Origin of the sequence: Streptomyces griseorubiginosus (assembly GCF_001514195.1) — a bacterium.
Classification (GTDB): domain Bacteria; phylum Actinomycetota; class Actinomycetes; order Streptomycetales; family Streptomycetaceae; genus Streptomyces; species Streptomyces griseorubiginosus.
In genome coordinates this window covers 170,482-228,152 of the sequence record NZ_KQ948742.1, presented here as the reverse complement: position 1 = coordinate 228,152, position 57,671 = coordinate 170,482, and the positions used below count along the sequence as shown (strand labels likewise).

The window sequence follows — 57,671 nt, the reverse complement described above, 5'->3', positions numbered from 1 at the left end:
CGGGAGATCTGACGGGGACAGGCCGCCCTACGGCAGTGGGGGGTCGTCGGAGAACTGGGCGGAGACTGAAGGGTCTTTCCGAGGCGGAGGGTCCACCGGGGACGAAGGCGTGCCCAGGAGTGGGGCGCCATCCGAGAACTGGCCGGTGGCCGGCAACGAGTCGCCCCCCTGGAGTGGGGTGCCCTCCGCGGATGGAGGGGGGCCGGAAAGCGGGGGAGCGTCCGAGAACCGGTCGGCGTCCGAGGGCGCGGCGGTGATCGGGGACGGGGGGCCGCGCGAGGGCTGGGCCTGGTCCGGAAGTGGAGCTGCTTCCGGGAGCGGTGAGGCTCCTTCCAAGGGCGGGGGTGTGTCCGGGGCCGGGGTGCCTTCCGAGAACTGGGCGGCGCCAAGTGACGGGGCCCATCGCGGGGAGGCTGGGCAGGACGGAGTGTCGTCCGAGGGTGTCCGGGGAGGTGCGGATGCCTTCGGCACCGGTGGAGGAGAAGGGGGAGCGGGGGAAGCGGGAGGCCCTTCCTGGCCGGGGCACGGCGCCGGCGCCGATCCCGGAACTGCGAACCGAGCAACTCCCTGGCCCGGCCAGTGGCGCGGGGCGGTTTCCCCGCCCGGAGAGTCGAATGGCGCGGTTTACCGGCCCGGTGAGCCGAACAGGGCGGTTTCCTGGCCCGGTGAGCCGAACGGCATGGTCTCCCGGCCCGGAGAGTCGAACGGCATGGTCTCCCGGCCCGAAGAGTCGAACGGGGCGGCTTCCCGGCCCGGAGAGTCGAACGGAGCGTCCTCCTGGTTCGGGGAGGGCAGCGGCGGGTCCTCGCAGCCGCGCGGAGCGGCGGACAACGCCTCCTCGTGGCCCAGCGGAGGGAACCGCCAGGCCTCCTTCCAGCCCGGTGAGATGGGCGGGGCAGCATCCCAACCCGCTGAGAGAAGCAACGCGTCCTGGCCTGGTACGGCAGACCCGCAAGGCGGATCCGGAGCCGCGAACCCGGAGCCAAAGCCCGGAGAAACGAACCCATGGACCCATCCCGGGCAGGCCGACCCCGTGCCACGGCCGCCCGAGCAAGCCGACCAGCCCCTCTGGCCCGGCGAATCGAATCCAACCCCCTCTCCGAGGACCCGGTCCGCTGAACCCGGCGCGGACTCCGGGGCCTACTGGTCCACGCACACCACCCCTCCCGCCCCCACGGGGCCGCCCTCGGTGTCGGGGACCGGCGGCTTCCATCAGCCATCGCCCCAGTCCCCGACCTCGCCCCCGCCAGGGCACCAGCAGCGGCAGGAGCACCACCAGCCACCCCACCCCCAGCCCCACCCCGCCTACATCTCCCCCCATGACCCGACGCCCCCCACTCACGTCCTGCCCTCCCCCAACCCTCACCCTCACGCCCCACGTTTCCCCCCGCACCAGCCCCTCGCTGATGTCTCTACTGCTTCGTACACCGCTCAGTCCCCGCAGGTTCCGCCTCCCGCCAGGGCAATTTCCCGCGCACGCCGAGGCGGCCCACCCGCCAAGGTGGCGATCCCGCTGCTGCTCCTGGCCCTGGCCTGCTACGCCGTGGGTTTCTGGGCCCTGGCCCAGATCTGAGAACCCGGCACGCCACGAGGAGACCCGCGTACCGAGCGGGCCACGCCCCCCCCCCCCGCCCCCACACCCCCCGCACCACACGCAGCCGGGCAGGCGGGCAGGCGGGCAGGGCGGCGAGCCCGGTCCGGCTCCACGCACACCCCGGCCCGACCTGCGGCCCCGCGCCACCTCAGTGAGCCGCCCTCACCAGCGAGCGCGCGCCCCCAGCCGCACCCGCTCGCCCAACTCCTCAGCGGCCCGGCTCCCGCCTACACCCCCGCAGCCCTCCGCCGCCCCACCACCACCCACACGCCAAGAACCCCCAACACCAAGGTCCCCGCCCCGATCCCCCCAAAGGCGGCCACCTTCATGCCGACGCTCCCGTGCCCGCTCCCGCTCACACCACCGCTCTCGTCGCCCGGAGCCGCACCGTCCCCCGACGAGGACCCGAGCCCCGCCTGGAAAAGCCCCGCCGGCTCGGACTCCCCCGCATAGCCCGGCCCGCCCTCCGGCTCCCCCTTCACCCGTACTCGCAGTGTCAGCCCGAGCGGCCCGTCGCCGAACTCCTCGCCCACCCGTGCGGCGAGATGCACCACGAGGAAGTAGGCCCCGGCGAACCGCATCCCGCTCACCCGCCCCGAGACGGCGTACCGGTTGTCGTACCCCACCGGCGGGACGGCGGGGAGCGCGCCGGACCTCTGGCTGCCGCTGTAGCTGATGCTGGTGTCGTCGACGAGGCCGCGCACGGGGTTGTACAGCGCGAGGTTCACAGCGCCCGGCACCAGGCCCTTCCCGCTCACCCCGCCGGCACCCGCCTCCGGGCTGCTGATCTCGGCGGTGGCGTACACCTGCTGGCCCCAGCCGACCGGCACCTCGTAGAAGAGCGTCTGTCCGGGCCGTACGTCGTCCCGCCAGACTCCTTGCTCCAGCGCGGTGGCCGAGCCGAACCCCCCGCCGCCTCGCACCGGCACGGCACCGCCGCCGGGAGGCGAGGGCGTGGCGGAGTCCCAGGATTCGGGCGCCTCACCGGTCGTCGAACCGGTCTGCCGCAGCCGTGGTTCCCGTACCGGTGCCAGTTCCAGGTCCCAGTCGCCGGGCACGGACTCGGTGCGCAGGACCCGCTCGACAGCGACGTAGTACGTTCCGGCGCCCCGGCACAGCGACCGTTTCGACGGGAGCGTCCGCGCGCCCCACGCGGTGAGGGGGCGTGGGCTACGGCCTGCGCCGATGGTGGCGGTGTCCGGCGCGGAGCAGAAACGGCCGTCGGCGTCCTGAACGGTCACCCTGACGCCTTCCGTCGCGGTGACCGGGGTGTCCGACGGGGGTACGGCGGTGGCGGCGACGTACACGCTGGACGTGCTGTCGAGGTCGAGACGGTAGTAGACCTTGCCCTCGCTCGGGAGCGAACTCCGGTACGTCCTGCCGGGTTCGAGGAGTTCGGCGTCCCCGGTGCTCACGGTGCCCTTGACCGACGGGGCGCCCGCGGCGAAGACGTACGAGGGGGCCGTAGCGGAGGAGGGAGAGGAAGAAGCAGAGGGGGAGGGGGACGCAGCGAGGGCCGGAGCCCCGGGCACCCCCGCCACGGCACCCAGCACCGCTCCCACCACGGCCACCCGCCACCACGCCGTACGCCGCCATATGCCGCGCCACCACGCCGTACGCCGCCCCATGCCGCGCCACCCCTCCACACCCGCGCCCGAGCTCCTACGACCGCCCCAGCGCCCGCCCGTACGTCCTGCCGAGCGACCCAAGCACCGGTCCACGTACCGATCCACGCACCGAACGTGGCCCATCCTGCCCCGCAGCGCAGCCGCCCACCCGCGCAATCCGTACGGCCGTCCGAAACCCCTCGACAACCGGCCTCGGCACCCCACATGGCCACCCCGTACGCGCACCCGGCGGCAGCCGACCGGCTCCGGACAACACAAAACCCCGACCGCAACACGGCCGGGGTCTGCTCAGAATCGAATCTCGGTACTCACGAACCCGTGGGCACGGAGTCAGTCGCCTCCGTCCACAGATCCTGCTCGGCGCGATCCGCCTGGATCTGGCGGTACACGAGGAGCCCGCCGATGGCGGCCAGTGCGACCAGGAGAAGCTTCTTCACCGCGCGACCTCGTCTTTCGTTGACGTAGGGGACCTCTGGCGCCCGACTATACACACCGACCGATACCGATCGGTGACCTGCGTCGGGGCCTCAACTGCCGCCCAGGCCAGCCCAGTACAAGCGGAGCAGGCACCTCCGATCAGAGGGTGATCACATCTCCACGCAGGGTCACTTAACCCCTCTTAATGCCGATTCTCCTCTTTTTCGACCTACTTGCACCCATCCGTGTGGTGTTCATCTGAAGATCGACGCGCCACAGGCTCCGGTCCGTGCTTTCGCGGCGCCCATACACATCATGAGGAAAGTACGCAAATCGCCTCAGCCCGAAAGTGAGGGACCATGGCCCAGAACAAGGTCATGAACCTGTGGACCGCCGTCATCACCGCCTTCCTCGCGCTGTTCACGGCGCTCGGACTCATCACGACGACCGCCGCCGCGGCCGTACCGCAGACCCAGCCGGCCCGCAACAGCGCCGGGGTGGCGCACCCGGAGCCCCTGGCAGCGACCCACGGGACCGGACTCTGGTCGTACGTGAAGGCCCTGCCACCCACGATGAAGCAGCGCATCCGCGCCGAGGCCCACGGCAAGACCCCCAGCTGCCGCCACCGCTCCCCCGCGGACACGGAGACGACGGCGGGCACGCAGACGACGGCGGGCATGGAGACGGCTGCGGACGCGCAGACGATCGCGCAGGGGGCCACGGCCGCCGAGCCGGCTTCAGCCGGCTGTGCCTGACACCACACGCCGACCGCGCAGTACCGACGTAGCGCTAGTACCGACGTACCGGAGTGCACCCCCAAACGCCGAAGACCCCCAACCGGATCCGGCTGAAGGTCTTCGAGTCTGGTGGGGCTAACAGGATTTGAACCTGTGGCCTCATCCTTATCAGGTCAGTCAGGTTGGTGCAGGACCCTAGGGCAACAGCTCTTCCGCCTGGACCGCCAGTGCATCGAGGTTCAGTGCCGACCGCCGTTGTTCGCCCTTGTTGATGTCAGGCGCTGATGTCAGTACAGCAGTGGAAGCTTGACACCTAGTTCCAACTGCCTCTCTTGCCGGCCCTAACGGCAGAGGCGCTGATCAGGCAGGTGTAGTCACGAAGCGCTGGATGTTCATCTCAGGCTTGTCCCATGTGAGGTTGAAGCGATACTGCCCGCGCATCTGGCGATCCGCATGCTCAAAGAGCATGCCGATGGTCGCGGTGCCCCCGATTTGCTCCTTAACGCCTCCGAGCGATGCCTCATCACTCGGCTTGAATGACGTGTACTCCAACCGCCCCGTTTCGGGCCAGTAGATCGCGACGGCCACCGGTGGAGTGTGCCTGCGGACACGGCCGAACACGTCCTCGATCGTGTCGCCCTCTAGGGCAACCACGATCTCTTCGTCCGAACGGTATCCACTGGCTTCAAACAGGGCTCGAGTCTCGTGGCGTCCAAGATCACGAGCCACGGCGAACGCTGCTTTACGTCGGAGTACTTCCTCGTCAGCGGCCACGCCTCCACCTCCGCAGGTTGTCTTCCCAGCGCTCTTCCATCTCGTCCAGCGCCCCCTCGTAGCTATCATCCACGACTTCCCACGACTTCTCGCCATAGGGGATGTCACAGATCAGGTCGTGATCAAGCAGGGTCTCGCCGCTCTGGGAGACAAGGTGGCGATGGACTGTACCGCGACAACAGTCGATGCGAGCCAACTGCTCCCACTCGCCGGCAACCAACGTCTCCTGCATCACAGCAAAGTCAACGATCTTCTTGCGATACGTACGAAGTCGCACTACAAGCCGGTCGTTCTCACTCAGCTCGATGGGAAACGTTGTTTCCTCAGCCGGGGGTATGCCAGGGGGCGTGTAGACCTGCACCGCTGGCTTTCCGGCCATGTCAGCAACCCTGCTGCGCCGCTTCCCGCTGTTGTTTGCCAAGAGGCCCCCATCCCCTCAAACGAGTGACGAACGCTACACGTACAGCCCAAGGACCGCAGGGCTCACGTCCAGATTGACACCATCACGCGACGAACGCACCGTTTCCACGTGCAGCTCGACGATGGCCACGCTGAGTGAACGGTCCCCAATGAGATGCCCGGCTAGTCGGCCGTCCAGTACGACTCCGGGAGAGCGCGCACCTGAAGAAATGACATCTCAACGTTGGTCACGAAATGAGCCGACCTAGATAGGCCTGTAATGGTTTGTATTGGTATCGACTCTTCCGATACCGAACCACGCCGAACGGACGATCGGACACTCAAGTCAAAGCCGTAAGCCACCGAGTGAGCCAGCTTGTTGCGCATGGCGAAGATCGCCCGAAGCACGGGCACGACAAAGGGAAAGTCTTGGTCCCAGCCCTCTTGCTGCATGATCTCTTCCAGCAGTGAGATTCTGCTGTTCACGCTCATCTGTGAGATGGCCTTGGCTTCGAGCAGCAAGATCGTCTCAAGGTTACGTCCCAGGTGAGCCGAGATGACACTGTTCATCATCAACTCGGCTGCTACCGCGTGCCCGAGAAGATCATGCATCGCTACGAGGAAGCTCGTGTTGTCGAATGTGGAGCGACTTAGGCTCCAAACCGCCTGGCCATCCATGCGGGGATTCTGACAGGCGCGGTATGACGAGACGACCGGGTTTCCGAGACGTCTACCTCGTAGACCAGCCCACGACTAACCCCAGCTTCCATCCCGTCTGCCGTCGGCCCACACACCGTGGAGCGGGCGTGGTTCATGGCGTCCAGGTGGAGCGCGCCACTGTACGAACGACCTGGACGCCATGGGCCGCGTCTGCTCGGCTCTGCCTGGGTCGATGGCAGGCGGGATGGAAGCACCCCACGCACGCCACTTCTCGGCCGGCACCCGCGTACGGCGCCCCCGCCATCTCGGAGCCTGAGCGCCCCCGCCGGAGGCTTGTTCTCACCCTGGGCTGCTGTGGGCCCGCGGGCTCCAACGAAGCCCCCAGCCGTCGCGCACCTGCTTTTGGAGTCAAAGCGTCTGTTGGTCCGTGCCTGCACCGTGCATGCAGACCTGTGGGCCCATGTCGTCTTCCCCAAGGTCAGGGCCTGGCGGTGTCGGGGTCATGGTCGGGATCAGGCTCGGTCCGGTGCGTCGACCCTTGGCGGGGCCAGAGCGAAAAGCGTGATCACCCCGGGGCATCGTCAGGTGGCGCGGGGCCGGGGGCCGGGGCGGCGCGGGCCGAAGGCGGAGCGAAGCCCCGAGCCCCCGAGCCGCGCGCCGGCCCGCAGTGCGGGCCGGTGGTGTGTGATCAAGGCGGTGGCGGCCGGAGAGCCGGATGGGTCACAGCTGCCGGATGGCCGAAGGCCAAGAGCCTCCACCCTGGACCTCAGCCGCTGGAGGACCGGTGGCCAAGGGGATAGAGGCTCAAGCCCTGAGGGGCTGTGAAGGATGGGGAGACTGAGGAACCTTACGGTTGCTGTCGAGTCCTGTTATCCCAAGTGCGCGACGGCTGGGGGCTTCGTTGGAGCCCGCGGGCTGCGGTGGCGGGACCACCCCTGCCCGCCGGAACGGCGGGGCTTGATGAGGTAGAGAAACCTGTAACAGCTCAGGCCTGGGGGGCGACGTAGCACACGGCGTCGATACTTTGGCCGTTCCCGTAATGGTGCGAAGCTCGCCCGATCTCGCGCCATCCAAGTCGTTCGTACAGCCGCATAGCGGCAGTGTCCTTGGTCATCACGTCCAGGACGAGACGAAGTCTGTGCCCCTTGGCATGCTCCATGGCTGCCTGCATGAGGCGCTCTCCGACGGCATGCTTCCTGGCTGACTTGACGACGAACAGCCTGGCCAGGACGGCAATCTGATCTTCCTTGTCGCCGCTCTGCTGCATCCAAAGAGAGACAGCGTCCTCGCCGTGTGGATGCATGATCGCCACGTGCCCGACTACGACTCCATCCAGCTCACCCACCCATGAGGCGATCACGTCAGCAGAGCGCAACCAGGCCTCTGGCTCATCGACTCCTTCGACCGGATACCCGTCAGTGGCGTGCACATCGATCAACGCCGCCGCGGCGTCGGCCAAATCACTGTCTTCGAACGGGCGGACTGTCAGGGACTTCACGTGCGGCTCCTCATCGCTCGACTGGCAGTTCGTAGAGCAATCCGGTCTGGTCGGCTCGGTGTACGTACCGCGAGACCTCAAAGGGGGCCCCGTCTTGATCGAGGCTCGTGTGCAGTACTTCCAGGACGGGCACACCTGGCAAGAGTTCGAGGATCGCGGCTTCTTCCGGGGTGGGCATCCTTGCGCTGATCTCGTCACGGACGCGCGTCATGACATGCCCCAACTCCTCTAGACGGCCATAGATGCCGTCCTTCCCGGTCTTGGGCTGCATGAGCAACGTCCCCTGCGCCTCGTCCCACCGGATGTAGGTGGACACGATCTGCACCGGCTCGTCATCTGCGAAGTAGTGGTTCTCCCGATGGACAACGCTCTCTTCGCCGACTGGCACTTTGAGGCGTTCCGCGACGTCCGCCGGCGGCCTCTCGCGAGTGATGGATGGGACCTCGATTCTGGCGGTCTTGCCCTGCCGCTTCGCTTCCAACCGGAACGGCGTCAGCCCCGTTTCACGGTTCTTGAGCGAGTAGCGATCGCTGCCGAAGCGAAACAGCCTCTGCGGCTCCCTCACGAAGACACCGCTCCCGTGCTTCGCGGTGACGAGTCCCTGCTCAGCGAGGATCCGAATCGCCTCGCGCGCGGTGTTTCGAGCGGCCCCGTACGTCTCGGCCAACGCCCGCTCAGACGGCAGCTTGTCACCGGGGTGCAGCTCACCGACCTCGATCTGACGACGAAGTTCTTCGGCAATGCGCCGGCTGGGCGGCTGAGGAGTCGTGGGGCGGGCGGACGTCATGCCCCAAGTCTAGCAACTGGCTCAAGCCACCTTGTTGACCCCGGCGCCATCGTGTGCTCAACTGGCTTAAGCCAGTAAGTGGCTCAAGCCAGTTGGCGCATCGAGGTAGAGGTGCGCCGCGACAAAGGAGTGACGTATGCCGTCCTTCAAGATCGACACTTCGACTGCTCTCGTGTTCGTGGCGACCGAGCCGGCGCCGAAGGTGGTCAACAAGCAGACCGGGGAGCGGGCCGTGGACCGGGAGACGGGCGCGGGCCTGTCGACGGTGGGCCTGCTGATCTCGGACGAGGGAGAGGGCAACCTCTACCAGGTGACCGTCCCGGAGACGGGTTTCCCGGAGGGTCTGGCACCGGGTACGCCGGTCAAGGTCATCGGTCTCAAGGCCCGTGACTGGGAGAACGAGTTCAACGGCCAGAAGCGGCACGGGATCAGCTTCCGTGCGGTCGCGATCACCCCGCTGGGGGCCTGACCATGACCGACCTGGTCACCTACGTCGAACTGGCCGGAGCAGCGGCCGGTGCCGGTGGTCTCGGCTACGCCAAGGCTCGCGCACCCCGCGTGTACTGGTCGCTGGTCGGGATGCCGGTCACGTGGGGCCGGTTCACCTGGAACTACAACTCGACGATGGACGTGTGCGGGCTGACCGTGCAGCCGTCCGGCTTCCGGGCCTTCGTCAAGCGCAACGTGGCCCGCAGCGAGGTTCGCCCGGTGCCGCCGAAGATCCGCCGGGTCCGTCCGACCTCGACCGGTCTGCGCATCACCCTGCGTCTGCCTGCTGGCCTGGAGCCTGCCGACATCGCTGCCTCGACGGAGCGTCTGCGGCACGCGTTCGGGGTGCGGTCGGTGACCGTGATGGAGACCAAGCCGGGCTATGTCGAGCTGCGCATGACGGGCTGGGATGTCCTGAACCGGGTGAAGCTGCCGCGTAAGGCGCGGCCTCGTGACCTGGTGGTTCCGGTGGCGTTGCGGGAGGACGGCACGGTCTTCGAGCGGGACTACCGCAAGGTGCCGCACGCCCTCACCCTGGGTGCGAACCAGTCCGGGAAGTCGATGTATCAGCGCAACCTGATCAAGGGGCTGGCACAGTTACCGGTCGCCCTGGTCGGTATCGACTGCAAGCGCGGTGTCGAACAGAACCGCTATGCCTCGCGCCTGTCGGCGCTGGTGACCAGCCCGGATGACGCCGGCAAGCTGATCGACGCGTTGGTCATGGAAATGGAGGAGCGCTTCGATCTCCTCGCCCTCTACGGCGTCTCAGACCTGTGGGAGCTACCCGATCAGGTGCGGCCGGTGCCGCTGGTGGTCCTGGTCGACGAGATCGCGGAACTGTTCTTCGTTACCTCGAAGAAGGATGAGCCGGCCCGCGACAAGACCGTCATGCAACTGGTCCGCCTCGGGCAGATGGCCCGCGCGGTCGGCATCTACCTGGAAGTCTGCGGGCAGCGTTTCGGCTCCGACCTCGGCCGTGGCGCAACCGCCCTGCGTGCCCAGCTCACCGGACGGGTCGTGCACCGCGTCAACGACAAGCAGACCGCCGACATGGGCCTGGGCGACATCGCCCCCGACGCGGTGACCGCGGTGACCACGATCGCCCCGGACCGTCCCGGCATCGCCGTGGCCGGCGACACCACCGGCGGATGGTCCCGCATCCGCACCCCCGAGATCACCCCCGACGAGGCGGCCGCGACCTGCCGCGAGTTCGCCCACCTGGTCCCGGAGCTGCCATTCCTGGCCCCGTTCCGGCCCGTGGGACAGATCACCGTGCCGCCGATGCCGACCACCCCGCCCATGGTCCGGCCCCGGCCCGTCACGGACTAGCACCCCGCTCAACGGTCGGCGTGACCGCCTCGCGCCAGGTCCCTACCCGAGCCATGCCGAAAACCCGTCTGGAGATCGCTCATGGCACGCAAAACCACCCAGCCGAAGACCACGCCCTGTCCGACCTGCAAGGGCACCGGCGAGGTCTCCCGCACCGTCCGCGTCGGCCGCAAACAGCGCGTCGCCGGCGCACAGACCGGGATCTGCCTGGGCTGCCTGGGCGCCGGCGAGATCCCCGCCGACGACTGAACCCCGCCGGGGCCGGGCGGCCGGACACCGCTCCCCGCCCCGCCCCCCGGCCCGACCCCCGCGAAGGAGGTGAAGACCATGCCCCGATCGTTCCGCCCCGACGCTGTCCTGGTTCAGGCCGTGATCGCCGGTGCGTTGTCCTTCGCCCACCTGCACGACCTCGCCGCCGCTGCCGGCCAGAGCGGATGGAAGGCCTGGGCCTACCCGGTCTCCGTCGATCTGCTCCTGGTCGCCGTGTGGCGGCGGCTGCGCACCGAACGCTCAAAGCTGGCCTGGTTCTGGTTCCTGGTCGCCCTCGTTGCCTCGCTGGGCGCGAACATCGCCACCGCTGGGCTTCTCGACCTGGAGCACGTCCCGGCTTGGCTGCGCATCCTCGTCGCCGGCTGGCCCGCACTCGCCTTCCTCGGCGGCACCCTGCTCGCCCACCAACCCGCCTCACATACAAGCGAGTTGGCTCCTGAGCCGGTCTCCAGTCCGGCGCCGGTGATTGACCTCGACCGCCCCGAGCCGGCCACTCCGGCCCCCGAGATTGCCACGCCTGAGCCGGTCCCGGCGCTGCCGGAAGCTCCGGCCCCGCCAGTGCCCCCGGCGCTGGTGGATCACGCCCGGAAGATCGCCGCCGACCATCGCGCCCGGACTGGTGCCGAGATCGACACCGCCACCCTGCGCGCCCGGCTCGGTATCCCCGAAGACCTCGCCGGCGCGATCGTCGCCCAACTCGCCTGACTGAAAAGGAGGTTCAACCGTGCGACCGAACCGCTTCTACGACGTGATCCGCATCGGCCCCGTCCGGGTCGGCACGTTCAACAACGGCCGCGGCCAGACCCGGCACACCGCCGCCTGCACCGCCCCGGAGTGCGGCTTCTCCACTGAACACCGCGACCGCTCCGCCGCCGAACTCGCCGCCCGCACGCACCGCTGCACCGGCTGACAGGGAGGGCCGATCGATGCAGTTACCCGAAGACCAGCTCCGCGCCGGCCACATCCCCGCTGACCTCTACCGGCAGATCCCCAACGGCACGGACATCCGCAAGGTCGTGATCGTCCAAGAGGCTCCCCGCTCCTACAAGGGCCCCATCGTCCTCACCCTGGTCATCGCCACGTCCGCCGTGGTGGTCCTGCTGGTGATCGCCTTCGTGGCTCAGATCGTCGCCGGCGCTGCCGTTGCGGTCCTGTCCGCGACCGGGGGCCTGAGCTACACGATCAACCGCGCCAAGAAACGGGAGTTATCCCACGCGGGCACCCGGCGGCGCTCCCGCGCGCCGCGCAAGCACCACGGACGCCGATCCCGGCCCGTCCGCTCGACGCACCGCCGTTTCAAGTGAAGCCCTCCGGGGCGGCCTCAACCGCCAAGTTTCCGCCGCCCCGGACGGCCCTGCACCACTTCCCGATCTCTCGATCCGAAAGGGCTCCGTCCATCATGCCTGTCCGCCTCACGAACCGCCCGATCTGCCACCACTGCGACGGCTTCCCCGCCGTCTCCATCACCACCGGCGCCCGTCGCCGCGACGGCTCCCGCGCCCTGCTGCGGGTGGTCTGCCCCGTCTGCCAGGGCACCGGCCACGCCCACCACGCCCCCGCCGCCCTCGTCCAGATCGGGAGGTGACGGGCATGTTCCGCAAGCTCCCCGCCGACCTCACCCCGACCGAGGAAAGCCCCGGCCTGCGCGTCAAGGGCGCCACCAAGTACAGCCGCTCTCAGGGCGACTACGTCTGCGGCGGCTGCGGCGCTGAGGACCACGCCAACGGCAACACGGACGTCAAGGCCCTGGTCGACGACTACACCGCCCACCACGGCCCCGCGCACGGCAGGAAGTGACCACGTGAGCGACACCGCCACCATGGCGGGCCTGGACCCGGCCACCCTCGCCGACGTGCTGAGGCTGGCCGGGTCCACCGGCTTCGACCGCATCCAAGACCAGATCCGCCGCACCGGCGGCTGCTCCGACCCCATCCACCTGCAAGGCTCCACCGTCACCCGGGACGCGGTGTCCGGACAGGTCCTGCACACCTACTCGACCGACACCGAGCCCGGTGGGCGGCTCCGGATCGCGTGCGGCAACCGGCGGGCCTCGCGCTGTCCCTCGTGCGCCTGGACCTACGCCGGCGACACCTACCACCTGATCCGCGCCGGGCTCGTCGGTGACCCGGACAAGGGCACCCCGCACACGATCCGGAATCACCCGCGGGTGTTCGCCACCCTCACCGCCCCGAGCTTCGGCCCGGTCCACAACCGCCCCGGAAACCGGCCCTGCCGTTGCGGCACCCGGCACGGCGAGGATGCCCCGGAGCTGGGCACCCCGCTCGATCCGGCTTCGTACGACTACGCGGGCGCGGTGCTGTGGAACAACCACGCCTCCGAGCTGTGGCGGTACTTCACGATCTATCTGCGCCGTGAGATCGCCAAGCGGGCCGGCCTGACGCAGAAGGACGCCAAGGAACAGTCCCGGGTCTCCTTCGGCAAGGTCGCTGAGTACCAAAAGCGCGGGGCCGTGCACTTCCATGCGGTGATCCGCTTCGACGGACCCGCGGGGCCCGACGATCCACCCCCGGCCTGGGCCACCCTCGGCCTGCTCACCGACTCGATCCGGGCTGCCGCTGCCCGCGTCACGGTCGACGTGCCCCCGGCCCGCTACCAGCCAGACCCGAACCAACCCGCGATCACGCAACCGGCCCGCACCCTTCGATGGGGCACACAGCTCGACGTGCAGCCGATTGGCGCCTTCGGACACGGCGAGGAGATCACCGAAGCCGCGGTTGCCTCGTACGTCGCCAAGTACGCCACCAAAGCAGCCGAGACCACCGGCACCGTTGACCGCCGCGTCGGCAACAAGGAAGCCCTGGTGCTCCTCGGAGTCCCGGACCACCCCCGCCGGCTCATTGAGGCCTGCCTGGACCTCCACAAGCTCTACCCGGACCGCAAGCTCCTCGACTGGGCTCACATGCTCGGCTTCCGCGGCCACTTCTCCACCAAGTCCCGCCGCTACTCCACCACCCTCGGCGCCCTCCGGCAGGTCCGCGCCGACTACCGCGCAGCCCAGCACCGCGAAGCCCTCGGCCTGCCCGACCCCGATGACAACCCGGAGGCGACCACGCTCACCCTCGCGCACTGGTCCTACGCCGGCCACGGCCACACCCCCGGCGAATCCTGGCTCGCCGCCAACATCCGCCGCGAGATCCAACACAACCGCGAGACCGCCCGCGACGAACTACCCGCCTTGCTCGACCTGGAAGGAGCCGCCGCATGACCACCGCCACACCCGAACTGCTCAAGGTGCCGGAGGTCATGGCACAGCTCAAGGTGGGCCGGTCCAAGGTCTACGACCTGATCCGTACGCACCGCCTTGTCTCGCTCAAGATCGATGGTTGCCGACGCATTCCGGCTGAAGCCGTGCGGGACTTCATCGACGGCCGGCTGGGGGAGAACTGATGGCTAAGCGACGCCCCAACGGCGGAGGAACGATCACCAAGCGCGCTGACGGCCGGTACCAGGGTGCCGCGTACGTCACCGACACCGAGGGCAACCGCGTCCGGAAGTACGTCTACGGGGCCACCTGGGACGAAGCCGCTGAGAAGCTCGGCAAGCTCCAAGACCAGGAGCGCAACGGCATCCCGGTGCCGTCCCGATCCTGGAGCCTTGGGGAGTGGCTGGCCTACTGGCTGGAGCACATCGTGAAGCCGGATCGCGAGCACAACACGTACGTCAAGTACGAGTCGAAGGTACGGCTCTACCTCGTGCCTCACCTCGGCAAGAAGCCCATGGTCAAGCTTTCGCCGGCGCAGATCCGCACGTGCATGGCCGCGTTGACGCGCGAGAAGGTTCCCGCGGCTACCCGCTTCGAGGTGCTACGGACCCTTCGGAACGCCCTGAACCGCGCTGTCCGAGAGGAACTGCTGACGCGCAACGTCGCGCTGCTGGTCGACATGCCCAAGGTCAGCAAGGACAAGGGACGGGCCTGGAGTGCCCGTGAGGCGATCAGCTTCCTGCGGACCGCCCGTGCCCACCGCTTCTACGCGGCCTGCGTTCTGATCCTCGTGCTCGGCCTCCGCCGGAGCGAGGTGCTGGGCCTGCGCTGGCAAGACATCGACTTCGAGAACCGACAGTTCACCCCGACCAAGCAGGTACAGCGGGAGAAGGGCGTAGGACTGATCCTCAAAGACCTCAAGACCGATTCCTCGACGGCCGTTCTCCCGCTCCCGGAGTTCTGCGCCCGCGCCCTGGAAGAGCGCCGGGAACTGCAAGATCTAGAGCGGCAGATCGTTGGGGACTCCTGGGAGCAGGCACCGGACCATGACGTGATCTTCTCGTCGGAGCGTGGCGGGCTGACCGATCCGGTGGGCTTCTCCCGCGCCTTCAACGCCCTGGTGAAGCGGGCCGGCGTGCGTCGGATCACAGTGCGGCTCGCCCGGCACACATGCGGGACCCTGCTCGCCTTCCTGAAGGTGCACCCCAAGGTCGCTCAGACGATCCTCAGGCATAGCCAGATCAGCATGACCATGGACGTCTACACGCACGTGGTCGGCTCCGACCAGCGCGAGGCAACCGAGATGCTCGCCGAACTCCTGGAAGATCAAATCATCGGCTGATGTCAGCCGTGGATGTCAAAGACCCCCAAGCGTGATCGCCTGGGGGTCTTTTCGCTGGTGGGGCTAACAGGATTTGAACCTGTGGCCTCATCCTTATCAGGGATGCGCTCTAACCAACTGAGCTATAGCCCCGCCGCGCTTTGCGGGGTGTGTCCCGCGCGCTGACTCCTGAAGATTAGCGCACGACGTGGGCAGTCCCAAAATCGGTTCCTTCAGGACCGCCCCCACAGGTTTGAAGCCAGTTCGGAAGCCAGGTTTGAAGCCGGGTCACTCGTCCTCGGCCAGCGTCAGCTCGACGCCGCCGACGAAGCCCGCGGAGAGGTTGTAGATGAACGCGCCGAGGGTCGCGAGAGCCGTCGCGAGGACGACGTCGATGACCGCGATGATCGACGTGAACATCAGGACGTTCGGCAGGGAGAGAAATGCCTGGAGGTCGAAGCCGTTCGACTCGTTCGAGCCGGTCGCCTCGGAGATCGTCCCGCCGACCGTCGAGAAGACGCCCATCGCGTCCATGACCATCCACAGCACTGCGGCCGCGACGATCGTGCAGATGCCGAGTGCGATGGAGAGCAGGAAGCTGACTTTCATGACGGACCACGGGTCGGCCTTGGCCACCCGCAGACGTGCTTTGCGTGTACGGGGCACGGTGCGCGCCCCCGTCCGCGGGCGCCGTACGGCACCGGCCGGGGCGGCCTGTGTCGGGTAGGCCTGCGGCGGGTGATACGGACCGGACTGCTGCTGCGGCTGCCGTTCCCCCGGCAGCGGAGAAGGCGAAGCCTGAGCCGCGGGCTGCGGCTGGGCCGCCGCCTGGGGCGGTGCGGCGGGCGCCGTCGGCCGGGCCGGCGGCTGGGTGTCCGTCACAGGTCCCCCCTGGGATCCATGCGTCTCGGGCGAGCGCGGCGGGGTCGCGGGCGGCTTGATCGCCTTGAGCTGAGTCGTGTGCGTGTCCACGGTGTTCGGTTCTGTCGGATGCGGGGTCGTGCCGCGCGTGTCTGCTCCGGGCGCCTCCGGGCCCCGTGCGTCCGACGCACGCGCGGCGGAGCCACGGCCGCCGCCGTCGGCCTCCGTGCCGGGGGTGGACCCCGTAGAGGTTCCGGTCGATCCGGCGCCCGTGGCTCCGCTCACGATGACTCTCTCCTCGTGCTACTCGGCCGAGGGCGACTCACCCTCGTCCGTGCCGATGGTCTCGGCGGCACCCTCGGCGGTCTCGTCGTCGGCCACATCGCCGTCGACCTCCTCCGCCTCGCGTCCCGCCTCGGCGTTACGAGCGATGCCGACGACGGCATCGCGCTTGCCCAGGTTGATCAGTTGGACGCCCATGGTGTCACGGCCCGTCTCCCTGACTCCGTTGACTCGCGTACGAATCACACCGCCGGACAGCGTGATGGCGAGGATCTCGTCGGTCTCCTCGACCACCAGCGCTCCGACGAGCGATCCGCGGTCCTCCACGATCTTGGCAGCCTTGATACCGAGGCCGCCGCGACCCTGGACGCGGTACTCGTCGACAGGGGTGCGCTTCGCGTACCCGCCGTCCGTAGCAGTGAACACGAACGTACCGGGTCGAACAACATTCATCGAGAGCAGCTCGTCGCCCTCGCGGAAGCTCATACCCTTCACACCCGAGGTCGCGCGGCCCATGGGACGCAGGGTGTCGTCCGAGGCCGTGAACCTGATCGATTGCGCCTTCTTGCTGATCAGAAGCAGATCGCTGTCGGCCGAGACCAGTTCGGCGCCGATCAGTTCGTCGTCCGAACCGTCCTCGCGCTCCCGCAGGTTGATGGCGATGACGCCACCGGAACGCGGAGAGTCGTAATCCTTCAGTGATGTCTTCTTGACCAGACCCGCCTTGGTGGCGAGCACCAGGTAGGGCGCCGCGTCGTAGTCGCGGATCGCGAGGATCTCGGCGATCGCCTCGTCCGGCTGGAAGGCCAGCAGGTTGGCGACGTGCTGTCCGCGCGCGTCCCGGCCGGCGTCCGGCAGCTCGTACGCCTTCGCGCGGTAGACGCGGCCCTTGTTGGTGAAGAACAGCAGCCAGTGGTGGGTGGTGGACACGAAGAAGTGGTCGACGATGTCGTCTTCCTTGAGCTTCGTGCCGCGCACGCCCTTGCCGCCGCGCTTCTGGGCGCGGTAGTCGACGGTCTTGGTGCGCTTGACGTAACCGCCGCGCGTGACCGTGACGACGATGTCCTCCTCGGCGATGAGGTCCTCGATGGACATGTCGCCGTCGTAGGGCACCAGCATGGTCTTGCGGTCGTCGCCGTACTTCTCGACGATCGCGGCGAGTTCGGCGCTCACGATGCCGCGCTGGCGGACCGGCGAGGCCAGGATCTCGTTGTACTCGGTGATCTTCGCCTGGAGTTCGTCGTGCTCCTGGATGATCTTCTGGCGCTCCAGGGCGGCGAGCCGGCGCAGCTGCATCTCGAGGATGGCGTTGGCCTGGATCTCGTCGATCTGGAGGAGGTCCATCAGGCCCGTACGCGCAATGTCGACCGTGTCGCTGGCCCGGATCAGCGCGATGACCTCGTCGATGGCGTCCAGGGCCTTCAGGAGGCCGCGCAGGATGTGCGCCCGCTCCTCGGCCTTGCGCAGCCTGAAGCGCGTACGGCGGACGATGACCTCGATCTGGTGCGCCACCCAGTGCCGGATGAACGCGTCCAGGGACAGGGTCCTCGGCACGCCGTCGACGAGCGCCAGCATGTTGGCGCCGAAGTTCGACTGGAGGTCCGTGTGCTTGTACAGGTTGTTGAGGACCACCTTGGCGACCGCGTCGCGCTTGAGCACGATCACGAGCCGCTGGCCCGTGCGCGACGACGTCTCGTCGCGGACGTCCGCGATGCCGCCGACCTTGCCGTCCTTGACCAGGTCGGCGATCTTCTGCGCGAGGTTGTCGGGGTTGGTCTGGTACGGCAGTTCCGTGACCACCAGGCACTGGCGGTTCTGGATCTCCTCGACCTCGACGACCGCGCGCATGGTGATCGAGCCGCGGCCCGTGCGGTACGCCTCCTCGATGCCCTTGCGGCCGACCACCAGGGCGCCGGTCGGGAAGTCGGGGCCCTTGATGCGCTCCATGAGGGCGTCAAGGAGCTCCTCGTGGGAGGCCTCGGGGTTCTCCAGGTACCACTGGGCGCCGGCCGCGACCTCGCGCAGGTTGTGCGGCGGGATGTTGGTGGCCATGCCGACCGCGATACCGGCAGAGCCGTTGATCAGCAGGTTCGGGAAGCGGGCCGGCAGGACGGTCGGCTCCTGGGAGCGGCCGTCGTAGTTGTCCGTGAAGTCGACGGTCTCCTCGTCGATGTCCCGGACCATCTCCATGGACAGCGGCGCCATCTTGCACTCGGTGTACCGCATGGCGGCCGCCGGGTCGTTGCCCGGGGAGCCGAAGTTGCCGTTGGAGTCCACCAGCGGCATCCGCATCGACCACGGCTGGGCGAGGCGCACCAGGGCATCGTAGATCGAGGAGTCGCCGTGCGGGTGGTAGTTGCCCATGACGTCGCCGACCACGCGCGCGCACTTGTAGAAGCCGCGCTCGGGGCGGTAGCCGCCGTCGTACATGGCGTACAGCACGCGGCGGTGGACGGGCTTGAGTCCGTCCCGGACGTCGGGCAGCGCGCGGGACACGATGACGGACATCGCGTAGTCGAGGTACGAACGCTGCATCTCCGTCTCGAGCCCGACGGGCTCGACACGCATCGCGACTTCGCCGCCCTCTTCCGGGGTGACGGGAGTGTTCTCGTCGGCCATTGCGGGTGAAGATCCTTCCTGGTGCGGTCAGCTGAGACCGACTCAGATGTCGAGGAAGCGGACGTCCTTGGCGTTGCGCTGGATGAACTGGCGGCGGGCCTCGACGTCCTCGCCCATCAGGACGGAGAACAGGTCGTCGGCCTGGGCGGCGTCGTCGAGGGTGACCTGGCCGAGGACGCGGTGCTCCTGGTCCATGGTCGTCACGCGCAGCTCCTCGGCGTTCATCTCGCCGAGGCCCTTGAAGCGCTGGATGGAGTCCTCGCGGACCCGCTTGCCACGCTGGCGGCCCATCTCGATCAGGGCGTCGCGCTCACGGTCGGAGTACGCGTACTCGACGTCGTCCCGGCCCCACTTGATCTTGTAGAGCGGAGGACGGGACAGGTACACGTGCCCGGCCTCGACCAGCGGCCGCATGAAGCGGAACAGGAAGGTCAGCAGCAGGGTGGAGATGTGCTGGCCGTCGACGTCGGCGTCCGCCATCAGGATGATCTTGTGATAGCGCAGCTTCTCGATGTCGAAGTCCTCGTGGACCCCGGTGCCGAAGGCCGAGATCAGCGCCTGGATCTCCTGGTTCTGGAGGATCTTGTCGATCCGCGCCTTCTCGACGTTCAGGATCTTGCCGCGGATCGGGAGGATCGCCTGGTACTCCGGGTTCCGGCCGGACTTGGCGGAGCCGCCGGCGGAGTCACCCTCGACGATGAAGATCTCGCACTTGGTGGGGTCGTTCGACTGGCAGTCGGAGAGCTTGCCCGGCAGGGACGCGGTCTCCAGCAGGCCCTTGCGGCGGGTCAGGTCGCGGGCCTTGCGGGCCGCCACGCGCGCGGTGGCCGCCTGGATCGACTTGCGGATGATGTCCGCGGCCTCGACGGGGTTGCGGTCCAGCCAGTCGGTGAGGTGCTCGTAGACGACCTTCTGGACGAAGGTCTTCACCTCGGTGTTGCCCAGCTTCGTCTTGGTCTGACCCTCGAACTGCGGCTCGCCCAGCTTCACCGAGATGATCGCGGTCAGACCCTCGCGGATGTCGTCACCCGTGAGGTTGTCGTCCTTGTCGCGCAGCAGCTTCTTGTCGCGCGCGTACTTGTTGATCAGCGAGGTGAGCGCCGCGCGGAAGCCCTCCTCGTGGGTGCCGCCCTCATGCGTGTGGATGATGTTGGCGAAGGAGTAGACGCCCTCGCTGTAACTGCTGTTCCACTGCATGGCGAGCTCGACGGACAGGTTCTTGTCCTTGTCCTCGGCCTCGAGGTCGACGATCGTCGGGTGCACCACGTCTCCCTTGCGGGAGTTGAGGTACTTCACGAAGTCGACGATGCCGCCCTCGTAGTGGTAGTCGACCGACTTGACCTCGGCGCTCTCGTCCGCGCCCGCCTCGTCCGCGCCGGACGTCGCCTTGGCCGACTCGCGCTCGTCAGTGAGTTTGATCCTCAAACCCTTGTTGAGGAACGCCATCTCCTGGAAGCGCCGCGAGAGCGTCTCGAAGGAGTAGTCGGTGGTCTCGAAGATGTCCGGGTCCGCCCAGAAGGTCACCGAGGTGCCGTGCTCGTCCGTGGCCTCGTGCTGGGCCAGCGGGGCCGTCGGCACACCCAGCTTGTAGTCCTGCGTCCAGCGGTATCCGTCGGTCTTGATCTCGACGGCCACCTTGGTCGACAGCGCGTTCACCACGGACACGCCCACGCCGTGCAGACCGCCGGAGACCGCGTAGCCGCCACCGCCGAACTTGCCGCCCGCGTGCAGCACGGTGAGCACGACCTCGACGGCCGGCTTGCCCTCGGAGGGGACGATGCCGACCGGGATACCGCGGCCGTTGTCGACGACCCGGACCCCGCCGTCGGGGAGGATCGTCACGTCGATGGTGTCCGCGTGACCCGCCAGCGCCTCGTCGACGGAGTTGTCGACGACCTCCTGCACCAGGTGGTGCAGGCCGCGCTCGCCGGTCGAGCCGATGTACATACCGGGTCGCTTGCGGACCGCGTCCAGACCCTCGAGGACGGTGATGGCGCTGGCGTCGTACGAGGCGGTTACCTCGCCGACCGCTGAACTCGCCTCGGCGTCGGTGGACGGAATGTTCTCGTTGGGGTTGCCGGAATCGGCCACGAAGCGCCCTTTCTGGCACAGCACGAGCCGGGCTCGTCGGCGGGTTGCCGGAGCGGCTGCGGCATGTTGCGTTGGTAAGCCTTGATCAGCGTTGCTCAGCGTCTCCCGGGCGGTCCCCACGTTTGGGGCGGGATTGGCTTCCAGTCTACCGGTAGCGCCGACAGTGATGGGGGTTTGCCGGTACCTGAGTCCTCATGTGCCGCCCTCAACCGGCGTCTTCCGGGTCCCCATATACGGAGCGGGGCTCCAAGAGGCTCACAGCGGCACTCAGCGCTTTCGGCCGTCAACCCTTTGCTACTTGGGAGTCAGGTCGTCGTTCGCATCCGCGTGCAGTGCCATGGTGTCTGCGTGATCGCTGTCGTTGCGTGACGTAAGTCACCTGTAGGGATCGCCGGGTCGGCTGCTGCCCGGGGCCCGCAGAGGGCCGAAACTGCGCGCGGGGCCGCCGGGACCCAGCACCTTGATCAGCTGCACCGTGCCGTGACCCAGATCCTCGTTGAGCCGCGCGACCAGGCTCGGGGCGAGCCGCCGCACCTCGGTCGCCCACACCGGCGAATCGCACTGCACGACCAGGACCCGCTCGTCCTCGTCGTACCGCTGGGGCGTGCAGTGGTCGGCGAGCTTCTCCCCGACGATCTGCGGCCACCGCCCCATCACCCCGCCCACCGCGGCGGGCGCCTCCCAGCCCCGCTCGGTGATCAACCGGTTGATGGCGGCACCGAACGCCATGGGGTCGCGCCCGTCGGCGTGCGCGCCGGAGCGCAGCCCGCCCCCGCGCCGCGCCTGCCGCTTCTGCTGCGCCGCGTCCCCACGCGCGCGTGCCTGCTCCTTCGCGGCCCGCAGCGCCACGCGCGCGAGGTCGACGCCGGAGGGCTCGGCGGGCTTGGGGCGCTCGGCGCCCTGGGCAGGTCCGGTGCTCCCGGCGCTTCCCGCGCCCCCGGCGCCCTCGATCGGAGACCGTTCGTCGCTCATACGCGCTCCACCGACCCCTCCGACACGGCGTACCGCGTCCCCGCCAGCACGTGCGGCACGTCGTCGTCGACCGCCGCCGTCACCAGCACCTGCTCACCCGGCGCCACCAGCTCGGCCAGCCGCTCCCGGCGCCGGGCGTCGAGCTCGGCGAACACGTCGTCGAGGATCAGCACCGGCTCGTTCCCCTCCGCGCGGAGCAGGTCGTACGACGCGAGACGCAGCGCCAGCGCGTACGACCAGGACTCGCCGTGCGAGGCGTATCCCTTGGCGGGAAGCTGACCGAGTTTGAGATTCACATCGTCCCGGTGAGGGCCCACCAGGGTCACGCCCCGCTCGATCTCCTGCTTGCGCACCTCCGCCAGCGCGGCCATCAGCTGCTCGAAGAGATCCTCACGGGTGTGTGCCTCACCCGGTGCGGACGGCTTGTACTCCAAGGCGACCGGGCCGCCGCCGGGAGCCAGCTGCTCGTACGCCTTGTCGGCCAGCGGCTGGAGCGCGGCGATCAGGTCCAGGCGCCGGTCGAGCAGCTCGGCACCCGCGCGCGCGAGGTGCTGGTCCCATACGTCGAGAGTGGACAGGTCCATCGAGCGGCCGCCGTGCCGCCGCGCGAGGGCCGCCGACTTCAGCAAGGTGTTGCGCTGCTTGAGGACACGCTCGTAGTCGGAGCGCACCCCCGCCATGCGCGGGGAGCGGGCGGTGATCAGCTCGTCGAGGAAGCGGCGCCGCTCACCGGGGTCCCCCTTGACGAGCGCGAGGTCCTCCGGCGCGAACAGCACGGTCCGCACGATCCCCAGCACATCACGCGGCCTGACCTGCGACGACCTGTTGATACGGGCCCGGTTCGCCTTGCCCGGGTTCAGCTCCAGCTCGACCAGCTGCTGCCGGTCACCCTGTCTGACCTGCGCCCGGACGATCGCCCGGTCGGCCCCCATACGGACCAGAGGCGCATCGGAGGCGACCCGGTGGCTGCCGAGGGTGGCGAGATAGCCGATCGCCTCGACCAGGTTCGTCTTGCCCTGCCCGTTGGGGCCCACGAACGCGGTGACGCCCGGATCGAGCGGAACCTCGACCCGAGCGTACGAGCGGAAGTCGGCCAGCGACAGATGCGTGACGTGCATGGTCGGGCGCCGACCTCCCCCAGCTTGTGGACTACGAACAGCCCTCTTGTGGACCGTGCCTCTTATGGGCTGTCCTCTTGTGGACCGTGCGAACAGCCCTGTGGATTACTTCGTCTCGACCGCGTGGCCGCCGAACTGGTTGCGCAGCGCCGCGATCATCTTCATCTGCGGCGAGTCGTCCTGGCGGGACGCGAACCGCGCGAACAGGGACGCGGTGATCGCCGGCAGCGGCACCGCGTGGTCGATGGCGGCCTCCACGGTCCACCGGCCCTCGCCGGAGTCCTGTGCGAAACCGCGCAGCTTGTCCAGGTGCTCGTCCTCGTCAAGGGCGTTGACCGCGAGGTCGAGGAGCCAGGAACGGATGACCGTGCCCTCCTGCCAGGAGCGGAACACCTCCCGGACGTCGGTCACGGAGTCCACCTTCTCCAGGAGCTCCCAGCCCTCGGCGTAGGCCTGCATCATCGCGTACTCGATGCCGTTGTGGACCATCTTCGCGAAGTGGCCCGCGCCGACCTTGCCGGCGTGCACCGCGCCCGCGTCGCCCTTGGGCTTGAGGGCGTCGAAGACCGGCTGCACCTTGGCGACGTTCTCCGCGTCGCCGCCGTACATCAGCGCATAGCCGTTCTCCAGGCCCCACACGCCGCCGGAGACACCGCAGTCGACGAAACCTATGCCCTTGGCCGCCAGCTCCTCGGCGTGCTTCTCGTCGTCCGTCCAGCGGGAGTTCCCGCCGTCCACCACGACGTCACCGGGCTCAAGGAGCTCGGCCAGCTCGTCGATGGTCGCCTGCGTCGGCGCCCCGGCCGGGACCATCACCCACACGACCCGCGGGCCCTGCAACGCGTCCACAAGCTCCTTCAGGCTGTGGACATCCGCGAGGTCCGGGTTGCGGTCGTATCCGATCACGGTGTGGCCTGCGCGGCGGATCCGCTCGCGCATGTTGCCGCCCATCTTGCCGAGGCCGACGAGACCGAGCTCCATCAGTGGTTCCTTAGGTAGCTGTGACGTGTGGGGCACTCTGGTACCCACGTACGAGCCTAAACCCGGACGCTCACGCACACCTGTGGGCATACGCGCTCAAACGTATGCCCCGACCTGCGGGTTCTCCGACGGGTCAGCCGCTCAGCCGCACCGGCATACTGCGATCTTGTGGGGGACGACCCCCACACCCCCAGCAGCCGTCCAGCCCGGGTCGGTCGGCAACGTCAGCCGCTCAGCCGCACCGGCATGATCAGGTACTTGTAGGCCTCGTCCGCCTCCGCGTCCAGGGCCGGCTTGCCGCTGAGCAGCGCCGGCTTGGTGGACGTCGTGAAGGACAGCTGGGCCACCGGGGAGTCGATGGCGCTCAGGCCGTCCAGCAGGAAGGTCGGGTTGAAGGCGATCGAGATGTCGTCGCCCTCCAACTGGGCGTCCACCCTTTCCACAGCCTGTGCGTCGTCGCTGGAACCGGCCTCCAGGATCAGCACGCCCTGCTCGAAGCTCAGCCGCACCGGGGTGTTGCGCTCGGCGACCAGGGCCACACGCTTGACGGCCTCGACGAAGGGCGCGGTCTCGATCACCGCGACGGAGTTGAACTCCGTCGGGAACAGCGTGCGGTACTTCGGCAGGTCGCCCTCGAGCAGTCGGGTCGTCGTACGGCGGCCCGCGCCCTCGAAACCGATCAGGCCCTCGCCGGCACCGGAACCGGAGAGCGCCAGGATGACGCTGTCGCCGCTCGTGAGCGCCTTGGCGGTGTCCAGGAGCGTCTTGGCGGGCACCAGGGCCACCGCGGACGCCTCGGGGTTCTCCGGCTTCCACAGGAACTCACGGACCGCGAAGCGGTAGCGGTCGGTGGACGCCAGGGTGACGGTGTCGCCCTCGATCTCGATGCGCACACCGGTCAGCACGGGCAGCGTGTCGTCGCGGCCCGCCGCGATGGCCACCTGGGAGGCGGCGGAGGCGAAGACCTCACCGGGCACGGTGCCGGTCGCACTCGGCATCTGCGGCAGCGACGGGTACTCCTCCACAGGCAGGGTGTGGAGTGTGAACCGCGAGGAGCCGCAGACCACGGTCGCCCGTACACCGTCTGTGGAAATCTCCACCGGGCGGTTGGGCAGGGCGCGGCAGATGTCGGCGAGCAGGCGGCCGGAGACCAGCACCGTGCCCTCCTCCTCGACCTCGGCCTCCACCGAGACCCGCGCGGAGACCTCGTAGTCGAAGCTGGACAGGCTCAGCTGGCCTTCCTCGGCCTTCAGGAGAAGGCCGGCGAGGACCGGCGCCGGCGGACGGGCCGGGAGGCTGCGCGCCGCCCAGGCAACTGCCTCCGCGAGTACGTCGCGTTCCACCCGGATCTTCACTGTTGCCGCCTCCTGCTGTTGCCGGCGCTGCTCGGCCTGCCTGGCTTCGTCGTCTGTCTCGGTGTCGTCGGCCCCGGTGACGGGAAGGACACCGGGGAACAGTCTGACGCACCCCACTGACAGTAGGTGCCTCTCGGGGTCAAGTCGTGACGAGGGGCAGTCGGGCACCGGAGAGCGAGTTGTGCACAGGGCCTCCTTCGAAACGGATTCCCAGCTCTCTCTAGTTGTCAGTAGTAGTAGGGGCTGTGGATACCGTGGATAACCCCGTTTTCCCAGCTCAGAGGGGAAATTTTGTCCACGGACCCTGTGGGCGACACCGGTGGACAACTGGGCGTCTCTGTGGAGAACAGAAAGTTCTGCACACTCCGTGCACAGCCTGAGGCGACTTCTCCCCAACGCCGTCCCCAGCTTTACCCACGTTTCCCACAGCCCAACCCGGCACCTTCGTGTGACGCCTTTCACTCGACCCGGTGATCAGGCGCGTCACGTTGCCGAACAGTGGACAGGCATGTGGAGAAGCTGGTGATCTCTGGGGACAACCGGCCTCCGCCTGTGGGTTGCCGGTGGACAACTTGATGCACAGCCTGTGGATCTTCCGACTGTCCACAGTCTGTGGAGATCGTTCGTCCACGAATCCACAAGGAGGTGACCTGGGGTGATGGTCTTTCAGGAAGGTCCCTGTGGACGGCGATCTGGACAACTTCGCAGTCCCCAGGATGTGGAGGGAAAAAAGTCACCGGATCTGTGGAGAGAGGCCGTAACCCGGCGGGGAATCGAACACCGGGCTACGGCGTCGTGACCTGTGGAACGGCGAGGAGGCGTGCCGGGGGACGACGAAGGGCGGGCCGGAGGACGAATCAGGGCGTGCCAGGGGACGACGAAGGGCGGCCGGGGACCGAGAAGGGCAGCCGGGGAATGACGAAGGCGCCCCAGGGACCTCGTCCCCAGGGCGCCCGTGGCTGTCGAGCCCCCGTGACTCTGCTTCTGTCAGCCGTTCTTGATGCGGTTCGTCAGCTCGGTGACCTGGTTGTAGATGGAGCGCCGCTCGGCCATCAGATTGCGGATCTTGCGGTCCGCGTGCATGACGGTCGTGTGGTCGCGACCGCCGAACAGTGCGCCGATCTTGGGCAGCGAGAGGTCGGTGAGCTCGCGGCAGAGGTACATGGCGATCTGCCGGGCCGTGACGAGCGCGCGGCCGCGCGAGGTGCCGCAGAGGTCCTCGACGGTCAGGCCGAAGTAGTCGGCCGTGGCGCTCATGATCGCCGTGGAGGTGATCTCCGGGGCCGAGTCCTCGCCGCCGGGGATCAGGTCCTTGAGGACGATCTCCGTCAGGCCCAGGTCGACCGGCTGCCGGTTGAGCGAGGCGAACGCCGTCACGCGGATCAGCGCGCCCTCCAGCTCGCGGATGTTGCGCGAGATGCGGGAGGCGATGAACTCCAGGACCTCCGGCGGGGCGTTGAGCTGCTCCTGGACCGCCTTCTTGCGCAGGATCGCGATCCGGGTCTCCAGCTCGGGCGGCTGGACGTCGGTGATCAGGCCCCACTCGAAACGGTTCCGCAGCCGGTCCTCCAGGGTGACCAGCTGCTTGGGCGGCCGGTCGCTGGAGAGCACGATCTGCTTGTTGGCGTTGTGGAGGGTGTTGAAGGTGTGGAAGAACTCCTCCTGCGTCGACTCCTTGTCCGCGAGGAACTGGATGTCGTCGACGAGCAGGATGTCCATCTCGCGGTAGCGCTTGCGGAAGCTGTCGCCCTTGCCGTCGCGGATGGAGTTGATGAACTCGTTGGTGAACTCCTCCGAGCTCACGTACCGCACGCGTGTGCCGGGGTAGAGGCTGCGCGCGTAGTGCCCGATGGCGTGCAGCAGGTGCGTTTTTCCGAGGCCCGACTCGCCGTAGATGAAGAGGGGGTTGTAGGCCTTGGCCGGCGCTTCTGCGACGGCGACGGCGGCCGCGTGCGCGAAGCGGTTGGAGGCGCCGATGACGAAGGTGTCGAAGAGGTACTTCGGGTTCAGCCGCGCGGTGGGCTCACCGGGGCCGGTCGCCGGTGCGGGCTGTGCGGCCAGCGGGCCGGGGGCGCCGGTCGTGGGCAGGTTGGAGCCGACCGGGCCGCCGCGGTGCACGTGCCCGGTCGCGGACGGGGGCTCGGGCAGGTCCCGGCGGGCGTCCCGCGGGTCGTAGTCCGGGCGGGACTTGTCGTAGTCCGGCCGCTGGTCGTAGTCGGGGCGCGGGTTGTCGTAGGAGGGACGCTCCATGGACTGGGGGCGGTAGTCCTGCGAGGGGGAGCCGTAGGGGTCCTGTGCGTACGGTTCCTGCTTGTACGCCTCTTGCTTGTACGGCTCCTGGGGGTACGGCTCCTGCTTGTACGACTCCTGCTGATACGGCTCCTGTGACGGGGTCGCGTACGGGTCGCGCTCCGGGAAGCCGAGCCGTGGCTGCTGCCAGCTGTACTCGTCCTGCGCGGGCCGCGGCCAGGCGCCGGGTTCGGGGCGCTGGTACTCGGAGGGGTACGCGGGCCGGGCGGTCGGGAGCTGGTCCGGGCGGGGCTTGTGGTCGCCCTGGGGGCCGGGGCGCTGCTCGGGGCGGCCCGAGGGGGAGTCGTCCGCGCGCTGGCGGTCGTCGCGCTGACGGTCGTCGGCGCGGTGGCGCCCGTAGCCCTCGTACTGGTTGTCGTATTGCTTGTCGTACTGGTTGTCGTAGGGCCCGTCGTACTGGCCGGAGGGGAGCTCGGGCTCCTCGTAGCGAGGCTGGGAGCGGGGGGCCGGGGGTGCGGGCGGGGAGGGGGGCTCGCCGGCGGAGTCGTCGACGGTGATGGCGATACGGATCGGGCGGCCGCATTCACGGCTCAGCGTCTCGCTGACGGCGGGGGCGAGCCGGCCCTCCAGTACGCCTTTCGCAAATTCGTTCGGTACGGCGAGCAGGGCGGTGTCGGCGACCAGCGCGAGGGGCTGGCAGCGGCGGATCCAGTGCTCGTCCTTCGCCTCCACACCCTGGACGCGGCCCTCACCGAGGAGTTGCTCGAGTACACGTGGCCACACTGCGGCAAGATCGGCAGGTACGTCAGCCACAGGGCACGCTCTCTCACGGGTCCCACGAACGTGTGGTTGTGGGACGAGTCGGGATTCAAATGGGGTGGAGCCGAAACACAGGGGTCAAGGGAACGAATCGGAGTTCAGCCACGGTAGTCAGGGCGACGGGTGCGGTTCAAGTTGTTGTCCCCAGCCTGTGGACAGTGTCTCCCTGTGGCCTCTGGTTTGACCGGATGGCGTAGCCCCGCGTACCGTAACCAGGTCGAGTTGTCGATGGCTGCTGCCGCCTGCCTCCGATGGGCACAGGTCACGTCAGGTGATCGGGAAGCGGTGCACACGGGCGTAACTGCGAGCTACTCGTGGGCGCACGGTGACAGCCAGGACGGCACCCGCCACCACCGATTGATTTCTGGAGCCCCCGAGTGAGCAAGCGCACCTTCCAGCCGAACAACCGTCGTCGCGCCAAGACCCACGGCTTCCGTCTGCGGATGCGTACCCGTGCCGGCCGCGCGATTCTGGCGAACCGCCGCAGCAAGGGTCGCGCCAGCCTGTCCGCCTGATCCCGGTCAGGTCATGCCGTCGTGCTGCCCACCGAGAACCGGCTGAGGCGGCGCGAGGACTTCGCGACCGCGGTACGACGAGGGCGCCGGGCCGGACGCCCGTCCCTCGTCGTCCATCTTCGTAGCGGTGCCACGAACCCGCACGCGCCTGGGGAGAGCGCTCCCCCGACGCGTGCGGGTTTCGTCGTGAGCAAGGCCGTGGGTGGTGCCGTGGTGCGCAACAAGGTGAAGCGCAGGCTTCGCCATCTGATGCGCGACAGGGTGGACCTGTTTCCCCCCGGTAGCCTGGTAGTCGTACGAGCGCTGCCCGAGGCGGGCGACGCCGATCATGAACAACTGGCCCGAGACCTGGATGCCGCTGTTCAGCGGCTGCTGGGAGGGGGCGCGCGATGAAGTACCCGCTGCTGGCGCTGATCAAGCTGTACCAGTGGACCATCAGTCCGCTGCTGGGGCCGGTCTGCAAGTACTACCCGTCGTGTTCCCACTACGGCTTCCAGGCCATCGACCGCCACGGTGCGATCAAGGGAACGGCACTCACCGCCTGGCGCATCCTGCGGTGCAATCCGTGGTCGCTGGGTGGTGTGGACCATGTCCCGCCGCGCAAGCGTCCGCGGTGGCACGAAATGCTGCGTAACGCCTGGCGTGCACGCAGGGGCGGGCCCTCCGCCGCCGACTCGGCCACCGAGGGACATACTCCTTCGAGCCCGGCCGCAGAGACTCCGTCCCATGCCCAAGGAGCATGATTAGTGGACACGATTGCCAGTCTTTTCAGCTTCATCACGACACCCGTCTCCTGGGTCATCGTCCAGTTCCACAAGGTGTACGGCGCCATCTTCGGCCCCGACACCGGGTGGGCCTGGGGCCTGTCGATCGTGTCTCTCGTGATCCTGATCCGTATCTGCCTGATCCCGCTCTTCGTGAAGCAGATCAAGTCGACGCGGGCCATGCAGACGCTCCAGCCCGAGATGAAGAAGATCCAGGAGCGCTACAAGAACGACAAGCAGCGTCAGTCCGAAGAGATGATGAAGCTGTACAAGGAGACGGGCACCAACCCGCTCTCCTCGTGCCTTCCCATCCTGGCGCAGTCGCCGTTCTTCTTCGCCCTGTACCACGTGCTCAACGGCATCGCGACGGGCGACACCATCGGTGTCATCAACGAGTCGCTGCTGGCCAGTGCCCGTAAGGCGCACATCTTCGGGGCCCCGCTGGCCGCGAAGTTCAAGGACGGTTCCGCCACCGTCCAGGCGCTGGGTGCCACGGTCACCGATGTGCGGGTCGTCACCGCGGTCATGATCATTCTGATGTCGGCGTCGCAGTTCTACACGCAGCGCCAGCTGATGACGAAGAACGTCGACACCACGGTCAAGACGCCGTTCATGCAGCAGCAGAAGATGCTGATGTACGTCTTCCCGGTCATGTTCGCCGTCTTCGGCATCAACTTCCCGGTCGGTGTCCTCGTCTACTGGCTGACCACCAACGTGTGGACCATGGGCCAGCAGATGTACGTCATCCACAACAACCCGACCCCGGGTTCCAAGGCCCAGGCCGCCTACCTGGAGCGCCTCACCAAGCACGTCATGAACCACGGCAAGGCCCGCAAGCGCAGTGAGCGCACCATCATCAAGGCCATCGTCGCCAAGGGCCGGGACCGCAACGAGTTCGAGCGCAAGTTCATCAACGGTCTGAACAAGGCCGGTCTGGCGGCTCAGGCCGACGGCACCGTGATCCAGAGCGAGTCCCAGGCCGCTGTCCAGACCGAGGACGGTTCGCCGGCGAGCGGGGCCACGCCCAAGCGTCAGCAGCCCAAGCGGCAGAGCAAGTCCCAGCGCCAGTCGGGCGGCCCCAAGGCGGCCGGTGAGACCGAGGCGTCGGAGCCGACCTCGCTCAGCAAGGCCGAGGAGCCCGAGGACGCCAAGCCCGCTGCCAAGAAGCAGCCCGGCAGCGCCAACCGCAGCAAGGCCCAGTCCGGACAGCGCAAGGGCCCGCAGCGGCCCAAGTCCCCGTCCAAGAAGTAACGAAGGAGTCCATCCCGTGACGGAAGGCACCACCTCCGCCGCTGCCGAGGGTGCAGACACCCTGACCCGCCTGGAGCAGGAGGGCGAGATCGCGGCGGACTACCTCGAGGGTCTGCTCGACATCGCCGATCTCGACGGCGACATCGACATGGACGTCGAGGCCGATCGCGCCGCTGTCTCGATCATCAGCGACGCGGGCGGCCGCGATCTGCAGAAGCTGGTCGGTCGTGACGGCGAGGTGCTGGAAGCCCTTCAGGAGCTCACCCGCCTGGCCGTCCACCGGGAGACCGGGGATCGCAGCCGTCTGATGCTGGACATCGCCGGTTACCGGGCCAAGAAGCGCGCCGAGCTCTCCGAGCTGGGTTCCAAGGCGGCCGCCGAGGTCAAGAGCACCGGCGAGTCCGTGAAGCTCAAGCCGATGACGCCGTTCGAGCGCAAGGTCGTGCACGACGCGGTCAAGGCCGCCGGCCTGCGCAGCGAGTCGGAGGGCGAGGAGCCGCAGCGCTTCGTCGTCGTGCTTCCCGCCTGATCGGTTCCTAGGTTTCTCCGGCCCCGTCTGTAGAGCAGGCGGGGCCGAACTTTGTCAGCCTGATAGTTCTGGTGGTCGGCGCCGGGTGCGTCGATGCGGTACGGAAGGACGGTTCCCCGTGACGGAGGCAGCGGAGCTTCCCCCCGCGCCCGAGCAGGCGCGTGAGGTGTTCGGCGATCGCTTCGCGGACGCGGTCCGCTACGCCGAGCTGCTTGCCGAGGCGGGTGTGCAGCGCGGTCTGATCGGACCGCGTGAAGTGCCCCGCCTGTGGGAGCGGCATCTGCTGAACTGCGCGGTGCTCTCGGAGGTCGTTCCCGAGAGCGTGACCGTGTGCGACGTCGGCTCCGGAGCCGGGCTACCCGGCATCCCCTTGGCTCTCGTCCGCGAGGATCTGAAGATCACGCTCCTGGAGCCTCTGCTGCGGCGTACGACGTTCCTGACGGAGGTCGTGGAGCTGCTGGGCCTGAACCATGTGACGGTGGTCCGTGGTCGGGCCGAGGAGGTCATGGGCAAGCTCACTCCCGTCCATGTCGTGACGGCGCGGGCCGTTGCTCCGCTGGACCGGCTGGCGACCTGGGGCATCCCGCTGCTGCGTCCCTATGGGGAGATGCTCGCCCTCAAGGGCGACACCGCGGAGGAAGAGCTCAAGGCCGCATCCACGGCGTTGAGCAAGCTCGGTGCCGTGGAGACCTCCGTCCTGCATGTGGGTGAGGGTGTGGTCGATCCGCTGTCCACCGTGGTGCGGGTCGAGGTCGGTGAGAGCCCGGGCGGTGTGCGGTTCGCCGCCAAGCGTGCCAAGGCCGCCCGGACCGGGCGGACCCGCCGACGACGCTGATCCGTCCTGACGACGAGACGTACTCCACACAAGCTGCCAAACCTACGCATGCCGGAGTGTCGCGGCGGAACGGCCACCGCTGCTGTGCATCGTGTTTCACGTGAAACGTCGCTCACTGCTGCACGGCATCATCAGCCGGGGCCGCGCCGCGGCCGAACCCCGCGACCGAAAGCCTCTCGGGTCACTCGGAGAGGTAACGGAGTTGTCCACAGAGGTGGATTTCTCCACAGAACAACAGGCCTCACTGGTTCACACCCCCGAAGACATGGGAGGCTCTGTTCATTGCGAGCCTGAAGTCGAGGAGAGTGAATCCTTGCGGTCCAACGCCAACATCGCGGGACCGATGACCGATCCGGTCCCCGGTCCCCGAACCGAGTCGATGGGGGACGATGTTTCACGTGAAACACCGCCGCCTATGGACGACACTCCGATCGGTCGTGCTGCCCAACTGGCGGTAGAGGCTCTGGGCCGTGCCGGCGAGGGGCTGCCCCGGCCCGAGCAGACCCGGATCATGGTCGTCGCCAACCAGAAGGGTGGAGTGGGCAAGACGACGACGACCGTCAATCTTGCCGCTTCGCTGGCTCTGCACGGTGGCCGTGTCCTGGTGATCGACCTCGACCCCCAGGGCAACGCATCCACTGCGCTGGGCATCGACCATCACGCCGAAGTCCCTTCCATCTACGACGTCCTGGTGGACAGCAGGCCCTTGTCCGAGGTCGTCCAGCCGGTGCCTGACGTCGAAGGTCTCTTCTGTGCTCCCGCCACGATCGATCTCGCCGGTGCGGAGATCGAGCTGGTGTCCCTGGTGGCACGTGAGAGCCGGCTCCAGCGAGCGATCCAGGCGTACGAGCAGCCCTTGGACTACATCCTCATCGACTGCCCGCCCTCGCTCGGCCTGCTGACGGTCAACGCGCTGGTGGCCGGCGCGGAGGTCCTCATCCCGATCCAGTGCGAGTACTACGCGCTGGAAGGGCTGGGTCAGCTACTGCGCAACGTCGACCTGGTGCGGGGTCACCTCAACCCCACCTTGCACGTATCGACGATCCTGCTCACCATGTACGACGGCCGGACGCGCCTCGCGTCCCAGGTCGCGGACGAGGTGCGCACCCACTTCGGTGATGAGGTGCTGCGGACGAGCATTCCCCGCTCGGTCCGTATCTCCGAGGCGCCGAGTTATGGACAGACGGTGCTGACGTACGATCCCGGATCGAGTGGCGCCCTGTCCTACCTTGAGGCAGCACGAGAGATCGCGCTGAAGGGTGTCGGTGTCAGCTACGACCCGACACAGGCGCACATCGGCGCACAGAGCAACCCGAGCATGGTGGAGGGGATCCAGTGAGCGAGCGACGGAGGGGTTTGGGCCGTGGGCTCGGCGCATTGATCCCTGCTGCCCCGACGGAGAAGACGCCGACACCGGCGGCGATGGGGGGCGCCGGTTCCGCGTCCCCGTCGGCCGTGCCGGTGCTGACGAGCGACCGTGGTGTGGCCGCGGCGAAGGTGGCCACTCTGCCGCCTGTTTCATCTGAGGCCGAGGAGCCGTCGGTCAACGGCTATGCGGAGACTCCTGCGCCTCCTATGGGCGCTCACTTCGCCGAGCTTCCGCTCGACTCCATCACGCCGAACCCGCGTCAGCCGCGTGAGGTCTTCGACGAGGACGCGCTGCAAGAACTGGTCACCTCCATCCAGGAGGTTGGCCTGCTCCAGCCGGTCGTCGTACGACAGGTGGGTCCCGCGCGCTACGAGCTCATCATGGGCGAGCGGCGCTGGAGGGCCAGCCGTGAGGCCGGCCTGGACGCGATCCCGGCGATCGTACGGGCCACGGAGGACGACAAGCTCCTTCTGGACGCTCTTCTGGAAAACCTGCACCGCGCCCAGCTGAATCCACTGGAAGAGGCTGCGGCCTACGACCAGTTGCTGAAGGACTTCAACTGCACGCACGACCAGCTGGCGGACCGCATTGGCCGGTCCCGTCCGCAGGTCTCCAACACGCTGCGTCTGCTGAAGCTGTCTCCGGCGGTCCAGCGTCGGGTGGCTGCCGGGGTCCTCTCCGCCGGACACGCTCGTGCACTGCTCTCCGTCGAGGACTCTGAGGAGCAGGACCGGCTGGCTCACCGGATCGTGGCCGAGGGGCTCTCGGTGCGTGCCGTCGAGGAGATCGTGACGCTCATGGGGTCACGTCCGCAGACCGCCCAGCGCCCCAAGGGGCCGCGCGCCGGTGCTCGCGTCTCCCCGGCGCTGAGTGACCTCGCGACCCGTCTCTCGGACCGTTTCGAGACGCGGGTGAAGGTCGATCTGGGGCAGAAGAAGGGAAAGATCACTGTCGAGTTCGCCTCCATGGAGGACCTCGAGCGCATCCTCAGCAGCCTCGCTCCGGGCGAGGGGCCCGTGCTCCAGAAGAGCCTGCTGGACGATGATGCCGAGGAGACGGAAGCCTGAGCCAGGCTTCGCCGAGTGAGGGTGTTCAGGCAGAAGACGAAGAGCGGGCCGTGTCCGGTGCCCACCGGACACGGCCCGCTCTTTGCTTTCAGGCGGTATCGATGGAATCGGTGGGTGGATACGATGCGACTGGGTGCGGCACATCCACCCGGCAGTACCTCTGAGGGGAGACAGGGGCCATGCGAACGATGAGCCGAAGCGGACTGGTGAGCGCAGGCCTGGGACTGGGGGCGGTCGGCGGATTCGTCGGCAGCCTGCTCAGGGAACGGAGCGCTCTGACGGCCGCCCGCAGCGCGGCGGGCGAAGGAAGCGAGGATCAGCCTTCATGGGGCGTCGGCTCGTACCGCTCACGCTGGACAATCTTCAGGACCTCCCCACACGCTGCCGGTCCTGCGTCTTCTGGGAGTTGGACCCCGTCAGCGGAGAAGCCGCGGTAAAGGCCGGCACACCGGCCGTGGAGAAGGAGGCATGGATCTCCGCCGTTCTGCTGGACTGGGGATCATGCGGGCGGGTCGTCTACGTCGACGACGTGCCGGTCGGCTTCGTCCTCTACGCGCCTCCGGCATACGTACCCCGCTCGACGGCCTTCCCGACGAGTCCTGTGTCTCCGGATGCCGTCCAGCTGATCACGTCGTTCATCATGCCGGGCTACCAGGGACAGGGACTGGGCCGGGTGATGGTGCAGACGGTCGCCAAAGATCTGCTGCGGCGAGGCTTCAAGGCGATCGAGGCCTTCGGTGACGCCCGCTGGAAGGAGCCCGCATGTCTGCTTCCCGCAGATCACCTCCTGGCGGTGGGCTTCAAGACGGTCCGGCCGCACCCCACGTATCCGAGGCTGAGGCTGGAACTGCGTACCACGCTCTCCTGGAAGGAAGACGTGGAAATGGCGCTGGACCGGCTTCTGGGGGCGGTTCAGAAGGAGCCCGCGCTGCGACCGCTGTGACGGAACACGAGGAAGGGGCCGGTCCTCATGGGCCGGCCCCTTCGTGTTTCACGTGAAACGTCACTCAGCGATGAAGGCCTCGAGGTCGCGGACGATCGCGGCCTTGGGCTTGGCGCCGACGATGGTCTTGGCGACCTCGCCGTCCTGGTAGACGTTCAGCGTCGGGATGGACATGACGCCGTACTTGGCGGCCGTACCCGGGTTCTCGTCGATGTTGAGCTTGACGATCTCGATCTTGTCGCCGTACTCGGCGGCGATCGCCTCAAGGGACGGCGCGATCTGGCGGCACGGACCGCACCAGGCGGCCCAGAAGTCCACCAGGACGGGCTTGTCGCTCTTCAGGACGTCCTGCTCGAAGGAATCGTCGGTCACGTTCTTCAGGGTGCCGGCCACGGCGGGCTCCTTAACTGGTTGGTGCGGTGGGGCGGGGCGGGATGCAGGGAGGTCAGACAGCGGTCTTCTCGGGCTCGGCCTTCTCCTCGTCCGCGAGGGCGGCGAGGAAGCGCTCGGCGTCGAGCGCGGCGGAGCAGCCGGTACCGGCCGCGGTGATCGCCTGGCGGTAGGTGTGGTCGACCACGTCACCGGCACCGAAGACGCCCGTCACGTTGGTGCGGGTCGAGGGCGCCTCCACCTTGAGGTAGCCCTCTCCGTCCAGGTCGAGCTGACCCTTGAAGAGCTCGGTGCGCGGGTCGTGGCCGATCGCGATGAACAGGCCGGTGACCGCCAGGTCCGAGAGCTCGCCGGTCTTGAGGTTGCGCAGCTTCAGGCCCGACAGCTTCGGGTCGCCCTGGATTTCGGCGACCTCGCTGTCCCAGACGAACTTGATCTTCGGGTCGGCGAAGGCACGCTCCTGCATCGCCTTGGAGGCGCGCAGGGTGTCACGACGGTGGACGATCGTGACGGACTTGGCGAAGCGGGAGAGGAAGGTCGCTTCCTCCATGGCGGTGTCGCCGCCACCGATCACGGCGATGTCCTGGTCCTTGAAGAAGAAACCGTCACAGGTGGCACACCAGGAGACACCGCGGCCGGAGAGGGCGTCCTCGTTCGGCAGGCCGAGCTTGCGGTGCTGCGATCCGGTGGTGACGATCACGGCCTTCGCCCGGTGGATGGTGCCCGAGGTGTCGGTGACGGTCTTGATCTCGCCGGTCAGGTCGACGCTGACGATGTCGTCCGGGATGAGCTCGGCGCCGAAGCGCTCGGCCTGGGCGCGCATGTTGTCCATGAGCTCGGGGCCCATGATGCCGTCCTGGAAGCCGGGGAAGTTCTCCACCTCGGTGGTGTTCATCAGGGCGCCACCGGCGGTGACGGCGCCCTCGAACACCAGCGGCTTCAGCGACGCGCGCGCGGTGTAGAGCGCCGCCGTGTAGCCGGCGGGCCCGGAGCCGATGATGATCACGTTACGGACGTCGCTCACGGCTTGGTTCCTCGTCTCTGGACTGCGTCGTCGGACCGGTGGAGCCCCTCTCAGAACTCTCACCCCACCCAACGGATCCTAAGGGGCGCGCATTCCCGGTGTGTCCGGGCACACGGAGAGGCCACACCGTACGCATTACCACGCAGGCGGGAGGCGAAGCGTCAGCGTTCAGGAGCGGGCGTAGGACTGCTTCAGAAGAATCTTCGCGGTGCTGGTGGGCGCTGTCTTCACGCAGGACGCGTCCATGATGAAGACGGTGACCCGGTTGCTGTGGGATGGGTCGGGCAGCACCACGAGAAGCGCGTCCTTGCCCTTGTAGACGCCGTCCTTGGTCGCGAGGGCCGTGTCCTGGGTGGGGATGCCCTTCTGGACGCACGCGGGGATGAAGGAGAGCTTCTTGGTGAAGGGCTGCTTGGTGCCGGGTTCGGTTGCCGCGCCCATGTCCTGAGGGGATCGAGAGCCGCCGGTGGCGGACCTGCCCGGGGTGAGGAGTTGGGAGACCTGCTTCTTGAGGGTGTCGGCGGAGAAGGTGTCGGACGGGGAGGCCTGACTTTCGTCTGACGTCTTGCCGTCATTCAGCGATGTGATGAGTACAGAACCCAATCCCAGAGCGGCGACCGCGAAAGCGGCACCCAGGACAGCAGTCCTGCGCCGGCTGCCCTTCTTCCTCTCCTTGCGGCCTGGACCGGTCGAGGCGGACCGGGCATGTCCCGAGGGGCGGTCGGCGGTGGGCGATGTTTCACGTGAAACATGCGCGCTTTCCACCGGCGCCGGTGCGTTCACCGCGTCGGGGGCTGTGGCTTGGAGCAGGGCCTCGGCGGCGAGAGCGGCGTCGATCCTCCCGGCCACATCGGCGGGCATGCGGGTCGGCCCCGGTGCTGTTCCGAGCAGTCCACGGATCTCCTCCAGCGACGCGTGCACGTCGGCGCAGAGTTCGCAGTCATCCAGATGCCGACGTACGTCCGCGGTCCTGGAATCGGGGAGGAGGCCTTCGGTGAGGTCGGAGATCTCGGCGACGTCCGGGTGCCCGGCTGTGTCCGTCGAGGAAGTCACGCTCGCCCACCTCCGCCCTTCACTACGGCTGAATCGCTTGGTCCCGACTTGGGCGGGCCTTCCGACGAAGAACCCGCTGCGGGTGGGACGGATGTCCCCTGCGTGCGGTTCCGTCCGGCGTTCCCTTCTCTGTCATCTCCGGCCTTTTCCGGCCGCAGATGGGTGAGGAGGGGGAGGAGTCTGGCTCTGCCCCGGGCACAGCGGCTCTTCACTGTGCCGGTGGGCACGTCGAGCATGCGGGCGGCTTCGGCGACGGGGTAACCCTGCATGTCCACCAGGACGAGGGCGGCGCGCTGATCGGGCGGGAGCGTGCCGAGGGCTTCCAGGAGTTGGCGGTGCAGGTCGTTGCGCTCCGCGGGCGCCGAGGCGGACTCGTGCGGCTCCAGGAGCTGCTCCAGGCGCTCGGTGTCATCCACCGGGGACGTCTTGCGCGAGGCGGCCTTTCTGGCCCGGTCCAGGCAGGCGTTCACCGTGATCCGGTGCAGCCAGGTCGTGACGGCCGACTGTCCCCGGAAGGTGTGGGCGGCCCGGTAGGCGGACACGAGGGCGTCCTGAACGGCGTCAGCGGCTTCCTCGCGGTCCCCGAGCGTCCGGAGGGCTACCGCCCAGAGCCGGTCCCGATGGCGCCGCACGAGCTCACCGAAGGCGTCGGGATCGCCGTCCACGTGACGGGCCAGGAGGTCCTGATCGCTGGTGCCGCCGTACGCGGTGTCATCTGCCATCCGACCCCCTCCCCCTTGTCTGTGGTGCTGCCTCAGCCGGTGAACTTCACATTGGTGATGGCCTGCTTGTAGCCGGGGTTGCTGTAATTCGCGGGATCGTCCCCGGAGTACGGCATCGCGGTGAGCCAGACCAGCACGTACCGCGACTTCACCGGTTTGCCGACCTTGATCGTGGCCGTGGTGTCGTCGGTCGTGACCGAGCCGATCTTGGTCATGGCGTCCAGGGAGGACGGCGTGAGCGAATCGGCTGCGTACAGCGAGGCTGCCGTGTAGTTGCCGCCGTACCGGAGTGACAGGGTGGCGGCCGACACCTCTTGGGAGGAACCGAGGTCGTAGACGATGCCGACGCCAGGCTTGATCACTATCTTCGGACCGTTTTTGTAGCTGCTGGTCCGCCAGCCTGTGGTCATGCTGTTGTCGTACGTCAGCTTCACGTCATTGGGGTGCTGGGCGTCGCCCTGGGCGACGAACTCCTGGGCATCCTCGATGCTGAGCGTCTTCGTCGGCTTCGGCGCGGTGCTGTTCTTGTCGCCGTCGTCGGTCGTCTGGCTCTGGTTGTCGTCCGAGCTGCCGCCCCGATCCATCAGCGCGTCCGCCAGCTGCCAACTGCCCAGACCCAGCGCGGCGATGAGGAGGGCCGACACAGCCCACTTCAGGGCTCGGCCGGTGCGGCTCTGGAGGGGCGGCGGCGGGGGCACGACCGGCTGGGTGACACCGGGATGCGGCGCCGGACGGCCGTACGTGCCCTGCTGGTACGTGGTGCGCTGGTACTCCGGGGGCGCGGTGAACGCAGGCTCCGGCGGGCGGATACGGGGCATCTCCCCGATCGCCTTGACCAGTTCCTCGGGCGTCGTGCACGCCGACTCGTGCCGGGAGGCGGTGGCACCGTCGTTGGCCAGTGCCCGCATCGACAGCTCGGACAGCCCGCGGTGCACGCCCGCCCGCACCTGGTCGGGTGCGATCAGACCGACGTCCTTGGGCAGCCCGGCCAGGCCGTACGCGTCGCTCTCGTACGGCCAGCGCTGGGTCAGCGCCGCGTACAGAAGGGCGCCGATCGCCTCGGTGTCCGCGCGCTGCGGGGTGTCCGAACTCGCGCCGCGCAGCGCGGCGTTCACGGCCAGGCCGCGGATGCGCCACTGGCCGCTCGACGTACGCAGCACGGCGTTCGGGTTCAGTCGCAGGTGCGCGAGGCCCTCACGGTGGGCCGCGGCCATCGCGGAGGCCACCTGACTGACCATCTGGTAGCAGTCGTACGGCTCCAGCGGGCCGGAGGCGAGGAGCGTGGTCAGCTCGGTCGCGTCGGGCAGCCACTCGTGGACGACGTAGACGAGGTCGTTCTCCTCGACGGCGTCCAGGACCTGGACGAACCGCGGGTCGCCGAGGAGCGCGGAGGAACGGGCCGCGGCAAGGACGGAACGCGCCCGCGCATGGTCCGCGGGCAGGATGTGCACGCCCACGGCCCGACGGAGTTTCTCGTCGACGGCACGCCAGCTGCTGAACCCGTCCAGACGGGTGACGCACTCCTCGAGACGGTAGCGTCTGGCCAGTTTGTGACCGCTGTGCAGCTCCGGCGGTGACGCCTTGCCAGGACTCTCGGTCCCGCCACTCCCCTGTGCCTCGACGTCTTCCGTGTCCCGCTCCCGGTTCTTGGCCACGCCGTCGGCCGTGGACTGGTCCGCCTTGGCGGTCAGCGGTTGATCACCGCTGGTGTCTGCCACGTCGACGGCAGCCGTGCTCCGTTCCGCCACCGTCGTTCCCTGCCTCCCCATTCATTGCGCGCCGTGCGACGCAGAATCCAATTGTGCCCACAGTCCGCCGCTATGCACGACACACGATGGCGGACGATGGTTGTGCGCGTACCCCCGGCTCAGCGCCCCAGACGCCCCCGGACCATGCCGACCAGGGAGTTCAACTCCTCGATGCGCATCTTGCGTGCCGCGACGAAGAAGATCCCGAGCAGGACGGCCCCGCCCACGATCAGCGCGGCGAACGAACCGACCACGCCCTGACCGAGGGTGTGGGCAATGCCGTAGCAGGCCGCGCCGCTGAGCAGGGCGGCCGGGACGGAGGCGATGCAGAGCCGGGCGTAGGTCCGCAGGACCCGCTTGCCGTCCAGGTCGCCGCCGAGGCGCTTGCTCAGGCGGCGCCAGGCCACGCCCACGCCGATGGCGTACGCCAGACCATAGGCGGCGGCCATGCCGGCCACGGCCCAGCGAGGCGGCAGGACGGCGTAACAGACGGCAGAGGCAGCGGCGTTGACGGCTGCCACGATGACGGTGTTGTAGAACGGCGTCCGGGTGTCCTCGTAGGCGTAGAAGGCACGCAGGACGACGTACTGGACCGAGTACGGGATCAGGCCGAGGCCGAAGGCCATCAGCATGTAACCCATGTTCGTGGCCCCACCGGTGCCCGACGAGCCGAAGATGAGCGTGCACATGGGGATGCCGAGGGACAGGAAGCCGAAGGCGATCGGCACGATCGCGACCGCTGTCGTGCGCAGGCCCTGGGAGATGTCGTCGCGCACCGCGCCTGCGTCGTCCTCGGCGGCCGAGCGCGAGATGCGCGGCAGCAGGGCGGCCATCAGCGAGACGGTGATGATTGCCTGCGGGAGCCCCCAGATCAGCTGGGCGTTCGCGTAGGCGCTGAAGCCCGTGCCGGCGATCTTGGTGTCGGCGACGGCGGCGGTGGCGAGCTGGGTGACGACGAGCGCGCCGGCCTGGTTGGCGAGGACGAACAGGATGGTCCACTTGGCGAGCATCGCGGCCTTGCCCAGGCCGTGGCCCTTCCAGTCGAAGCGCAGCCGCAGTCGGAAACCGGTCTCGCGCAGATACGGGATCATCGCGAGGGCCTGCACCACGAGACCCAGCAGGATGCCCACGCCGAGCAGCCGCTGCCCCTCCGGCGGGATGGAGGTGACGCTCATGCCGGAGTGCTTGGCGGTGCCGTAGACCCACAGGAACGTCGCGAGCGTCACGATGATGACGATGTTGTTGAGGACCGGAGTCCACATCATCGCGCCGAACTTGCCGCGTGCGTTGAGGATCTGGCCCATCACCACGTGGATGCCCATGAAGAAGATCGAGGGCAGGAAGTAACGGGTGAAGGTGATGGCCACGTCATTGGCCGCCGGATTGGACGCCACCGAGTTCGAGAGCGCGCGCACCAGCAGCGGCGCCGCGAACATCGTGATGGCGGTGAGAGCGGCGAGGGCCACCATCACGAGCGTCAGGAGCCGGTTCGCGAACGCCTCACCGCCGTCGTCGTCCTCCTTCATGGCGCGTACGAGCTGCGGTACGAAGACGGAGTTCAGACCGCCGCCGACGGTGAGGATGTAGATCATGGTCGGCAGCTGGTAGGCCACCTGGAAGGAGTCGCCCAGGAAGGCGGTGCCCAGCGCCGACACGATCAGCGCCGAGCGCACGAAGCCGGTGAGCCGGGAGACCATCGTGCCGGCCGCCATCACGGCGCTCGACTTGAGCAGGCCGGTGGCCTTCCCGCCCTTCTTGGCGGGAGCGGCAGGAGCGGCTGGAGCCACCGTGGCGGCGGAGGCCGTCTCGGCCAAGGCCGGGGCGGTACCGAGGTTCATCGTCTCCTCGGCCGCGGGGCCGGGCGCGGCAGACGCCTGGAACTGCGGGACCTGCGACGGCGCTCCGGGAGCAGGCGCCGGTCCAGGCACCGACGGGGGATCCGTCGGGCGGCCGCCGCCCTGCTGCTGGTCGCGGAAGAGGTGCGCGAAGGCGTCCGGCTCGTGGCGTTCCTCGCCGGCCTCGGTGACCAGGTCGTCGACGCCCACGAACTGGGTCGTGCGCGGGTTGTCGCCGTACGGCAGGAACTGCGTCGGCCCCTCCGGCTCGGGCGCCGGGGTCTGCGCCCAGACCTGGGGGTCGGGGGCGTAGGGGGACTGGGGCGGCTGCGCGTACAGGGGCTGCTGAGGAGGGTAGGTGCCGGGCGGCGGCGGGGGGTGTGCGGCACGGTCGTAGAGGGCCTCGGCGACCGGGTCCTGGGTGTGGAGGTCCTGGCCCCGGTAGGGGTCCTGGTCGTAGGCGTCCTGGACGTACATGTCCGCGGGTGACTGCGGCGGCACCTGGCCGTGCTCGGGCGGCGGGCCCTCGGGGCGACCCGAGCTGCCCGCGCCCTGGCTGTCACCCTCGTACGGCGCGTTCATGGTTACCCCACCTCATCGTCCCGGGCCCACCGGCCACGACATCCTCAACGGTCCACTCTCTCACCCGTGCCGGACGGGTCGGCGCTTTCCGCTGCGGTGTCCGCTGTCAGGTCACTCGGCTGCTCGGGGCCGTCCGCCCCGGGCCCGGCGGTGCCGGACTCCTTGGTGAGACGGTCCTCGGGGCCCTCGGGGTTCTCCGGCCCGTCGGCGGCCTCGCCCGTCTCGTCGTCCGGGCTGTTCTGCTCGGCCTCACGGGCGGCCGCCCGCTTGCGCTGGGTGTACATGCGGAATCCTGCCAGTACCAGCAGCAGGACTCCGCCGCCGATGACCAGCATCACGGTGGCGGTGAACTCCGTGACCCGTACGTCGAACCGGACCGCGTTGCCGTACGGCTGGCCGTCCTCGGTGTACAGCTGGGCGATCACCGAGGACTGGCCGTTGGCGTTGGCGGTGGTGGTGAACTTCACCGTCTGGCTGTGGCCGCCGGAGACCTCGACGGGCTGCTCGTCGTAGGAGGAGCCACCGATCTCGAGCCGGTTCGGGCTCAGCGAGGTCAGCCGCAGCCTCAGGTGCTCCACTCCCTGGACCAGGTTGTTCTGGACGGTCACGGGGATGGTGGCGCTGCGGCCGGAGAGCTTGGTCTCCGACTTGTCGATCAGGCTGACCTGGGAGGTCAGCCTGTCGAGGTAGGACTCGACGTCGTTGCAGAAACTGCTCGCCTCGTCGGCACGGCCCCGCCATGACGTGGACATCTCGCGGTTCATGGCCCGCCCGAAGGGGGTCACGACGCGGGACTGGTCGGAGAGGATCACCCTGAGGTTGTCGAGCTTGCCCTGGGTGCCGGCGATCTGCTGGAAGGCCGCCTTCGAGAGTTCCTGCTTGCGCAGCGAGCGGGGATAGGCGGAGGCCGGGGGCACCTTGGTGGTGGCGCCCGGGTCGGGCTTGGCCGCGGCCGCCGCGGTGAGCTTCTGCGGCTCGGACCAGTTCCCGCTCTGGAGCGCGCTGATCGCCTCGGCCATGGCGGCGGCCTGGCTCGCTGTGGGCATCCGCTGCGGGGCGACGACGACGCTGCGCTGCTTGTTCGTCTGGAGTCCGAGAGTGAGGCTCTGGGCGAGGAACCGCTGGACGGCGAGCGTCGCGGAGGAAGCCCTCGTCAGGTCGCCCTGGAACGCCGTCGACAGCCGTGCGTCCGCGACGACCGCCGTGGTGCCGCCACCGATGGGACGGGCGGCGGACGGCGTGTACGACAGGCCACCGGTCTCCTGGAGACTGTCGCTGCGCGCGATCACCTTGTCGGCGCCGGCGGAGGTGGCGACCTTGACGATCGAGGGGTCGACCGCGCCGTTCACGGGCCAGGCGAAGTCACTGCTCGGTGTCACGTGGAGCACGGTCTTCACCGTGGTGACCGCGACATCGGTTGCCTCGTCGAGGTGGCTGAGCGAACCGGTGACGCTCGTTCCGTTGTGGGCCAGGGAGGCGAGGTCGGGGTCGGCGAAGGGCAGCGCGACGACCTCCTGGCCCTCGACCGCTTTCTGGAGCCTCGCCAGCCACTGCTTGGCAACCGCCTGCTGGGTGCCTGGCGTGGTGGTGTCGCCCGGGCCCTGTACCTCGTAGCGGCCGGTCATCGCGTCGACGGAGGCCAGGAGATCGGGGTCGATCACCCAGGTGACGTCGAGTTCCTCGCCCAACGACAGCATCTGGTCCAGTCGGCCGCCGGCCGAGATCTCCTTCGCGAGGTCGTCATTGAGGAAGACCGGCGTCTGCTGCGCGTTGGCACCGGTCTCCGCCGTCATGTGGACGTTGGAGATCAGCGGCCACAGGAAGGTCGTCTTCGTCTTCGGGTCCGCCTCGTCGTCCTGCCAGGGCAGGAACGTCCGCTGGACGCCGAGCACACGGTCCCAGGGCTGTGCGGCCGTCTTGCCCGAGAGGGAGACGGCGAGCTGGTAGACGCCGGCATCGCCGAGGTCCAGCTCGTCGACCGGGACGGTGAGGGAGAAGGGCTGGGCGACGCCCGGGGTCAGCTTGGGGAACTTCGCGACGTACTTGCCGCCGACCTCGGATCCCGTCGGGCCCTGGAGGGAGTCGCTGTCCTGGGTGACCTGGTCGATCGACGAGCGGGTGGTCAGCTCGGGACCCACCCCCAGGTCCACATGCGCGGAGGTGACGGCTTGCTTGCCGTTGTTGGTCACGGTCCCCGAGACGGTGACGGTGTCACCGTCCGTAGGCGCGCTGGGGCTGAGGGTGTCGATGGCGACGGCCACCGAGCCGGAGTCGTCGGCGGCCTGGGCCTGTGAGGCGGCGGGAAGCTGGCACAGGCCGGCCAGCAGCGGAACCCCTGCCAGCAGGGCCCCGGTGCGCCGCAGCCAGCGGCGGGCAGGTGAGGGACTGGTCCCCTGGAAGTCTGCCGCCTCGGCCACGCGCTCGCCCGTCCCTAGTCGTCGTCAGTGGTCGTCGGAATGTGCGTCCACGCATGGTAACGATGCGCGCTGAGGGGAAGTGCCGCGGACCGCTCCACAAGATCGGGAGACACGGCCGCACTGTCCTGAATGTGCACGTATAAAGAGAAGTGCGACCGTGATCTCCGGAGCAGACCTTGTGCAGGTTCGGGTGGCGGGTCTGTGCACGTTTAATGGAGGCGCTCCGGGCCGCCGCGGCCACGTACCCTCTTCTGTTGTGCCGAACGCCGACGAATCCCACCTCAATGTCCTCAGCCAGGAGCATGGCAGCACGGTGAACGAACTGCTGCGATTCCCTCCGGTCGCCACCGACCTGGCTCGCCGCTTCCAGGACGCCGGGTTCTCCCTGGCGCTGGTCGGAGGGCCGGTCCGGGACGCGTTGCTGGGCCGGCCGGACAACGACCTCGACTTCACGACCGACGCCCGCCCCCAGGATGTACTGAAGATCCTCAGGAAGTGGGCGGACTCCGTCTGGGAGGTCGGGATCGCCTTCGGCACGGTCGGGGCGCAGAAGGACGGCTACCAGGTGGAGGTGACCACCTACCGGTCCGAGGCCTACGACCGGACCTCCCGCAAGCCCGAGGTGGCGTACGGCGACTCCATCGAGCAGGACCTCGTCCGTCGGGACTTCACGGTGAACGCGATGGCGTACGCCCTCGCTGAGGCGAAGTTCATCGACCCGCACGGCGGTCTCGAAGATCTCGCGGCACGGGTACTGCGCACGCCGGGCACCCCCGAGGAGTCGTTCTCCGACGATCCGCTGCGGATGATGCGCGCGGCCCGCTTTGCGGCCCAGCTCGACTTCGAGGTGGCCCCCGAGGTCGTGGCGGCCATGAAGGAGATGTCCGGGCGCATCGAGATCGTCTCCGCCGAGCGTGTCCGGGACGAGTTGAACAAGCTCATCCTGTCCGCGCACCCGCGCAAGGGCTTGGCGCTGCTCGTCGACACCGGACTGGCCGAGTACGTGCTCCCCGAGCTGCCCGCCCTGCGCCTGGAGAGCGACGAGCACCACCGGCACAAGGACGTCTACGAACACACGCTGATCGTTCTTGAGCAGGCCATCGCACTGGAGAAGGAGGGGCCCGACCTCACGCTCCGTCTGGCCGCCCTGCTTCATGACATCGGCAAGCCGCGCACGCGGCGGTTCGAGAAGGACGGCCGGGTTTCGTTCCATCACCATGAGGTGGTCGGAGCGAAGATGACCAAGAAGCGGATGACGGCGCTCAAGTACTCCAACGACCTGGTGAAGGACGTCTCCCGGCTCGTCGAACTCCATCTGCGCTTCCACGGATACGGCACTGGAGAGTGGACCGACTCCGCGGTTCGCCGCTATGTGCGGGATGCCGGGCCGCTGCTCGACCGGCTTCACAAGCTGACCCGCTCGGACTGCACGACCCGTAACAAGCGCAAGGCGGCGGCACTGTCCCGCGCGTACGACGGGCTGGAGGAGCGGATCGCCCAGCTTCAGGAGCAGGAGGAACTGGACTCGATCAGGCCCGATCTGGACGGCAACCAGATCATGAAGATCCTAGATGTGGGCCCGGGCCCTGCCGTGGGTCGCGCGTACAAGCACATGCTGGAGCTTCGGCTGGAGCACGGGCCGATGGGTCACGACGAGGCGGTTTCCGCACTCAAGGCTTGGTGGGCCGAGCAGAGCTGAGGCGGGGAACGGGGTCATGTTTCACGTGAAACATGACCCCGGGCAGCGACCGGGCGGTGTTTCACGTGAAACATCGCCCGTCATCGGTCCGCCGTCACTCGCCGATCTTTCGCCATCGCCACAGCGACCGCCCCGTAGACGACGGCGACAGCGATCACAAGAATGTCCGAACGCCCGTCCGGCGGCAGCATCAGCGCGGCCACAGCTGCGGCGCCCACGAAGGCGATGTTGAACAGCACGTCGTAGACGGAGAAGATCCGTCCTCGGAATCCGTCGTCGACGGCGGACTGCACGATCGTGTCCGTGGCGATCTTCGCGCCTTGAGTGACCAGGCCAAGGACGAACGCCGCGATGAGCATGGGCACGGTGGCGAAAGAAAGCCCGAGAGCGGGCTCCAGGACCGCGGCAGCGGCCGCGCACACGACGATCCAGCGTTCGGGTCCGAGCCTGCCGGCCGCCCAGGGCGTGATGACGGCGGCGACGAAGAACCCGGCCGCCGATACCCCCAACGCGAGCCCCAACAGGGCCAGTCCGTCACTGGGATCGGACGTCAGGGTGTACCGGCAGAGCATCAACACCATGACGAGCAGAGCGCCGTAGCAGAACCGCATGAGGGACATCGCGCCGAGCGCCCGGGCAGCGGACCGGCGTGCGGGTGCGGCCAGATGCCGTACACCGGCGATCAGGTCGCGTGCGGTGCCGGCCAGCGCGGTGCCCAGACGCGTCTGGATCAACTCGGGTTCAGGGCCCAGCAGTTCGGGCGGCATTCGCAGGGCGGCCAGGGCGCCGCACAGGTAGAGCCCGGCACCGAGCAGCACCACGGCCGCGTCGGAGTCGCCGGCCAGGAGCCGTACGGCGAAGGCGAGTCCGCCGCCCGCGGTCGCGGCGAGCGTTCCGGCGGTCGGGGAAAGGGAGTTGGCGATCACCAGTCGCTCGTCGTCGACGACTCGGGGCAGTGCCGCGGACAGGCCTGACAGGACGAAGCGGTTGACCGCGGTGACACACAGGGCGGAGACATAGAAGAGCCAGTCCGGGACGTCGCCGAGGATCAGGACGGCCGTCGCCGACGCCAGCAGGGCGCGCACGAGGTTGCCGTAGAGGAAGACCTGACGGCGGCGCCAGCGGTCCAGGAGTACACCGGCGAACGGGCCGACCAAGGAGTAGGGGAGCAGCAGGACCGCCATGGCGGAGGCGATCGAGGCGGCCGAGGTCTGCTTCTCCGGGGAGAAGACGACGTACGCGGCCAGAGCGATCTGGTAGACGCCGTCCGCGCCCTGGGAGAGCAGGCGCACGGAGAGCAGGCGCCGGAAGTCCCGGAGGCGGAGCAGGACACGCAGATCGCGGACGACGGGCATGGGGCACAGCCTCACATACGGCGAGGGTCCCCGGGCGATACCACCCGGGGACCCTCTGTAGCCCTGGCAGGAGCGTTTTGAGTGAGCCTTAGCGCTCGACCTCACCCTTGATGAACTTCTCGACGTTCTCGCGGGCCTCGTCGTCGAAGTACTGGACCGGCGGGGACTTCATGAAGTAGCTGGAGGCCGAGAGGATGGGGCCGCCGATGCCGCGGTCCTTGGCGATCTTCGCGGCGCGCAGGGCGTCGATGATGACACCCGCGGAGTTCGGGGAGTCCCAGACCTCGAGCTTGTACTCCAGGTTCAGCGGGACGTCACCGAAGGCGCGACCCTCGAGGCGGACGTAGGCCCACTTGCGGTCGTCGAGCCAGGCCACGTAGTCGGACGGGCCGATGTGGACGTTCTTCTCGCCGAGGTCCCGGTCGGGGATCTGGGAGGTGACGGCCTGCGTCTTGGAGATCTTCTTCGACTCGAGGCGGTCGCGCTCGAGCATGTTCTTGAAGTCCATGTTGCCGCCGACGTTCAGCTGCATCGTGCGGTCCAGGACGACGCCCCGGTCCTCGAACAGCTTCGCCATGACGCGGTGCGTGATGGTGGCGCCGACCTGGGACTTGATGTCGTCGCCGACGATCGGGACGCCGGCCTCGGTGAACTTGTCCGCCCACTCCTTGGTGCCGGCGATGAAGACCGGGAGGGCGTTGACGAAGGCGACCTTGGCGTCGATGGCGCACTGGGCGTAGAACTTCGCCGCCTCCTCGGAGCCGACCGGCAGGTAGCAGACGAGGACGTCGACCTGCTTCTTCTTGAGGACCTTGACGACGTCGACCGGCTCGGCCTCGGACTCCTCGATGGTCTCGCGGTAGTACTTGCCGAGACCGTCGAGGGTGTGGCCCCGCCGGACCTTCACACCGGTGTTCGGCACGTCGCAGATCTTGATGGTGTTGTTCTCGGAGGCGCCGATGGCGTCGGCGAGGTCGAGACCGACCTTCTTCGCGTCGACGTCGAACGCCGCGACGAACTCGATGTCACGGACGTGGTAGTCGCCGAACTGGACATGCATCAGCCCGGGGACCTTCGACGCCGGGTCGGCGTCCTTGTAGTACTCGACTCCCTGAACCAGCGACGCGGCGCAGTTGCCCACGCCGACGACGGCTACGCGAACCGAACCCATTCCGGTTGCTCCCTGTGTGTACGAGTGAGGCCCTGGCAGGGACCTCACGTGGCGGTGTCGCCGGGCGTATCCGGCCCGGGGGTGTCCCCGGGCCGGGGCAGGACGCCCGGCGCTCCCTCTGTGGTGTCGCGAACGGTTTCTCCATGGCCGGGACCCTTCAGGTCCCGGCCGGCCCGCTCGCTTTCGATGAGCTCGTTCAGCCAGCGCACTTCGCGCTCCACGGACTCCATCCCGTGGCGCTGGAGCTCAAGCGTGTAGTCGTCGAGTCGCTCCCGGGTGCGTGCCAGCGAGGCACTCATCTTCTCCAGGCGCTCCTCCAGCCGGCTGCGCCGGCCTTCGAGGACTCGCATGCGGACGTCGCGCGAGGTCTGCCCGAAGAAGGCGAAACGAGCGGCGAAGTGCTCGTCCTCGTACGCGTCGGGACCCGTCTGCGAGAGCAGCTCCTCGAAGTGCTCCTTACCTTCCGCCGTCAACCGGTAGACGATCTTGGCGCGACGCCCTGCGAGTGGTGCGGCGAGGGCGTCCTCCGTGGTGTGTCCCGGTTCCTCGATCAACCAGCCGTTGGCGACCAGCGTCTTGAGGCAGGGGTAGAGCGTGCCGTAGCTGAAGGCACGGAACACACCCAGGGACGTGTTGAGGCGTTTACGCAGCTCGTAGCCGTGCATCGGGGACTCGCGGAGCAGCCCGAGGACAGCGAACTCGAGGATCCCGGAACGCCGGCTCATCGTCGCCTCCTCGTCACTGTCTCGCACCGATGTATCGACTCGATACATCAAGACGATAGAACGGCCTTCCGGAAGCGACAAGTGGGGGGATGGTGAACGGGATCACATCAATGATTCATGCGAACCAAGTTGCCTGATTTGGGGTGAACTTCGGGGCTCGGCGGGTTTTGACGGTGCGTAGTCTGTGCGGCATGCACGCCACCGGGAAGCGAGTGACGCCTGGGGGGCGTCGTTGTCCCGGTGCAGTACGGATGAATGAGCGACCGACCGCATCCGTACTTCGGGGGGACCGGAAACCAGCCGCCGTTTCCAGGCGCGCAAAGGTGCGCCTGCCCGAGGAGTAGTCGTTCGATGAGCGAGCACCGTCGCAAACCGCCGCAGCCGCAGGGAGGCGGACGTGCCGCGGCCCGACGCGGCCAGTCCGGCTCGTCCTCCGGCCGCCGCGCGGCTCCGCGAGGCGCCACCGGGTCTCTTGCCGACTCCTATGGGACGAGTTCCCAGGAGTCCGCTGCTTTCGGTCCGGAAGGCGAGGAACGTCCGTACGGCAGCCGTGCCGAGACCCGCCGCGCCGCCCAGAGAAGCACGGGCGGCGGTGGTCGCCGCAGAGGACCGGAGCCGGGCCGCGGGAACCGCCGTGGGGCGCCGACGGGTCGTGGGCGGGCGGCCGATCCCGGCAGGAAGCGGCTGATCGACTATCCGCGCGCCGGCAAGTACGGCGTGGCGCGCTGGGTGCCGTCCTGGAAGCTGGTGACGGGACTGTTCATCGGCTTCATCGGAAGCCTGGTGGCCGTGGCCGGCGTCGGGTACGCGCTCGTCAGTGTTCCGAACATTGACAAGACCGCGACGGCGCAGAACAACGTCTTCTACTGGTCCGACGGCAGCGAGATGGTTTCCACCGGCGGTGAGACCAACCGTCAGATCATCAACCTCGCGCAGATCCCGAAGGCGATGCAGTACGCCGTCGTCTCGCAGGAGAACAAGACCTTCTACACAGACAGCGGCATCGACCCCAAGGGCATCGCCCGCGCCGTGTTCAACATGGTCAGGGGCGGCGAGACTCAGGGTGGTTCCACCATCACCCAGCAGTACGTCAAGAACGCGCTCCTGAACGACCAGTCCCAGACCGTCACACGCAAGTTCAAGGAGATCTTCATCTCCATCAAGGTCGGAGCCACGGTCAACAAGGACCAGATCATGGCCGAGTACCTGAACTCCGCGTACTACGGACGCAACGCCTACGGCCTCCAGGCCGCCGCGCGCGCGTACTTCAACAAGGACGCCGAGAAGCTGGACCCGGGCGAGTGCGCCTTCCTGGCCGCCACGTTGAAGGGCGCCACGTACTACGACCCGGCGGGCGCGACCTCCATCGACCCCGCGAACGCCACGCCTGAGGCCAACCAGAAGCGGGCCCTCCGGCAGATGCAGGACACCCTGAACAAGATGGTCGAGTACGGCCATCTCAGCGCGGCGGACCGGGCCAACTACACCTCGCTTCCCAAGGTGCAGAACCCCCGGTCCAACACCCAGCTCAAGGGTCAGGTCGGCTATCTGGTCGACCTCGCCAAGGCCTATCTGGTCAACAACAAGATCATCACCGCCGACCAGCTTCAGCAGGGTGGCTACTCGATCTACACGACCTTCGACAAGAAGAAGGTCGGCGAGCTCGAGGCAGCGGTCAAGAAGGTCCGCAAGGAGAACATCGACCCCAAGAAGCGGCCGACGAAGGACACCTTCGTCCAGTTCGGCGGTGCGTCGGTGGAGCCGTCCACCGGTGCGATCCGGGCCTGCTACGGCGGCGAGGACGCGACGACGCACTTCACCAACAACTGCGACTCGACCGGTGCCCAGGTCGGTTCGACGTTCAAGGCCTTCGTGCTCGCCGCGGCGATGAAGTGGGGCGTGCGTGATCCGGACCTCGGCGAGAGCCAGGCGCAGGACGAGCGCACCGTCGTCAACGCCAAGAGCCTGTTCAGCGGCAAGAACGACCTCAAGATCAAGAACTACGACCGTACGGTCTGGAAGAACGAGGAGGGCAAGGAGTGGCTCCAGGAGAACGACGGCAAGCAGTCCTACGGCTCTCCGCCCAAGTTCCAGATCGACCTTCGTGAGGCGATGCGGGAGTCGGTGAACTCCGCCTTCGTGCAGCTCGGCATGGATGTCGGCCTGGACAAGGTGAAGGAGGCGGCCATGGACGCGGGTCTCAAGGAGAACAGTCTGGCCGGCACCAACTTCCCCTCCTTCTCCATCGGTATCTCCGACCCCAGCGCCATCCGCATGGCGGGCGCGTACGCCACCTTCGCGGACAGCGGCAAGCAGAACGAGCCGTTCTCCGTCGAGAGGGTCACCAGCAAGGACGGGGAGGTCTTCAAGCACAAGGCGGCGCCCGAGCAGGCCTTCGAGAAGAAGGTCGCCGACAACGTCACCGACGTTCTCAAGACCGTGGTCGACAAGGGAACGGGTACCAACGCCAAGCTGACCGGCCGTGACGTGGCGGGCAAGACCGGTACCACGGACGGCAACAAGTCCGCCTGGTTCGTCGGGTACACCCCGCAGCTGTCCACGGCGATCACCATGTTCCGGCTGGACGACGACGAGACCAAGAAGAACCGCACGTTCCTGGAGATGTACGGCACGGGCGGTCAGGAGAAGATCCACGGTGCGTCGTTCCCGTCCGAGATCTGGCACGACTACATGGAGCAGGCGCTGAAGGGTCAGCCAAAGATCGACTTCCCGACGCCGGAGCCCATCGGTGAGATCGTCAACGAGGAGCCGAGCCCGACGCCCACGCCGACGCCCACCGAGAGCGAGTCGTCCACTCCGACGCCCACGCCGACGCCCACCCCGTCGTTCGTCACCCCGTCGCCAACGGCGTCCGAGACCTGCCGGTTCACCTGGCAGTGCGACGACTCGAGCGGAGGCACGGACAACGGTGGCACCGACGGGGGCGTGACCCCCACACCGACGGCCACGTCGACGGAGGAGAACGGCAACAACGGCAATGGCAACGGAGGCCTCTTCGGAGGATCGGGCGGTTAGCTGCCATATGACCCGTCGAGGGTGTTTCACGTGAAACATGGGCCGCCGCACCCACCAGGTGCGGCGGCCCTCGGCGTACTCCTAGCCTTGTACGGCAGGATGTGTGCCATGCCCAGTGCTGAACCGACGCCAGCGAGCGTGGACGAGTCGGACCTCGTACCTCCGACCAGGAACGACGAGGTCGCCAGGAGCGGCAGCGAGTTGATCGGTGGCCCTCTGGGGCGCCGTGCTCTGCTGGGGACGTCCTGGTGGAACCCCGTGCGGGTCATCGCTCTCGTGGCCATCGGTGTGTTCGCGCTGGGCCTGGTCCAGAAGGCGCCCTGCTACGACGGCGCCTGGTTCTTCGGTGCCAGCTCCCAGTACACGCACGCGTGCTACTCCGACATCCCGCACCTCTACCAGGGACGCGGCTTCGCCGACGGGCTCGTCCCGTACTTCGACAAGCTCCCCGGTGACATGCAGTACCTCGAATACCCGGTGCTGACCGGTGTGTTCATGGAGGTCGCCGCCTGGCTAACGCCCGGCAGCGGCAGCATCCAGGACCAGGAGCAGTGGTACTGGATGGTCAACGCGGGGATGCTGATGGCCTGCGCGGCCGTCATCGTCGTCTGCGTGAGCCGTACGCACGCCCGTCGCCCCTGGGACGGGCTGCTGGTCGCCCTGGCGCCGGCGTTCGCGCTGACCGCCACCATCAACTGGGACCTGCTGGCGGTCGCTCTGACGGCCTCCGCGATGCTGATGTGGGCTCGTGGCCGTTCGCTCGCCTTCGGCGTCCTCCTGGGCCTCGCCACGGCCGCCAAGCTCTACCCCGTCTTCCTGCTCGGCCCGCTGTTCGTGCTGTGCTGGCGGGCGGGCAAATGGCGGGACTTCGGGAAGGCCCTGGGCGGCGCGGTCGTCTCCTGGCTCGTGGTGAACCTGCCGGTGATGTTCTTCGCCTTCGACGGCTGGTCGAAGTTCTACACGTTCAGCCAGGAGCGGGGCGTGGACTTCGGCTCCTTCTGGCTGATCATGGCCCAGAACTCCAGCGACCCGCTGAGCACCGAGACTGTCAACACCTTCGCCACGCTGCTGATGCTGCTGGCCTGCGCGGGCATCGCGGCACTGACGCTGACCGCCCCGCGCCGGCCGCGTTTCGCCCAGCTCGCGTTCCTGATCGTCGCCGCGTTCATCCTCACCAACAAGGTCTACTCCCCGCAGTACGTCCTGTGGCTGGTGCCGCTGGCCGTACTGGCCCGGCCCAAGTGGCGGGACTTCCTGATCTGGCAGGCCTGCGAGGTGGCGTACTTCCTCGGCATCTGGATGTACCTCGCCTACACGACCAGCGGCAACGCCCACAAGGGTCTGCCGACCGACGGCTACCACTGGGCCATCGGGCTGCATCTGATGGGCACCGCGTACCTGTGCGCGATGGTCCTGCGCGACATCCTCATGCCGGAGCGGGACGTGGTGCGGCTGGCCGGCGACGACGATCCATCGGGCGGTGTCCTCGACCGGGCGGAGGACGTCTTCGTGCTCGGCGCCGCAGCCCATCGGCCGCGGCACGCCGCCCAGTTCGACGGACCGCAGGTGGAGTGGGGCAGCGAACCGGGGACCACCGACCGTTCGCTCTGAGCGAACACGCCTGGGTGTCACAGCACGAAAGGCCGTACAGGGGCTGCCCTGTACGGCCTTCTGCTGTCTCTACGACAGCGTCCCTAGAGCGTCTCCACCAAGGCTCTTGGACGGCTCAGCGGTCGACGATGCGGTCGAACTGCGTGGTGGTGTGCCGCAGATGGGCCACCAGCTCCTCGCCGACCTTCGGCTCCGGGGCGTCCGACGGCACGAAGAGGATGGAGACCTGCATGTGCGGCGGCTCGGCGAACCAGCGCTGCTTGCCGCCCCAGACGAACGGAGAAAGGTTCCGGTTGACCGTGGCCAGGCCGGCGCGGGCGACCCCCTTGGCGCGCGGCATGACGCCGTGCAGGGCCTTCGGGGCCTCCAGGCCCACCCCGTGCGAGGTACCGCCCGCCACGACGACCAGGAAGCCGTCCGAGGCCGCCTTCTGCTGCCGGTAGCCGAAGCGGTCCCCCTTGGAGACCCGGGTGACGTCCAGGACCGCACCGCGGTACTCGGTGGAGTCGTGGTCACCGAGCCACAGCCGGGTCCCGATGCGGGCGCGGAACCGGGTCTGCGGGAACTGCTGCTGGAGCCGGGCCAGGTCCTCGGCCTTGAGGTGGCTGACGAACATGGTGTGCAGCGGCAGCCGGGCCGCGCGCAGCCGGTCCATCCAGCCGATGACCTCCTCGACGGCGTCCGAGCCGTCGGTGCGGTCCAGCGGCAGGTGGATCGCGAAGCCCTCGAGGCGGACGTTCTCGATGGCGGCGTGCAACTGCGGCAGTTCCTGCTCGGTGATGCCGTGCCGCTTCATCGAGGACATCACCTCGATGACGACGCGGGCGCCCACCAGGCCGTAGACGCCGTCTATCGACGACACCGAACGGATCACCCGGTCGGGCAGCGGCACGGGCTCCTCGCCCCGTCGGTACGGCGTGAGGACCAGCAGGTCACCGCCGAACCAGTCCTTGATCCGGGCGGCCTCGTAGGTCGTGCCGACGGCGAGCACGTCCGAGCCAAGCCGGGTGGCCTCCTCCGCCAGCCGCTCGTGCCCGAAGCCGTAGCCGTTGCCTTTGCAGACCGGGACGAGCCCCGGGAACTGCTCCTGCACGTGCTTGTGGTGCGCACGCCAGCGCGCGGTGTCGACGTAGAGCGTGAGCGCCATGGCCGGACCCGGAACCTTTCTGGTGGCTGCGGTGTATCAGAGGTATGCGAGCTATTGAACCGAAGAGCGCGGCGTCAGCGGCGCGACATGTAGATGTCGAGCGCCTTGTGGAGCAGCTTGTTGAGCGGGAAGTCCCACTCGCCGAGGTACTCGGCCGCCTGGCCGCCCGTGCCCACCTTGAACTGGATCAGACCGAAGAGGTGGTCGGTCTCGTCCAGCGAGTCGGAGATGCCCCGCAGGTCGTAGACGGTCGCGCCGAGCGCGTAGGCGTCGCGCAGCATCCGCCACTGCATCGCGTTCGAGGGCCGGACCTCACGGCCGATGTTGTCGGAGGCGCCGTAGGAGTACCAGACGTGCCCGCCGACGATCAGCATGGTCGCCGCCGACAGGTTCACGCCCTCGTGGCGGGCGAAGTACAGCCGCATCCGGTTGGGGTCCTCGGTGTTGAGGGCCGTCCACATGCGCTGGAAGTACGACAGCGGACGCGGCCGGAAGTGGTCGCGGACCGCGGTGATCTCGTACAGCCGTTGCCATTCCTCGAGGTCCTGGTAGCCGCCCTGGACGACCTCGACGCCGGCCTTCTCAGCCTTCTTGATGTTGCGGCGCCACAGCTGGTTGAAGTTCTTGTGGACCTCTTCCAGGGAGCGGTTCGCGAGCGGCACCTGGTAGACGTACCGCGGCTGGACGTCACCGAAGCCGGCTCCCCCGTCCTCGCCCTGCTGCCAGCCCATCCGGCGGAGCTTGTCGGCGACCTCGAAGGCGCGCGGCTCGATGAAGTCGGCCTCGATGTCCCGCAGCCGCTTCACGTCCGGGTTCTGGATGCCGGCCTTGATGGAGGTGGCCTCCCAGCGCCGGATGATCACCGGCGGGCCCATCTTCACGGAGAAAGCGCCCTGATGCTTGAGATGCGCGAGCATCGGTTCCAGCCACTCGGTCAGATTTGGCGCATACCAGTTGATGACCGGGCCCTCGGGCAGATAGGCGAGGTAGCGCTTGATCTTGGGCAGCTGGCGGTAGAGGACGAGACCCGCGCCCACCAGTTCGCCGGTCTTCTCGTCGAACCAGCCGAGGCTCTCGGAGCGCCACTCCGCCTTGACGTCTGCCCAGGCAGGAACCTGCATGTGGCTCGCCGAGGGCAGGCTCTGGATGTACGCCAGATGCTGCTCGCGACTGATCGTCCTCAGGGTCAGGCTCATTCGGGGCGCTCCTCGGGCTGGTGTGTCCCCATGGGTACAGGGGCTCCGGCTCTCGCGCCGAAGCCTACTGCGCCTGGCGAGCGCCCCGACTGGGCGTACGGCACCTGCGTCCCGGCTGTGGGGCCGCCGAGGCGTTCCGCGGTGCTTTGGGTGGTTGTTGAGAAGGGCGGGTGCCCGTGGCGTCAGCTGATGACCCCACCGAAGAGGCCGCCG

General features: G+C 68.2%; 53 protein-coding genes and 1 tRNA gene (1 of these 54 running past the window's edge). 24 read left to right on the top strand and 30 right to left on the bottom strand.

Features of this window, described 5'->3' with window-relative positions; translation table 11 throughout:
* Positions 1–624: 624 nt before the first annotated feature.
* The 3 genes from AQJ54_RS46240 to AQJ54_RS44030 form a co-directional block, all read right to left on the bottom strand.
* Positions 625–831 (bottom strand): hypothetical protein, encoded by a 207-nt coding sequence (locus tag AQJ54_RS46240; RefSeq protein WP_062243481.1) that lies wholly within the window; start codon positions 829–831, stop codon positions 625–627.
* A 990-nt stretch (positions 832–1,821) separates the two neighbouring features.
* Positions 1,822–3,222, bottom strand: coding sequence for a hypothetical protein (locus AQJ54_RS32910; RefSeq protein ID WP_062243763.1), 1,401 nt, complete (start codon positions 3,220–3,222; stop codon positions 1,822–1,824).
* Positions 3,223–3,530: 308 nt separating this feature from the next.
* Positions 3,531–3,659 (bottom strand): DLW-39 family protein, encoded by a 129-nt coding sequence (locus tag AQJ54_RS44030; protein WP_003999697.1) that lies wholly within the window; start codon positions 3,657–3,659, stop codon positions 3,531–3,533.
* A 339-nt stretch (positions 3,660–3,998) separates the two neighbouring features.
* Here AQJ54_RS44030 and AQJ54_RS32905 point away from each other — a divergent pair, with 339 nt between their 5' ends.
* Positions 3,999–4,394 carry a DUF6344 domain-containing protein gene (locus AQJ54_RS32905; protein ID WP_062243479.1) on the top strand — a complete coding sequence of 132 codons (396 nt, stop codon included), beginning with the start codon at positions 3,999–4,001 and terminating at the stop codon, positions 4,392–4,394.
* Positions 4,395–4,736: 342 nt separating this feature from the next.
* Here AQJ54_RS32905 and AQJ54_RS32900 read toward each other — a convergent pair whose 3' ends face one another.
* From AQJ54_RS32900 to AQJ54_RS32880, 5 genes are all read right to left on the bottom strand, one after another.
* Complete coding sequence (locus tag AQJ54_RS32900) at positions 4,737–5,150, bottom strand: hypothetical protein (RefSeq protein ID WP_159055578.1); 414 nt, start codon at positions 5,148–5,150, stop codon at positions 4,737–4,739.
* The gene (locus tag AQJ54_RS32895) at positions 5,140–5,571 is read right to left on the bottom strand and encodes a DUF7718 family protein (protein ID WP_159055577.1); all 432 of its coding nucleotides are present in this window, start codon (positions 5,569–5,571) and stop codon (positions 5,140–5,142) included. The genes AQJ54_RS32900 and AQJ54_RS32895 overlap by 11 nt, the downstream gene beginning before the upstream one ends.
* 161 nt (positions 5,572–5,732) lie before the next feature.
* Positions 5,733–6,227, bottom strand: coding sequence for a hypothetical protein (locus AQJ54_RS32890; protein WP_159055576.1), 495 nt, complete (start codon positions 6,225–6,227; stop codon positions 5,733–5,735).
* A gap of 967 nt (positions 6,228–7,194) precedes the next feature.
* A complete protein-coding gene (locus AQJ54_RS32885) occupies positions 7,195–7,707 on the bottom strand; it encodes a GNAT family N-acetyltransferase (protein WP_062243470.1) in 513 nt (170 codons plus the stop codon).
* A gap of 10 nt (positions 7,708–7,717) precedes the next feature.
* Positions 7,718–8,494, bottom strand: coding sequence for a GntR family transcriptional regulator (locus tag AQJ54_RS32880; protein WP_062243467.1), 777 nt, complete (start codon positions 8,492–8,494; stop codon positions 7,718–7,720).
* Positions 8,495–8,630: 136 nt separating this feature from the next.
* Between AQJ54_RS32880 and AQJ54_RS32875 the strand changes: the two genes are divergently transcribed.
* The 11 genes from AQJ54_RS32875 to AQJ54_RS32830 all read left to right on the top strand — a co-directional run bounded on the left by AQJ54_RS32875 (position 8,631) and on the right by AQJ54_RS32830 (position 15,147).
* On the top strand, positions 8,631–8,963 hold the full coding sequence (locus tag AQJ54_RS32875) for an SCO3933 family regulatory protein (RefSeq protein ID WP_062243464.1): 333 nt from the start codon (positions 8,631–8,633) through the stop codon (positions 8,961–8,963).
* A 2-nt stretch (positions 8,964–8,965) separates the two neighbouring features.
* A complete protein-coding gene (locus AQJ54_RS32870; RefSeq protein ID WP_062243461.1) occupies positions 8,966–10,312 on the top strand; it encodes an FtsK/SpoIIIE domain-containing protein in 1,347 nt (448 codons plus the stop codon).
* Between the two features lie 81 nt (positions 10,313–10,393).
* A complete protein-coding gene (locus tag AQJ54_RS46235) occupies positions 10,394–10,561 on the top strand; it encodes a hypothetical protein (RefSeq protein ID WP_167347982.1) in 168 nt (55 codons plus the stop codon).
* A gap of 78 nt (positions 10,562–10,639) precedes the next feature.
* The gene (locus AQJ54_RS32865; protein ID WP_062243458.1) at positions 10,640–11,287 is read left to right on the top strand and encodes a DUF2637 domain-containing protein; all 648 of its coding nucleotides are present in this window, start codon (positions 10,640–10,642) and stop codon (positions 11,285–11,287) included.
* A gap of 19 nt (positions 11,288–11,306) precedes the next feature.
* Positions 11,307–11,492, top strand: a complete 186-nt coding sequence (locus AQJ54_RS32860) for a mobile element transfer protein (protein WP_062243455.1) — start codon at positions 11,307–11,309, stop codon at positions 11,490–11,492.
* Positions 11,493–11,508: 16 nt separating this feature from the next.
* Positions 11,509–11,886: a hypothetical protein gene (locus AQJ54_RS32855; protein ID WP_248845480.1), complete on the top strand. Its 378-nt coding sequence runs from the start codon at positions 11,509–11,511 to the stop codon at positions 11,884–11,886.
* 95 nt (positions 11,887–11,981) lie between these two features.
* Positions 11,982–12,167 (top strand): hypothetical protein, encoded by a 186-nt coding sequence (locus tag AQJ54_RS32850; protein WP_062243454.1) that lies wholly within the window; start codon positions 11,982–11,984, stop codon positions 12,165–12,167.
* 5 nt (positions 12,168–12,172) lie between these two features.
* Positions 12,173–12,379, top strand: coding sequence for a hypothetical protein (locus AQJ54_RS32845; protein WP_062243451.1), 207 nt, complete (start codon positions 12,173–12,175; stop codon positions 12,377–12,379).
* 4 nt (positions 12,380–12,383) lie between these two features.
* The gene (repSA, locus tag AQJ54_RS32840) at positions 12,384–13,808 is read left to right on the top strand and encodes a replication initiator protein RepSA (protein WP_062243450.1); all 1,425 of its coding nucleotides are present in this window, start codon (positions 12,384–12,386) and stop codon (positions 13,806–13,808) included.
* Positions 13,805–13,990 (top strand): helix-turn-helix domain-containing protein, encoded by a 186-nt coding sequence (locus AQJ54_RS32835; RefSeq protein WP_062243448.1) that lies wholly within the window; start codon positions 13,805–13,807, stop codon positions 13,988–13,990. Before repSA ends, AQJ54_RS32835 begins: the two co-directional genes overlap by 4 nt.
* A complete protein-coding gene (locus AQJ54_RS32830; RefSeq protein ID WP_062243446.1) occupies positions 13,990–15,147 on the top strand; it encodes a tyrosine-type recombinase/integrase in 1,158 nt (385 codons plus the stop codon). Before AQJ54_RS32835 ends, AQJ54_RS32830 begins: the two co-directional genes overlap by 1 nt.
* A 55-nt stretch (positions 15,148–15,202) precedes the next feature.
* Here the strand turns inward: AQJ54_RS32830 and AQJ54_RS32825 are convergent.
* The 9 genes from AQJ54_RS32825 to dnaA all read right to left on the bottom strand — a co-directional run bounded on the left by AQJ54_RS32825 (position 15,203) and on the right by dnaA (position 28,468).
* Positions 15,203–15,279 (bottom strand) — tRNA-Ile (locus AQJ54_RS32825).
* A gap of 135 nt (positions 15,280–15,414) precedes the next feature.
* The gene (locus AQJ54_RS44025; RefSeq protein ID WP_079070116.1) at positions 15,415–16,272 is read right to left on the bottom strand and encodes a DUF3566 domain-containing protein; all 858 of its coding nucleotides are present in this window, start codon (positions 16,270–16,272) and stop codon (positions 15,415–15,417) included.
* Positions 16,273–16,290: 18 nt separating this feature from the next.
* Positions 16,291–18,888, bottom strand: a complete 2,598-nt coding sequence (gyrA, locus tag AQJ54_RS32815; RefSeq protein WP_062025687.1) for a DNA gyrase subunit A — start codon at positions 18,886–18,888, stop codon at positions 16,291–16,293.
* 42 nt (positions 18,889–18,930) lie between these two features.
* Entirely contained in the window at positions 18,931–21,003 is a 2,073-nt protein-coding gene (gene gyrB, locus AQJ54_RS32810; RefSeq protein WP_062025685.1) for a DNA topoisomerase (ATP-hydrolyzing) subunit B, read from the bottom strand.
* A 351-nt stretch (positions 21,004–21,354) separates the two neighbouring features.
* On the bottom strand, positions 21,355–21,951 hold the full coding sequence (locus tag AQJ54_RS32805) for a DciA family protein (RefSeq protein ID WP_248845479.1): 597 nt from the start codon (positions 21,949–21,951) through the stop codon (positions 21,355–21,357).
* Positions 21,948–23,069: a DNA replication/repair protein RecF gene (gene recF / locus AQJ54_RS32800; protein WP_062025683.1), complete on the bottom strand. Its 1,122-nt coding sequence runs from the start codon at positions 23,067–23,069 to the stop codon at positions 21,948–21,950. Before recF ends, AQJ54_RS32805 begins: the two co-directional genes overlap by 4 nt.
* A 105-nt stretch (positions 23,070–23,174) precedes the next feature.
* Positions 23,175–24,050 (bottom strand): phosphogluconate dehydrogenase (NAD(+)-dependent, decarboxylating), encoded by an 876-nt coding sequence (gene gnd / locus AQJ54_RS32795; protein WP_062243443.1) that lies wholly within the window; start codon positions 24,048–24,050, stop codon positions 23,175–23,177.
* 224 nt (positions 24,051–24,274) lie between these two features.
* Positions 24,275–25,405, bottom strand: a complete 1,131-nt coding sequence (dnaN, locus tag AQJ54_RS32790; RefSeq protein WP_030319564.1) for a DNA polymerase III subunit beta — start codon at positions 25,403–25,405, stop codon at positions 24,275–24,277.
* 987 nt (positions 25,406–26,392) lie between these two features.
* A complete protein-coding gene (gene dnaA / locus AQJ54_RS32785) occupies positions 26,393–28,468 on the bottom strand; it encodes a chromosomal replication initiator protein DnaA (RefSeq protein WP_079070114.1) in 2,076 nt (691 codons plus the stop codon).
* A 383-nt stretch (positions 28,469–28,851) separates the two neighbouring features.
* Here dnaA and rpmH point away from each other — a divergent pair, with 383 nt between their 5' ends.
* The 9 genes from rpmH (at position 28,852) to AQJ54_RS32740 (ending at position 35,747) form a co-directional block, all read left to right on the top strand.
* Positions 28,852–28,989, top strand: a complete 138-nt coding sequence (gene rpmH / locus AQJ54_RS32780; protein WP_005482975.1) for a 50S ribosomal protein L34 — start codon at positions 28,852–28,854, stop codon at positions 28,987–28,989.
* Positions 28,990–29,010: 21 nt separating this feature from the next.
* The gene (rnpA, locus tag AQJ54_RS44015) at positions 29,011–29,382 is read left to right on the top strand and encodes a ribonuclease P protein component (RefSeq protein WP_079070113.1); all 372 of its coding nucleotides are present in this window, start codon (positions 29,011–29,013) and stop codon (positions 29,380–29,382) included.
* Positions 29,379–29,732: a membrane protein insertion efficiency factor YidD gene (gene yidD, locus AQJ54_RS32770; RefSeq protein ID WP_030319557.1), complete on the top strand. Its 354-nt coding sequence runs from the start codon at positions 29,379–29,381 to the stop codon at positions 29,730–29,732. Before rnpA ends, yidD begins: the two co-directional genes overlap by 4 nt.
* A 3-nt stretch (positions 29,733–29,735) precedes the next feature.
* Positions 29,736–31,004: a membrane protein insertase YidC gene (gene yidC, locus AQJ54_RS32765; protein ID WP_062025675.1), complete on the top strand. Its 1,269-nt coding sequence runs from the start codon at positions 29,736–29,738 to the stop codon at positions 31,002–31,004.
* Between the two features lie 16 nt (positions 31,005–31,020).
* A complete protein-coding gene (locus AQJ54_RS32760) occupies positions 31,021–31,533 on the top strand; it encodes a Jag family protein (RefSeq protein ID WP_062025673.1) in 513 nt (170 codons plus the stop codon).
* A 118-nt stretch (positions 31,534–31,651) separates the two neighbouring features.
* Entirely contained in the window at positions 31,652–32,368 is a 717-nt protein-coding gene (gene rsmG / locus AQJ54_RS32755) for a 16S rRNA (guanine(527)-N(7))-methyltransferase RsmG (RefSeq protein ID WP_062025671.1), read from the top strand.
* Between the two features lie 265 nt (positions 32,369–32,633).
* Positions 32,634–33,707 carry a ParA family protein gene (locus tag AQJ54_RS32750; RefSeq protein ID WP_079070124.1) on the top strand — a complete coding sequence of 358 codons (1,074 nt, stop codon included), beginning with the start codon at positions 32,634–32,636 and terminating at the stop codon, positions 33,705–33,707.
* On the top strand, positions 33,704–34,804 hold the full coding sequence (locus AQJ54_RS32745) for a ParB/RepB/Spo0J family partition protein (protein WP_030319549.1): 1,101 nt from the start codon (positions 33,704–33,706) through the stop codon (positions 34,802–34,804). Before AQJ54_RS32750 ends, AQJ54_RS32745 begins: the two co-directional genes overlap by 4 nt.
* Positions 34,805–35,129: 325 nt before the next feature.
* Positions 35,130–35,747, top strand: a complete 618-nt coding sequence (locus AQJ54_RS32740; protein ID WP_062025667.1) for a GNAT family N-acetyltransferase — start codon at positions 35,130–35,132, stop codon at positions 35,745–35,747.
* A gap of 60 nt (positions 35,748–35,807) precedes the next feature.
* Here AQJ54_RS32740 and trxA read toward each other — a convergent pair whose 3' ends face one another.
* The 7 genes from trxA to AQJ54_RS32705 all read right to left on the bottom strand — a co-directional run bounded on the left by trxA (position 35,808) and on the right by AQJ54_RS32705 (position 45,518).
* Entirely contained in the window at positions 35,808–36,140 is a 333-nt protein-coding gene (gene trxA, locus AQJ54_RS32735; RefSeq protein ID WP_020134150.1) for a thioredoxin, read from the bottom strand.
* Between the two features lie 52 nt (positions 36,141–36,192).
* Positions 36,193–37,161 (bottom strand): thioredoxin-disulfide reductase, encoded by a 969-nt coding sequence (trxB, locus tag AQJ54_RS32730; protein ID WP_062243435.1) that lies wholly within the window; start codon positions 37,159–37,161, stop codon positions 36,193–36,195.
* Positions 37,162–37,329: 168 nt separating this feature from the next.
* Positions 37,330–38,214 (bottom strand): anti-sigma factor family protein, encoded by an 885-nt coding sequence (locus AQJ54_RS32725; RefSeq protein WP_062243424.1) that lies wholly within the window; start codon positions 38,212–38,214, stop codon positions 37,330–37,332.
* The gene (gene sigM / locus AQJ54_RS32720; protein WP_062025661.1) at positions 38,211–38,936 is read right to left on the bottom strand and encodes an RNA polymerase sigma factor SigM; all 726 of its coding nucleotides are present in this window, start codon (positions 38,934–38,936) and stop codon (positions 38,211–38,213) included. Before sigM ends, AQJ54_RS32725 begins: the two co-directional genes overlap by 4 nt.
* A gap of 32 nt (positions 38,937–38,968) precedes the next feature.
* Entirely contained in the window at positions 38,969–40,684 is a 1,716-nt protein-coding gene (locus AQJ54_RS32715; RefSeq protein ID WP_062243414.1) for a protein kinase family protein, read from the bottom strand.
* A 119-nt stretch (positions 40,685–40,803) separates the two neighbouring features.
* Positions 40,804–43,101, bottom strand: a complete 2,298-nt coding sequence (gene murJ, locus AQJ54_RS32710) for a murein biosynthesis integral membrane protein MurJ (RefSeq protein ID WP_062243411.1) — start codon at positions 43,099–43,101, stop codon at positions 40,804–40,806.
* Positions 43,102–43,145: 44 nt separating this feature from the next.
* Entirely contained in the window at positions 43,146–45,518 is a 2,373-nt protein-coding gene (locus tag AQJ54_RS32705; RefSeq protein WP_062243408.1) for a DUF6049 family protein, read from the bottom strand.
* 256 nt (positions 45,519–45,774) lie between these two features.
* On the opposite strand from AQJ54_RS32705, the gene AQJ54_RS32700 reads away from it, so the two are divergent.
* Entirely contained in the window at positions 45,775–47,217 is a 1,443-nt protein-coding gene (locus tag AQJ54_RS32700) for a CCA tRNA nucleotidyltransferase (protein WP_062243405.1), read from the top strand.
* 80 nt (positions 47,218–47,297) lie between these two features.
* Here the strand turns inward: AQJ54_RS32700 and AQJ54_RS32695 are convergent, their stop codons facing one another.
* The 3 genes from AQJ54_RS32695 to AQJ54_RS32685 all read right to left on the bottom strand — a co-directional run bounded on the left by AQJ54_RS32695 (position 47,298) and on the right by AQJ54_RS32685 (position 50,468).
* A complete protein-coding gene (locus AQJ54_RS32695) occupies positions 47,298–48,572 on the bottom strand; it encodes an MFS transporter (protein WP_062243402.1) in 1,275 nt (424 codons plus the stop codon).
* Positions 48,573–48,660: 88 nt separating this feature from the next.
* On the bottom strand, positions 48,661–49,743 hold the full coding sequence (locus AQJ54_RS32690) for an inositol-3-phosphate synthase (RefSeq protein ID WP_030319525.1): 1,083 nt from the start codon (positions 49,741–49,743) through the stop codon (positions 48,661–48,663).
* Between the two features lie 44 nt (positions 49,744–49,787).
* Positions 49,788–50,468, bottom strand: a complete 681-nt coding sequence (locus tag AQJ54_RS32685; protein WP_062243398.1) for a PadR family transcriptional regulator — start codon at positions 50,466–50,468, stop codon at positions 49,788–49,790.
* A gap of 351 nt (positions 50,469–50,819) precedes the next feature.
* Here AQJ54_RS32685 and AQJ54_RS32680 point away from each other — a divergent pair, with 351 nt between their 5' ends.
* Together AQJ54_RS32680 and AQJ54_RS32675 are read left to right on the top strand one after the other, a co-directional pair.
* Complete coding sequence (locus AQJ54_RS32680) at positions 50,820–53,504, top strand: transglycosylase domain-containing protein (RefSeq protein ID WP_079070112.1); 2,685 nt, start codon at positions 50,820–50,822, stop codon at positions 53,502–53,504.
* A 99-nt stretch (positions 53,505–53,603) separates the two neighbouring features.
* Positions 53,604–55,115, top strand: a complete 1,512-nt coding sequence (locus AQJ54_RS32675) for a glycosyltransferase family 87 protein (RefSeq protein ID WP_079070111.1) — start codon at positions 53,604–53,606, stop codon at positions 55,113–55,115.
* A 115-nt stretch (positions 55,116–55,230) separates the two neighbouring features.
* Here the strand turns inward: AQJ54_RS32675 and AQJ54_RS32670 are convergent, their stop codons facing one another.
* The 3 genes from AQJ54_RS32670 to AQJ54_RS32660 form a co-directional block, all read right to left on the bottom strand.
* Positions 55,231–56,262 carry an alanine racemase gene (locus AQJ54_RS32670; protein ID WP_020134136.1) on the bottom strand — a complete coding sequence of 344 codons (1,032 nt, stop codon included), beginning with the start codon at positions 56,260–56,262 and terminating at the stop codon, positions 55,231–55,233.
* Positions 56,263–56,336: 74 nt separating this feature from the next.
* Positions 56,337–57,458 (bottom strand): peptidoglycan bridge formation glycyltransferase FemX, encoded by a 1,122-nt coding sequence (gene femX / locus AQJ54_RS32665; protein ID WP_062025645.1) that lies wholly within the window; start codon positions 57,456–57,458, stop codon positions 56,337–56,339.
* A 182-nt stretch (positions 57,459–57,640) separates the two neighbouring features.
* A protein-coding gene (locus AQJ54_RS32660; protein WP_030319514.1) for a hypothetical protein crosses the window boundary here: on the bottom strand, positions 57,641–57,671 show its 3' end. 284 nt of this gene lie beyond the right edge of the window; the window shows 31 of its 315 coding nt (coding positions 285–315); its start codon lies off the right edge, out of view — the gene reads right to left on this strand; the stop codon is at positions 57,641–57,643.

Coding starts and splice junctions, on each gene's coding strand:
- recF (WP_062025683.1), bottom strand. CDS start 23,069: ATGCACGTCACGCATCTGTCGCTGGCCGACTTCCGCTCGTACGCTCGG.
- AQJ54_RS32875 (WP_062243464.1), top strand. CDS start 8,631: ATGCCGTCCTTCAAGATCGACACTTCGACTGCTCTCGTGTTCGTGGCG.
- AQJ54_RS32870 (WP_062243461.1), top strand. CDS start 8,966: ATGACCGACCTGGTCACCTACGTCGAACTGGCCGGAGCAGCGGCCGGT.
- AQJ54_RS32905 (WP_062243479.1), top strand. CDS start 3,999: ATGGCCCAGAACAAGGTCATGAACCTGTGGACCGCCGTCATCACCGCC.
- AQJ54_RS32850 (WP_062243454.1), top strand. CDS start 11,982: ATGCCTGTCCGCCTCACGAACCGCCCGATCTGCCACCACTGCGACGGC.
- AQJ54_RS32845 (WP_062243451.1), top strand. CDS start 12,173: ATGTTCCGCAAGCTCCCCGCCGACCTCACCCCGACCGAGGAAAGCCCC.
- AQJ54_RS32865 (WP_062243458.1), top strand. CDS start 10,640: ATGCCCCGATCGTTCCGCCCCGACGCTGTCCTGGTTCAGGCCGTGATC.
- murJ (WP_062243411.1), bottom strand. CDS start 43,101: ATGAACGCGCCGTACGAGGGTGACAGCCAGGGCGCGGGCAGCTCGGGT.
- AQJ54_RS32675 (WP_079070111.1), top strand. CDS start 53,604: ATGTGTGCCATGCCCAGTGCTGAACCGACGCCAGCGAGCGTGGACGAG.
- AQJ54_RS32695 (WP_062243402.1), bottom strand. CDS start 48,572: ATGCCCGTCGTCCGCGATCTGCGTGTCCTGCTCCGCCTCCGGGACTTC.
- AQJ54_RS32880 (WP_062243467.1), bottom strand. CDS start 8,494: ATGACGTCCGCCCGCCCCACGACTCCTCAGCCGCCCAGCCGGCGCATT.
- femX (WP_062025645.1), bottom strand. CDS start 57,458: ATGAGCCTGACCCTGAGGACGATCAGTCGCGAGCAGCATCTGGCGTAC.
- AQJ54_RS32690 (WP_030319525.1), bottom strand. CDS start 49,743: ATGGGTTCGGTTCGCGTAGCCGTCGTCGGCGTGGGCAACTGCGCCGCG.
- sigM (WP_062025661.1), bottom strand. CDS start 38,936: ATGGCAGATGACACCGCGTACGGCGGCACCAGCGATCAGGACCTCCTG.
- AQJ54_RS32890 (WP_159055576.1), bottom strand. CDS start 6,227: ATGGATGGCCAGGCGGTTTGGAGCCTAAGTCGCTCCACATTCGACAAC.
- gyrA (WP_062025687.1), bottom strand. CDS start 18,888: ATGGCCGACGAGAACACTCCCGTCACCCCGGAAGAGGGCGGCGAAGTC.
- AQJ54_RS32685 (WP_062243398.1), bottom strand. CDS start 50,468: ATGAGCCGGCGTTCCGGGATCCTCGAGTTCGCTGTCCTCGGGCTGCTC.
- AQJ54_RS32805 (WP_248845479.1), bottom strand. CDS start 21,951: ATGAGCGACGAACGGTCTCCGATCGAGGGCGCCGGGGGCGCGGGAAGC.
- gnd (WP_062243443.1), bottom strand. CDS start 24,050: ATGGAGCTCGGTCTCGTCGGCCTCGGCAAGATGGGCGGCAACATGCGC.
- AQJ54_RS32835 (WP_062243448.1), top strand. CDS start 13,805: ATGACCACCGCCACACCCGAACTGCTCAAGGTGCCGGAGGTCATGGCA.
- AQJ54_RS32740 (WP_062025667.1), top strand. CDS start 35,130: ATGGGGCGTCGGCTCGTACCGCTCACGCTGGACAATCTTCAGGACCTC.
- AQJ54_RS32910 (WP_062243763.1), bottom strand. CDS start 3,222: ATGGGGCGGCGTACGGCGTGGTGGCGCGGCATATGGCGGCGTACGGCG.
- AQJ54_RS32680 (WP_079070112.1), top strand. CDS start 50,820: ATGAGCGAGCACCGTCGCAAACCGCCGCAGCCGCAGGGAGGCGGACGT.
- AQJ54_RS32670 (WP_020134136.1), bottom strand. CDS start 56,262: ATGGCGCTCACGCTCTACGTCGACACCGCGCGCTGGCGTGCGCACCAC.
- AQJ54_RS46235 (WP_167347982.1), top strand. CDS start 10,394: ATGGCACGCAAAACCACCCAGCCGAAGACCACGCCCTGTCCGACCTGC.
- AQJ54_RS32750 (WP_079070124.1), top strand. CDS start 32,634: ATGGGAGGCTCTGTTCATTGCGAGCCTGAAGTCGAGGAGAGTGAATCC.
- yidD (WP_030319557.1), top strand. CDS start 29,379: ATGAAGTACCCGCTGCTGGCGCTGATCAAGCTGTACCAGTGGACCATC.
- AQJ54_RS32830 (WP_062243446.1), top strand. CDS start 13,990: ATGGCTAAGCGACGCCCCAACGGCGGAGGAACGATCACCAAGCGCGCT.
- AQJ54_RS32855 (WP_248845480.1), top strand. CDS start 11,509: ATGCAGTTACCCGAAGACCAGCTCCGCGCCGGCCACATCCCCGCTGAC.